The organism is Actinoallomurus sp. NPDC050550, assembly GCF_040655075.1.
In the GTDB taxonomy this organism is placed as follows: domain Bacteria; phylum Actinomycetota; class Actinomycetes; order Streptosporangiales; family Streptosporangiaceae; genus Actinoallomurus.
The window spans coordinates 1-57,671 of record NZ_JBFAJC010000033.1 but is presented as its reverse complement, the minus strand read 5'-3'; the positions used below and the strand labels follow the sequence as shown (position 1 = coordinate 57,671).

The following is a 57,671-nucleotide window of genomic DNA, read 5'->3' as shown; positions in this document are numbered from 1 at the left end:
GAGGGTCGCCTGCGCCTCCTGCCCGCCCTTCAGCCGGATGCCCGCCCGCCGGAGGACGTCGACGGGCACCCGCGCGGCCTTGCCGACGCGCGGCGCGGAGCCCGGCAGGTCCTTTTCTTTCAGGCCGGCGAAGAACCGGTCGGCCGGTGTGGCGTCCTTCGGGAGGGAGGCGTCCTTCGGCAGGAGTGACGTGTTGTCGTCGAGGGCCCGCGCCAGCGCCCGGCCGAACGTCTCGCCCTCCGCCGGCCGGACCGCCAGCTCGGCGGTGCCGCCGCCGGAACCGGAAGAGGTCGCGGGGCGGGACGGCGGGGCGGGGGCGGCGGCGTGCATCGGCGCGTCATCGGGGTCGCCGACCACCCTCAGCGCCAGTGGGTTGCCGTCTCCTGTCGCCGACCTGCTCACGCCCGGCCCCACACCGCCGGTAACACGGGTCGCCAGGGTACGCGGCCCCCCGCGGCGATCATCGAACGAGACGGTCACGTCATCACCAGGCGTCTTTACGAAGACCTGCGTGATCTCGAACTGATCGACGGTGACATGCGGCAACGGGGTACCGGCCTGGCGCTCGTTCAGCTCATCGGCCAGCTCCTTGACGAACCAGGCCTCAGCCGCGTTGGCACGCGGCTTCCCGAGCTGCTTGCCGAAAAGACCGGTCTTGGCGTGACCGGTGATGATGACGCGAGGCGGGCTCAGTCGATGGGGAACATTCCACAGGCCCACTCTGGCCACCACTGCCGCCAGGTACTTGACGGCGAGCCCCGGGCCGCTGACCGGCTGGTCGGTCCCCTCGGCGAACCCGATGACCACGGGCAGGGCCTGATGACCGCGGAGCACGACGCCGGTGAGCGGGTTGACCTCGGCCGGGGGGTCCTCCGGTTCCAGTAGCTCCGCGCTGGCATCGTGGATGCTCTCGCCGGGCCTCTGGGAGAACATGCGCAGGTACCACTGGTGAACGCTCGGGATGACGGAGTCGACGCGTCCCATGCTGATCATGACGCGCTCGATGGCTTTGTCCAACGCCACCTCCGCTGCCCCGTGCTCGTCGGACCCTGGTGCCTTTACCCTCATCGCCTGCTCGGCCAGCTTTGCCTTGGTCAGTGCCACCGCCAGGCCGAGGTAGCCCCGCACCTCGGAAAGATGATCGTCAAGACCTGCGCCCTGCTGCCTGTCGACCTCCGCACGCAGCTTCTCCGTCATTTCCCGCAACTCGCTCAGCGAGTAGCTCCGCAGGTTCCTCTGGACGGCCTCTCGGCGGACGTACGTCCACAGTCCTCTACGTGCGTGGTTCTCCAAGGTGATCTGATGGGTGCCGTCCTCGCTGGCAAGCAGGACCGTCGCGAAGTGGAAGCCGAAGTAGTCGTACTCACGTACCGGTGCGTCCGGTTTGGCGAAGTTGTGTTCCAGGCTCGGCTGGCCCTCCGCACCCGGCGCGGCTATGGACTGGATGACATAGCCCTCACCCACGCCGGCCCACGCGTACTCGTTGACACCGATACGACGCGCGGCGTCCGACAGGGCATCGCGTCGCGGAGTGTTGGCCATGGTAAGGGCCAGCGCACTGCCGTACCCCTCACCGGGCAGCGGGCCGTCGATGCCACCGAGCGGTCGGTCATCCCTCCGCACCTGGGCCGCCGCCCACTCCGGAGTCACGTCCTCCGGCCGGATCTCCCCGTCGGCCACCTGCGCCAGGGCCTCGGCGAGATGATGGGTACCGGTGACCTCCGCACCGTCGGACGCGTTGACCGGCGCGGTGGTCACCGCACCGCCCTCCGGGTCGCGGAACACCATGTGCGACGTGCGATTACCGCCGGACACCAGGTCGGCGAAGTCCCGGCAGGCCTCCTCGGTGGACCGCCCTGAACGCGTCGGGAAAACCGGAGTGACGCTGAGCAGCCGACGGCTTCCCCCATCCTCGGTGGCAAGAATGATGGCCAGGTCCTCGTCGACCTCGAGCCGCACTCCACCGGCCACCCGCGCCAGTTCGGCCGACGAGCGCGCGATGGCCTCGGCCGTCGCGAATACCCACTGCCCTTGGGAGTCATTCTCAATGGCGAGGGAACGGTCTTCGGAAATTCGCAGTCTCGGCCGGTCGGAGGTGGACGCCTCCATGTAGTCCTGCGTCATCGTGACGAATTCCGGGGCGTCCGGCACCCCTTCCATCGCCCGTGGGGATCGCCAGTCAAGTCCCAGGTCACCGGGCCAGCGGAAGAGCATGCCGGTACCGCGCCTGTCGATGACGCCGTAATGATCCGTGGTCACTGGCCCGGGCCGCGATACCTCCCGCTGGTCATGGCCGGTTTCCGCGCCGCCCGGCGCGGCCACGTTCCATTCCTTGCCGATGCCGCGGCGAACATGGTCCAGCGTCACGTGCGATATACCCGTCATCCCGTCCGTGATCAGACCGACGTGCTCGCCGGTGTACCACGTGCGGTATCCCGTCGCACCGGCGACCTGTTCCGCCAAGGCCGATGTGACACCGTTCATCACCAGGACGATGTCGACCCGCTGGGGAAGCTCCGGGTCCCACGCGATGATCGAGGCGATCACTTCGAAGTTCGTCGCTCTGAAGCTCCCCCTCGGAGTGATCACATCGAACCAGTCGTGCCCGGTTCCGGTCGTGATCAAGTACGGATTCGACCACGGCGCCCGCCACGTGCTCAACCGGCCGTGGATGTCCGTCACGGCGTAGGAGGAGAGGAGAAGTGAGCCGTTCCCAGTACCCGCCCAGTCCCGCCCAACGGCTCGGCCCTCTTGATCCGTCAGCAGAGTCTCTGGGGCGAACGCGGTGTCATCCAGGTACTCATCCTCGAGGTCTTCCACACCCCGGACGGCCCGCCGGGACTCCCCGGAACGCGCCGGCGTCGCGAGCGATTCTCGTCGGCCTGTGAACGGGCCGATATGAGTCGGCACGTCATCGCGCCGGCCCACCACCTGCCGCAGTTCCGGCGGCACGCTCCCCTCCACGACCGCAGAGCCCGGCGCGGCGTCGTACAGCACGGCGGTGCTGTCGACGACGTCCTCGACGACGCGCAGATGGCGTTCCGGAATCGGCTGGGAGGGGTGGTACCGCGCGTCCGACATGAGGCCGTCCGTCCGGACGGCCGGGGACTTCGCCGACCGCCGGAACACCGACAGCTCCTCGAGGTATTCATCGGGCAGCCCGAGATAGTGCAGCACCTCGTGCAGCAGCCGGTGGATGGGGTCGCCCAGGCCCCATCGGCGGGCGCCGGGCCGCCCTTCCGGGCTCACGCCGGGCCAGAGGCCCACGGCCTCTCCGTGCTCGGACCAGACCACCAGCCGCAACGCCGCGTACAACTGCTGCTTCGACTTCGGGAGCTGGTAGTAGCGCTCGTTCAAGTAGACGTCGAGCTCGTGGTTGAGGCGCTCCGCGAGCCACTCCGCGTCAGCGGCGGTGACGCCGTCCATCGGCTTCACCGGGAGGACCACCGCATGGTTGCGGACCACCTGGCCGTTGGGCGCCTTGATCAGCTGAACGTTCTCACGGACGAGCACGGTCCGCCCGACTCGCGGATCGCCGTCCCGCGGCTGGGTGACCTTCAGGAAGTCCGGACCGGCGTCGAACGCGCGCTCGGTCGCCACCTTGCTCACCCGCGCACCGGCCCTGCCCGCTGCCCAGGTCGCGAACGGCGCGGGCTTGGCGACCTTCGTACCCGGTTCGGCGACTCCGCTCGTGGCCCCCTTCTTGGCCCAGGCGGGAGCCATCGAGGTGACGGGGAGATCGCCGCCGAACTCCGCCGCCCACGCGCCGATCGTCATCACGCGCAGCGCCCCGGCGGAAAGGGTCAGCACCTCCTGACGGCCATCGGCGTCGTACGTGTCGAGCGCGAGGCCGACATTACGAGCGTCGCCGATCGTCACCCAATGACCGGGGGGAACCGTCAGGTCCGGCCCCGGCGCGTGTTCGGTGACCGGACCCGAGCCGGCCAGGCGCATGGTCCGGTCGAGGAAGGCCCGGTCCGCATGCCCCAACGCGTCGGCCCGCTCCGTCCCCGCTGCCTTCGCCGCCTCGAAGGCGGTGAAGGCGGCGCCGGCAGCCGCGTCGTCGACTCGGACCAGCCAGTCCCGGTCCACCGCGCCGGCCCGGTAGGCGGCCATCAGGACCGCCTGCCAGGAGTTCATCGACCCCGTCTCCGCCGGCTCCAGGCCGGTGCCCCGGATCCAGCGCACGAAGTCGTTCGGTACGCCGGCCGAGTCCGTCTCCGCGAGGCGGAACCCGTCATCCGGGTCGAGTCGCGGGGCGCCCGCCGACGTGTAGGAGCCGATGGACTCCCGGCCCAGGCGGACCACCGAGCCGACCACCTCGCCGGCGGTACGGCCGTCCGCCCGCGCCTCGGCGCCCCGGTGTTCGAGGCTCTCGACGGCTCGGGTCGAAAGGTGGCGCAGGCGTTGGATGTGGTCGTCGCCGGCACCGTGCGCTTCGGCGAGCTCGATCATTCGTGTCACGAGACGCAATGGGGCCGGGACCTCGGTCCGGCTCTCGGATCGTGCCGGAACAGGGGGCGTGCTCGGCGCGCGCGCGACGCGTACGCCTGCGCCGATGGTCTGGTAGTGCGTACCGCCGTCGTAGTGGACATGGAGGGTGCCGCCCTCCGCGTCCGGATTCAGGTGCAGCACGACGACGCTGTCGTCGTCGCCCCTGACGGTGACGATGTCGACGTCGAGCGCGCGGGCGGCGGCCGGCGGCACGAAGTCGTAGAACACGACCTGCCACGACGACTCCGGCGTACGCGCGGCGTGCGCGGTCAGCGCACGGGTGCCGATCTCCCGGGCGACGGCCGGGGTCGGGGCGACCTCCAGCAGTTCCGTACCGCCGCTGCGCCGCAGGAGACGCTGCCAGACGGTGGTCGCCCGCGCCGCCTGCTCGCCGGTGCCGCCCAGCTGGTCGCGCAGCATTGTCAGCAGAGGTCCGCGGCGCTGGGCGCGCGCGGCCGCCGCGGCCACCCGCGCGTCGTCGGGCGACGGGGCGGGCACGTGACCGGGGAACAACTCCTTCATCACGGCGATCGGCAGGTCACGGATGGTCTCGGCGTCCTGTGGCGGCAGCGTCGAGGCGAGCTCGCGGCGGAACGCCCGCCACCGCTCGTTGTCCACCTGCCGTTCGACGTGGTGGTTCTGCTCGGGCGTCTGCGCCGGAGCGGCGTCCACGCCGAGGAGCTCCATGAGGTCCTCTTCGCCCATGTCCGCGGCGACGTTGTCTGCGAGCATGTCGACGGGGTCGTCCGCCAGCCGCGGGTTGTGCGCCAAGGCGTCGGGGCCCTGCTCGATGTACGCGGCGACCCGCTCGCTCAGCGTCCGGCGACCATCCCCGGACCCGGCGTGGTCCAGGCCCTGCAGCGCCGCGCCCTCACCGACGGCCGTGTAGAAGCACCGGCCGTCGCCGCGCACGGCGTGCACGGGATGGGCCACGCCGTCGATGGTCACCGTCGCGACGCGAGGACCCGGATCGACCGGCGCGCTCGTGGACTCGGTGTCCTCGGGACCCGTGGTGATCGGGTCGAAGCCGGACGACGGCTCCAAGGTCGAGGCCGGCCGGTCCGGCGCGTCGGTGAGCGTCGTGGGGCTCCACAGCGGCCAGCCGGCCGGCGGGGCGGGCCGCCGCTGCGGTTCCTCGGCTTCTGTGAACAGCTCGGAGGACCGCCCGATGTGCGAATCAGGGGAGGTACGGGCCAGCGCGTCGGTCAGTTCCTCGGCCGACAGCTCAAGGCCCTCGACCGGCTCGGGGAAGAACCTGCCGGCCACGTCTTCGTAGTGCTCGCGGAGCACCAAACGGAGCGACAGGACCACGGCGGGGTAGCGCTTCAGCGTGCCGTACCTCGGGCTGGGACCGCCCAGCTCCTCCTCCAGCAGGCGCATCACGGCCCACGCCGAGAGGCGGGCCGCGCGGGCATCCTGCAGCACCCGCACAGCGTGCCGCGCGTATCTGAGCTCGCCCATGTCCCGCGCCTGACCGACCAGTTCACCGGTCCAATGGAGGAGGTTCCAGTCCTCCACCATCAGCCGGTCCGGACGCGCCGTCGGAGGCTGGATGAGGTTCACGTCCGTGATGGCCGCAGCGGCCCGGCCGAGCGGAAGAGGTATTTCCTCTTCTTCCAACTTCCAGGTCGACGGGGCCTTGCCGTAGTCCGCCCACATCGCCGCGTGGACGTCGTCGAGCGGGCCGGTCAGGAAGAGGTTCCGGCCGTTCTCAGGATCGACTCCGATCCGGGTCAGCCACTCACCGGCCGTGAGCAGTCCGCTCCGCCGTTGCTCTCCTGCCTTGTGCAACGCCGTGTCGACGACCATCCACCCCGGCCGCCCCTGCGCATCGCGGGTCCACACCACCGAGCTGATGTGGTAGTCCCACCGCGCCATCGTCGGGATGAGCGAGCCCGGCACGTCGACGGAGGTCACGAACAGCCCCTCCGAGCCATCCGGCCTCAACTGAGTGGCCACGATCTTGCCGACCGGCGCACCCCATTGGAGGAGCTGCATCGCCGCCAGGTGTGCCCGCAGGAAGCAGCCGTCCCGCAGATAGTCGTTCGGCACGGGGACGGCGCCGAGCACATGGTGATGGAAGCGCAGCTCGACGAGCCGGTCGTACCAGCGCACGACCTGCTCGTAGGGAACCGGTTCCGGACGCGGACCGCTGAACAGATTCTCGGCGGCACCGGCCGGCCATATCTCGTTCCACCGATGTGAGGGGTCGCCACTGTACTGACGCCGCCACAGCTCGGCGAGCCGCACGCCGGCCGACGCCCCGTACAGGTACTTGTACGCGCTCATGACGGCGGTCACCTGGCGCAGATCCCCGCGCATCAGGCGCAACTGGGTGAAGGCCCCCTCGGCGTCTTCCTCCTCTATCAGCGTGTGCAGGTCGCGGGCGGACGCGAGGGCGCGCGGGAGCGAGGTCGGCGCCTCGCCAGGGCCGACCGCGATCGGGCCCGGCGGCGGGGCGCCGAGGCTGAACTCCTCCACGCGGCCGATGTACCGCAGGACGTCCTCGACCAGCTCCTCCGGCGCCCACCCGGCCGTGACGGCGCGATCCATGGCCTCCGCCAGGGTCGTTCCGCCGGTGTGCTCCTCGAACGCGGCCTCGAACGAGTCGGCGGTCCGCCCGTCCTCGAGCGAACGGCGCAGCCGGAGTTGCCCCAGGACCTCCATGGCGAGGTCCGGCCGCTCCCCGTCCAGCAGCTCGGCCAGGCGGCCGGCGAAGTACGCCTCGTCGGGCCCGGTCGAGAGCTTCGAACCGCCGTCCTGGTCGTCCACGGTCTCGACCACAGGCGGGGGTTCCGGGAGCGCCGGTGTCGCCTCTGTCGGCGGGGCCTCTTCCTTGACCTCCGCCGCCGGAGCCGCCTCCTTGGGCTCGGTCGCCGGGGGCTCCTCCCTGGGCTTCTTCGCCTCTTCGATCGCCCTGTCGGTTCGCGCGATGAGGTCCTTGCGGTCCGCGACCGCCTGTTCCAGCACGGACTGGGGGATGTTCAGGGAAAGGGCGCCTTCATCGGTGGCCGCGATGTCGATGAGGCCGCGGATCGTCGTCGTCCTCCCCCCGGGGAAGACGAGTTCGAGGGAGAAGTCGGCGAGGATCTTGTAGAAGGTGACCATCTGGCGGCGCCAGATGCGCGACTCGGTGGACATCAACGCCGACTCCGCGCTGGCATCCGACTTGCTGTAGCTCCCGCCCAGGTAGCCGAGCCCGTGCACCGGTACACCCGGCATCCCGCCGCTGCCCTTGACGAGGAAGCCGAGGGTCTTCTTGCCGGACTCGGCGGCCTCCTGGCCGATGGTCTGGGTTTCGTGGTCGTAGTTCTCGAACTCGCCACCGGTCGACGCGTAGATCCGCTTCGCGACAAGGCCGGTGAGGTTGACGTCCACTCCGCCAGGGAGCGAAACGGTCCTGCCGCCGGTCGTGACCGCACCGAAGCGCCCGGCCGAGTCGAGCCTGAAGAATTCCGATCCCAGCTTCTCGCGGGTGAGCGAGTTCTTGTCGGCGGCGGCGGAGATGTCCCTCCCGCCGGCGGCTTTGAACGCCTGGAAGAGCGCCTTCATCACCCGGAAGTCAAAGGGAATGATCTCATCCATCGCCGATGGCCTGGTGTTGAGCCGGATGTCGATGACTCCGGTCCGGGTGCCGTCGAGGGTGGTTCCCTCCTGCGGGAACAGATAGGAGATGTCCTCGACCAGTTGGCCTTCGGCCTTGGCGCGCCCGCGCGCGGAACTGAACGAGGCGGGTCTGCCGTTCTTGAGGAACATGAAGGTGAGCAACGTCGGCTGCTGGAACTCGGCGAGCTTCTTCGGCCGGGTTCCCTTCATCACGAGCATGTTCCCGGCCGTGCGCTCGACCGCGCCCTCGGCCGACTGCAGCGTTCCGGTGACCCGTACGGCGATCGGGGCGTCGTCCAGAGGCAGCGGGCTCACGCCGGTGAGCTGGTACTGCGAACTGGCCAGCTTCGCGTCTTTCCGCCCGTCGGTGAGGTTGGTCCGCTTGTAGGACTTGAGGCCGGCGCCCGAGAGGAGCTCTTCGAACTCCGCGGGCGCCAGCTCTTCGCCCTCGACGATGAGCTGGTACTCGTCGGCGCCGACGCCGAACGTACGGCTCCAGCCGCCGTCCCGCACCTCGACCATCCCCATGGGAAGGTCGGCCACGGCCGGCGCCACCTGGCTCGCGAGTTCCGGACCGCCCAGGTCGTGCGCCGCGTACGTGAGCTCGTCGCCCAGGCCCTTGAGCTGCCCGATCCGGTTCGGGTAACCGGCCTCGCCGATCATCCCTTCCTGGAAGGCGGGCGGAGGGCTGAGCCGTAGCTCGGGTTTCGGGTCCTTCGGGGCGAGCGCCGCGGCCTTGCCGGTCAGGTCGTCCCACTTGGTCGACCAGTCCGGGTCCGCGAAGATCTTGTCCGGCCACACCGTGATGATCGTTTCGGCGTCGTGCTTGACGACATTGCCGTCCGGCAGCAGGACCGAGTGGCGGACGGCGGTGCGGACCTGGGCCATCGCGGCGGTGTTGGTCAGCGTCCGGTAGTTCCCGTCGGTGCGGCCGTCGGAGTTCGCGGTGGCCGTTCCGCGGCCGGCGCTCTTCGTCGCGAGCGCGTTGCCCTCCGCCGTACTGGACAGGCCGGGGTGATGTCCTCCGCCGAGGGCGGCGCTCTGCTCCGCGCGTTCCTCGATCTCCTTCGTCCGTCCGATCTGTGCCTCGCGGTTGGCCTCGACGTAGGCCTTGGGAAGCTTCAGGATCTGGGGTCTGCCGATGGGTTCGGCCGACCACAGGAGTGTCCGGCCGCCGACGTTCACGCCGGTTCCGGCGCCGAGCATCCGGGTGACATCGCTGCGGAAACGCGTGTTGGTGATTCCCCTCCTGACGTCCGTCGCGTTGCCGCCGTGACCGGCGATCACCTTGTCCTGCAGCCCCTCCAGCCCGGTGGGAGCCGCGGACCCGGCGATCTCCAGCCCGTTGAGAGGCGAGTCGGCGGTGGTGTCGAGCGGCCGGTACGGCGTCGGCGTCTCGCCGTCGAGGAGGTTCTCGGCGTACCAGATGTGCACGCCGCCGGCCACGGCGCCCTTCTTCTGCTCGCCCAGCCACCAGTCGTACCGTGCCGGCCGGTCGAACAGGGCGCTGCCGCCCTCGCTGCGGATGTAACTCATCACCGACATCGACGTGACGTCGCTGATCTTCGTGACCGTCCGCTTGCTGCGGGTATGACTCGCGTCTCCCCCGGGGTCGGGCTTTCCATCCGACTCGTTGGGGTGGCCGGTGCCGATGAGCTCGAGCGGCGTGGTCTCCTTCTGGAACCCGCTCAGGCGAGCCACCGTGGTCGCGTACACGTCGATGTTCACATCGATCGGCATGTACGAGTCGGAGCCCTGGTGGGAGCCGGTGCCGAGGAACCTCATCCTGATCCGGATGGGCACGGTCTCGTCGTTCTCGCCTTCGAGCTCGACGATCGCTCCGGTGCCGGCCAGGTCGTCGACCTCGCGGGACAGCGTCTGGTCCGAGACCTGCTCGACCAGGGCCTTCCAGTTCCGGTGCAGCCGGTCGTCGGCGGTCAGCTCGTCACCGGTGCTGCTCAGCGTCTGCAGGTGCTGCCACGGCGTACGCCCCGACGGCCCGAGAGCGGCGCGCGGGAACAGCCCGGAGGACGCACCGACCCGGACGATGTCGTCGTACAGGTTCTCGATCCCGGTCAGCTTGTCGGGGGTGCCGTGGCCCAGCCCGTACTCGCCGCGCATCCACCAGGTGGTCCTGAGCGTCGGCGCGTCCTTCGGCGCCGGGGCGGTCTCTCCCTCGGGAAGCGGGGCCAGCTTGGTCCCCTTGACCTGAATGTCCCGGAGCCGGATCTGCACGCTGCCGGACACCGGGTCCAGCGCGAGGCTCGTCGCGGGCCCGGCGCCGTCCTCGCCGTAACTGACGAACAGGTGATAGTCGGAGAACAGCCGGTAGACCTGGGACAGGTCCTTGGCGCGGATCGCCCGCTGGATCGTCTGCTGGTGCGCGTTCGACCAGAAGCGCTCGCGATTCCAGATGAGGTTCACGCGGGAACGGCCCGCGAGGATGCCGGTGAAGAGCTTGAGCTTGCCGGTGGTGGTGAACTTGAACGTCCACTTCTTACTGCTGGTCGCCCCGCTCTTCACGTAGATCTGCTTGAGCCGGTCGAACTGCGTGTTCTTGCTCGCGGCCCCGACCATCTCGGCGGCGACGGCCTTCGCGACGAAGGCGATGTTGAGGTAGCGGTTCCCGTGCCGCAGCATGAGGCGCGGGAGCGACCGCCAATCCCCTGGGGTGTGGGCGGCGACTACCAGTGAGGCGAACGCGTCCTTGTTGATGTACTGGTCATGGATCTCCGGCTCCCAGAACAAGTACTCCTTGTCCCCCATGGCCGCCCGCACCGAGCCCAGCAGATTCCCGATGACCGCGGTGCCTTCGACCAGGTGATGCTTGTTCGCCAGGTCGAGCGCCTCGGCGTCGGCCCGGTCGAACTCGATCCGGTTCCTGCTCTTCGGGTCGCCCGCGAGGTGCTTCGGCGTGTACAGACGCAGGTCGATGATCTTCGGCTGGTCCCCGACCCGCCATTCGGTCTCGAACCAGCGCCCCGTACCGACCTCGCTGATCCGCGCCGACCAGGACGCGGGTACGACGAGCTCCTGGGAGTCGTCCCCGGGCTTCATGTAGTTGTAGGAGCCCTGGGAGATCCCGTAGTCGCCGCTCTTCTCCCGCCCATAGCCGACCGCGAACCCGGAGGTCGTCGAGAAGGAGGCGAACGAGTCGCCGACCGAGATCCCGCCGCGCCCCTCCGGCCCGGCGATCCACCCGGACTTCGCGGCCCGGGCATGGCCGATGTCGCGGGACATGTTCTCCCGCTTCTCCAGCTTGACCTTGACCGGAGCGCCCTCGTTGCGCGGTTCGGCGGTCGAGTGCGCCGCCGCCTCGATGAGGTACCACTTTCCATCGATCTCGGTCCGCAGCGGCACCCCGCCGTCCAGCACCGCGCCCTGGCCGGACCGCAGCGCCTTCTTCATGACCTCCTTGCCGATCGCCGCGCCTGGGAGCAGGTCGTTGATCCACTGGTGGAGGGCGTCGAAGTCCTCGGGCGGCATGTTCTTGAAGTAGGACAGGCCGGGGATCCGGTCGTTGAAGTCCCCCCGCCGGCCGGCCGGGTCGTGACGGTAGGAGCCCCCGGTACGCGGCGGGTTCCAGCGGGTCGCGAGGGTGGCCCGTCGCAGGTCGGCGCGCGCGGGCAGCGCCTCCGACGGCGGCGCCAGTGTCCTGAGCCGGGCCGCCAGCAGGCGCAGGTTCGGCAGCGTCGCGTCTCCACCGCCGAGCAGGTCACGCGTTATCGGGCGGTAGAGGCCGGTCAGGTCGAACGGCCGTACGTGACCGTCCGAGGGGTGATCGCGCTCCTGGACCTCCACGAGCCTGGCCACGTCCTGCGGCCGCAGGCCCGACTCCGGCCGGGTGAGCCGGACCCACAGGGCCGCGGTCCTGACGGCCCTCCCCTGGTCTCCGCCGGTGTGCCCGGCCATCCGCGTGACGATCCGCCGCCACGGGCCCACGACGTCGCGCATCGTCGCGGCGGCCTGCTCGACGGTCGACGCGCGCCCGGCGGCGGACGCGGCGTTGATCAGCGCCCCGAGCCGCTCCCGGCGTTCGGCGGCGCCCTCGACCACGCCCGGACCGGCCAGCGACTCCAGCATCGGCGCGAGATCATCGAGCTTTACCCGGCCCTCGACCTGCCGGTACTGGTCGCCGTACTCCCTCCGGAAGATCCGCAGCAGGTTGCCGATCCCCGAGGACCACGGACGGCTCCCGGACGCCACGACCTCCTCGACACCGTCGGGGAAGCGGCCGTGGACGTCGTACGCCAGGCCGGCGATCGTGAGCTTGTCGATGTCGCCGGGGACGCTCCCGTCGGTGGTGAGGCGTACCGCGCGGTTCCAGCCGTCCTCGATCAGGCGCTGCCGGACCTCCTCCAGGTCACGCTGCCGCGCCGCGCTCACCACGGTCGTGCCCGTGGCGAGGTCCACGTCCTGGATCTTGCGCAGTCTCGTCTCGACCGGCGGCGGCGTCACGAACCGCTTGAACACCTGCCACCGCGCACCGAGCCTGCGTCCGTAATGGGTGAACGCACCCGCACTGGTGTCCGTGGCGGCGGGCGCGGGAGCCGTTCCAGGGCCGTGGGCGTACCGGGCGCGCAGCTCCGACACGGTGCGCGGCGCCCCGGCGGTGTTCAGCTCCCGCCACGCGGTGGCGATACCGCGTACGGCGTCCGCGGTGACCGCGGCGTCGCCGGTCACGTCCTTGACGAACCGCTCCAGCAACGGGCGGCCGATCGGCCCCTCCAGCGCGGCCGCCCGTCCCGGGTCGAGGGCCCTGATCGCGTCGACGATCCGCCGGAACGGATCCGTGAGCTCGTCCGGGATCTGTGCCGCCACCGCGGGGAAGGCCCGGCGCAACCCCTCGGCCTCGACCTTGCGGTCACTGGGATGAGCGGTGCCCAGTTCCTGCCGGAGCGCCTCGAACGCCGCGACCCTGCGCATCGCGGCCGGCGTCACCTTGCCCTGCGCCGTCGCGGTCCCGGCCAGCCCGGCGAGCCTGCGGACGCTGTCCGCGGTCGCGGGGCGCCGGAGGACCTCCTGGCTCAACCGCTCGAAGTCACCGGCGCGCATCGGGTCACCGTGCGGACGCAGTCCCGGCTCGCTGTCGCGCAGTACCGCCGTCAGCGCCCCCAGCTCGGCGTGCGTGACCCCGCCGCCCAGCTCACGGTGCAGGGCGAAAACGTCGCGGGCCCGCCGGGTGCCGCCTGGTATCAGGGCCTTCCAGCCCACCGCGCCGAACCGCTTCCACCGGCCGGGCACCGGAACCGCGTCGATGGCGTGGGCGGCCTTGACCGCCGCGAGCGTCGGCGTCCCGGCCTCGCGCAGGAGCCGGATCAGCCTGCCGGCGGCGACCTTCACATCGGCCGGCCGGCCGGCGCCGAAGACCTCGCCCGCCACCCGCTCCACGTCGCCCACGCGAAGCGGAGGCAGCGGATCACCACCGGTCGGTACGCCGTCGCGCAGCAGCCGCCCGAGGAGGTCCAGGTCCGCCATGCGCCGCCGCCGGCCCGGAGCGAACCCGTCGTCCAGGAGGTGCTGCAACGCGACGGCATCCGGGGTGACCGTGTTCACCCGCAACCGCGTCGACGCCTTGAGGCTCAGGTCGAGCCGCCGGGCACCGATGTGGACCACGCGCGGCCGGGGAGCGGCGGCCGACGTGTGTCCGCCCGCCTCCTCAATGAGGTTGCGCGCCCACACGATCCGGTCGTGGTCGGCGGCCAGCATCGTCTCCAGGCCCGCGAGCGTTACCTCGCGGCCCTCGAGACGGTGCTGGCCGCGCAGGTCGCGCGCGGCCCGCGCCAGGGCACTGACGTGGTCTTCGGTGACGCTGGTGGCCCGCGGGTCGAGCAGATGCCGCACCATCGGCAGCAGATCGGCCCGCCCGACGGCCGGCAACCCGGCACCGGCGCGCGGCTCCCCCAGGATCACCTCGCCGTATACGTCACGGACGGTCGCCAGCACCGCGTCCAGGCCGTCGAACGCCGCCGCGAAGTCCTCCTCCGGCACGGAGGTCACTTCTTCGACGAACAGCCGCCGCATGCCCTCGTGATCGGCGGCCGCCTCGCGCTCGAACTCCTCGACGATCCGCCGCTCGTCCTCGCCGGCCGTCATGATCCAGTGCGCCCGCCGCAGCCCGGCGAGGGTCAGCCGTTCCTTGGGCCCGAGGTCGGCGCTGAGGGCGGCCGTCGCCAGGCTCCGGATGTTCGCCGCCCGGTCGTCGCCCGCGGCCGAGCCCAGGGCGGGCCTCAGCACGTCGAACGCGTCCAGGCCGAGCGGGCCGCGCCGAGACGCTCGGGTGTCGAGCGAATGCACCAGGTCGGCCAGCCAGTACAGGCCCTCCAGTTCGTTCGCGCGGCTCGGATCCACCCGGCCGTACACCTCGGCCTGCAGCGCGAGAAGCTCTGTGGCCCGCCCGTTGCCCAGCCGCGGCGCGAACCCCAGGACCAGCCGGGCCCTCGCCCGTTCCGCGACGCCGATCCCGTGCCGGCGGGCCAGCCGGTCGAACGCGGCACTGCGCGTCACCGACTCCACCGTCACCGGCCCGCTCCCGGCCGGCCGTACGACGGCCGACACCATCTCCGCTAGCCCGTCGCCGGAATCGGGGCCCAGCACGCGCCGTACGAACGCGTCCACGTTGCCCCGGGTCAGCGGCGCGGGAACGGCCTCGTCTCCGCGTGCCTCCCGGATCAGCTCCCCGAGCACGTGCAGGTCACGCAGCCGCCCGCCCTCAGTGACGTCGACCCGGCCGTCCACCAGATGCTGGAGGGTGACCGCGTCGGCGACGACGTCCGCCGCCAGGGCCGGCGCCCGCCCCGCCGGATCCTGCTTGACGAGCCTCCCCGCCACCCAGGTGTGCGCCCGCCAGAGCTCCGCGTCGGCCTCCTCCGTAGTGAGGATCCGGCTCCCGCCCACCAGCCGCCGCGCGAACGCCAGCCGGCTGCGCCCCGCCCAGTCATGCTCGCCGGCGCCGAGCCGCACCGAATGCAGCTCCAGCGCGGCGACCGTCAGCCGGTGTCCGCTCCGCTCGATCGCCTCCGCCGCGTTCACCAGGTCCATCACCTGGTGGGCGGTCACCGCATCGGCCGCCGGGTCGAGCGTCGCCCGCACCAACGGCAGCAGATCATCCAGCGTGACCGGCCCGTCCAACCGCTCGGCGGCGATCGGCCACGCATCACGAAACAGCCCGACCAGGCCGGGGAGATGGCGCCTCAGGGCATCGGGAATGACGCCGAGGCGGCTCCCCAGTTCCTCGACGAGCCCCTCGGCCCCCCACTGCCGGAACAGGTCGCCGGCGCCGATCTCGCCCCGCCCGCCGGCCATCGTCCGCCCGGCCAGGGCCACCAGATCCCGAACCGTCCAATCGTGATCCGCACCGAACAGGCCGGCCAGCAACGGCTCCAGGTCCGCCTCATGCTCGACGTTCGTCAGGAGGAACTCATCCCGCGCGATCTCGAGGATCCGCGCCAGCGGACGGTCGGCATCGGCACCCGGAGTCTCGGTATCACGATGGTCTGCCTCGTTCGGCCCGGCGAGGAAAGGATGCTCGGCCGTCGCGCCGGATCCCGCGCCGTCCAGGCCCCAGCTCGCTTCGGTGAGGTCGATCTGTGCGATCACCTCGCCCGCGGCGCGCATCCCGTTCACTCGTTGCCATGGGGCCAGCGCCGCGTACCGCTCAGGCAGTCGCGCTCGCAGCGTCGCGGCCCGATCCCCGTCGTCCGGCACACCGGCGTCCCGCAGCACCCGGCGCGCGCCGCTCCACAGGTCGTCCAGCTCACTCCGGTTCAACACCGCCGCCGACGTATCCGCGTCGGAGAGGTCCCCGTCCCTCCCGGTCCGCCGTGGCTCATTGGCCAGGGCGGGCAGGATCCGCAGGTCATCGCGGTCCTGTGCGGCCACGGTGCCTGTGTCGGCGCTGATTTGGGCACGCCTGCCGGCCGGTTCCGGATCGGCGGTCTCGGCGAGTACGCCGCCTTCACCGTCGGCCCACCGGACCCGCTTCGCCCGCGCGGGCGGCTCCGTCTCCGCAGGCGGCTCCAGCCCCGCAGACTCCGTCTCCGCGGGCTCCGTCAGGGGCGGCGCTTCGGCGGTGCTCGTGACGGGGTACCGGCTGATCGAGCCGTCGTCCTCGTGGATGAGCAGCTCGACCGGAACGCCGGTCTGGGTGGTCAGCCGCCGCGCCGCGGTGGTAGCCGACGTCAGGTGCTCGGCCTTGGTCCAGAGCCGCAGCGTCCGGTCGCGTAGCGCGCTCGCCCCGCCGGCCTGCTGGAGAATGTGCGCGGTGGCCTCGGGCGGGAGGGTGCCTTCCTGCGCCCACTCGGCGGGAAGCCGGTCCTCGCCCAGGGGAGGCGGCTCGATGTCCAGGGCCCCGTCGTCGATCAGTCGCCATACCTCGGTGGCCGGGAGCATGCCGAAGAAGCCGTCCTGGACGGGGACGACGACGTGGTGACCGTGCGGGCCCGTGATGTGGTACTCGGCCTCGAAGAGGTAGTAGTCGAAGTCGCCGTCGTATTGCCGGTTGGACTCGACGTAGTCGCCGGTGGAGTTCTTCTGGACACGAACGGTCTCGCGGCCCCGGTCGCGCGACACCCCGGGGTCGCTCAAGGGCTGTTCCGCGCCTTTCTGCACCGGCTCGCCGACCTTGTGGCCGAGGTCGAACTCGAGACTGCGGGTCCAGCCGCCGCTCACCTCGGTCTCGCGTTCCGGCTCTTCGGCCTCCTCGGGGAAGTTGAGCGCGGTGTACTCGCCGCGGTGCACCCAGCGTCCCCGGGTGGGCACCAGCTGAACGGTCAGCTGTTCGCCGTTCAGCAGTGGCAGGTGGTAGGCGGCGTGCAGGAGCAGGTCGATGTTGGCCTTGAGGTTCTCCTCGGACAGGTCGAGGGCCACGGTGAGGCCGTCCTGCCGGGTCGGCGCGAAGTCATCGACGATCGGCGGGATGCCCTTGGCCACCGTCTCGTGGTCGATCCGGCGCCAGGGGATCGCGGCGGCCGGAGCCCACTGCGGTAGCTGGTCGGCTCTGGGCATCGACAGCGCCTGTACGTGCTTGGCGAGCGCTTCGGCCAGCGCGGAGACGGGCTGGGGCGGTGTGCGCGTGATGGCCGCTCGTACCGGCCCGGCCGGAGCACTCGCAACGGCCGATGGGGCGGTGGTGGTCAGATGAGTGGGCACGAGGACCGCCGCCCGGGCGGGGATCCGCGTTGTCGCGGCCGATGGTCGGGTCGGCGGGAACAGGCGCTGCCACAGGTGCCGGCTTTCCCCGCGGGTGAAGACCTCCACGAGGTTCGGTGCGAGCCCGATGAGCTGCCCGGCCCGGCGGAAGAGCTCGTTCGAGGAGTAGTGGTGGTAGACCTCCACGCGGAAGGTGCCCTTGTGAGTGAACTCCTGCGAGGTGTTCTTGGCGGTGGCACGGCGGATATCGCGTGCGACCTTGTTCGCGCCGATCGTTGTCTTGTGGCCGTGCTTGTACGCAATGCTCCCGCCACCGGCCGGCCGGAAGCCCTTGGGGGCGGTGGCCCACCGCCCGTGGGAGAAAACGCTCCCCTGGTAGGCGCGGCCGCGGCTGCGGCCCTTGCCCTTCTGTACGAAGCCCTGCCCACCCGTGGTCACCCTGACGTCGGGCCGGGGCCTCTCGTAGCCGAGTGTCTGCTCCTCGAATGTCACCCGGATGCCGGTGTGCAGCGTGCCTTCCAGCTGCGCGGGGATCTTGAGGTACTCCCAGAGGCTGCGTTCCCGCCAGAACTGCGCCGGGCTCTTGAAGATCTGGTGGATCGCGGCCCTGCGCGCGGTGAGGAACTGGGCGCGAATGGCGTCCTCGGAGTAGACCGCCTCCACCGCGCGCAGCATCTCCGGCTCCAGGCCGCCGCCGAGGAGGTCCTCGATGACGTCGACGAGGTCTTCGGCGTTGACCTTCTCCACATACGCGGCCGCGAGGGCGAGGTCCGGGTGAACATGCCGGCGCTCGTCCTGCTTGACCGGGACATCGTCACGGACGGAAAGGCCATGGTCGACCGCGCGCACAGAGGGGACGAGGAACTCGAACCCTCCGGAGATCTTCACGTGCCGGATGGAGCGGTAGGAGACCCGTGGGTGAGAGCCCCAGTGCGCGGCCCGGCGCCAGCCCTTACGGCGTCCTTCGCGCCAGCGGTGGTACTCCAGCGTGTACACCGGCTCGGCGCGGAACTGCTCGCTGTGCCCTGAATACGTGCCCAGGTTCAGATCCAGGGCACCGCCTTGATCGCTCTGGTGCGTGCCCCGGGACATCTCGCCGCTGCCGCTGACGCCGGCCGATAGCTGGTTGCTCGTCTTCTGGCTGGTCGTCCGGTCGCCTTCCGCGTGTTCCTCCTTGGGAATCCCCAGGCGGAAGACCCCACCGGGCCCGGCGCCGGCCTCGAAAGAGTTCTCTGTGCTGTACTCCTCGGCGACCCGCGGGTCCGTCTCGGTGTACTGCTCCAGGGTGGCGCCGTCGACGGTCTGCTCGTAGCGGACATTGAAGGTACGGATCCGGATCCGCAGTTCCTGCTTCCAGCCGTCCTTGGTCGGTGGCAGCGGAATCGCCAGGCCGCGCTTACTCAGCTGGGCCCGGGTTTTGGCCTCCAGGAACGTCTGCGTGCCGGTGCGCAGGATCCGCTGCGCCACGCCGTACCGGCTGCCGGACGGCACGATCTTGGCGAGCACCTGCTGGAAGGGATCGGCCTTCGTCCCGACCCAGGACGTCTTGTTGTGCCCTGCCACCATCTGCGCCAGGTTCGTCGCTATCTCATCGAGGCCGGACAGACTGACCGAGATACCGGACAGGCCCTGCTTGTTCAGATCGAACTCGGTGCCCATCTGCCCGTCGGGCCGACCGGCCAGCCGCTTGAGGCCGTCATCGTCCAGCCGGCCTCTCGCCACGGTGGCCTCGCCGAAGGCGAGAATCTCGTCGGCGGGAACCGGCTTGTCCGGCAAATACTTGTCGGGGACGATCACCACCGTCCGGTACTCGTCGCCGGCGTAGTGGCGGGTCTGGTTCGCGACGACGCCTTCGGACGGCCGGCGGGTGGTGACGGCCGACGCGTACGCGGCGTCGTACTCGAAACAGGTGACGGGGCCGGAGACCTTGTCGCGGCGGTACTCCTTGACGCCAGTGCTGTCGACGATCTTGTGCGCCCAGCCGCGCTTGGCGAAGAAGCTGAGAACGTCCAGGTCGACACTGAACAGCTTCCAAAGCTTGAGCCGGAACCGGATGTTGAAGCCGCCGCCGACGGACAGCCCTTTCTCCTCCGCGACATCCAGCGACGCGACGCCCTTGCGCTGGGAGTCCACGGTGACATCGCTGTCGGCCACCGGTTCCCCGCGCAGGGCACGCAACTCCCCGTCCAGCATGACGGTGAAGATGTAGCCGCCGGCCTGCACCTCGTGGCTCACACCGACATCGATCAGACCCGAGTACGCGCCGCCCCGCAGACCCGGAACGGCGAACTTCATGGCCAGCGTGCGAGCCACGTGCTGGCGTTCGTCCGCCGAGAGCCTGACCTGGTGCATCTGGTGCTCCAGGGCCTTCATCGTCTCCCGGTACACCTTCTCCAGGCCGGGCGTCTCCCGCACGACGCCCCTGCCCAGTCCCTTCCGGGCGGCCAGCGCGAGCGGCTCGCGAGGGTGGACCACGTGATGCCAGGTCCGCAGACCCGCGCGAACCCTGCCCCACTCATCGACGACGAACCGCTTCTCCGGCCACAACGGCTCCCGGGCACCGCCTTCTCCCTCTCCAAGGCGGCTGCCATCAGCGGCTATCACCGGGATCCGCGTCGCCATCATCATCCGCACGGCCCGGATCACCGGATCCTTCGCGCTGGATTCGGCGGATTTCTCCAGTCGCCGCCCCAACGCCTCGGTGACCTGGACCTGCGGTATCCCACCGTCCTTCAAGAAGCGGGCGATGGACCCCATGCCGGCCGTACGCAGCGGCTGTTCCAGGGGTTCGTGCCAGGATCGGGTCTGCACCACCGCGAGCGGCGACGTCGCCGCGGGGTTGGGCACCCATCCCCGCGGCTCCCGTTCACCGCCCGGCTGCTCGTGCATGAAGAGAGCACCGGTGATCCGGGCCTGGTCGTCCAGCACGTACCGCCACGGCGCCGTGGCCGCCCCCTCGACGCGCGAAACAAGAGTCGACCGGTCGGCGTCCATCAGCACCGAGGTGACGTTGTCGTGCTCGAACAGGCCCCGCCACGCCTCCGACGTCAGCTCGGGTACCAGGGTGTCGTGCAGCTCACCGGGTATCGCGATCTCGACAGGCCGCTGGTCGGCCAGCCGGCGCAGGTCCTCGACGGTCCGTACACCGTGCTCGCCGAACGGCTCGGGCGGGGCCGTGCTGCCGGCGAACCTGGACATCAGCCGCGATATGAACCCGGTCCGGGGCCCGGCCGGCAGCTCCGGCGCCACCGCCGACCGTACGGCGGGCGCCTCGAACTCCTCGGCCGTCACCAGCCCGGAGCCGGTGAGTCGTCCGCCGAGAGCCCGGCGCTCGAACTCCTTGGCGTGCCCGCGGCCCATGCCCAACTCGCCCACCACCGGCACGGTGAAGGTGGCGTCACCCATGTTGGACTTGATGGTGACCGTGAACCGGTACTCGGTCCGGTAACGGACCAGGTGGACCTTCCGCATGATCGCGACCTTGGCCTGGCCCTCGGTGCTGACGGTGTACCCGTGGCCACGAGAGGACCCCACCTTCGGCACGTCGACGGTCGGGGTGGTCAGGTGCTCGCCGAGCTCGACTCCCAGCGCGACCCCCGGGGTGACGCTCGCGCCGCTGTCGTGTGTCTCGCCATCCCGGATGACCGCCGTGTCCGCGATGTCGTTACGGAGCAACACCGGCTCATCGGTGGTCGTGACATAACGCACCGTCTGCGGCTGCCCGCTGATCTCCAGATGCCCCTGGAACTCCGAAAGGCGGGGCACCCTCTTGGCGAGTTCGCCCGTCACCTTCCCGGCGAAGTCGCTCGCGGCCTTCCCGGCGAGTTCGTCCGTCACCTTCTTACCGAAGACCCACTGCACCTTCTTGGTGAGGACCCCCGACACCCAGCTGTCGGTCAGCCACCACTGACTGCGGCCCTTGATCATGTTCTCGTCGAAGTACTCTTCGGCCGCGTCCTGGACGATCACGTCGGCGTCCTCGGCCGAAAGGCCGAACTCGTTCTCCAGGGTCGTGGTCAGCCCGGTCAGCAGTTCCTCGGGCAGCGCCGCGTTGACCGCGTAGTCCAGCCCGTGCAGGACCTCCGGATCCGCCACTCGCACGACGGGATGCCCGCCATCTTCGACGGCCTCCGTCATGGCCGACGCCTCCGCCGCCGAGGAGTACACCTTCGGGTAGGCCAGCCGTGCCGTACCGGGCAGTGCCACACTCGGCCGGAACTCGCGGTTCACGGTGGCCCGGATCCGGATCCGGGCCGAGTAGATGTGCACGGCATTGGCGATGACCCGGTTCCCGGACTGCACTTCCAAGGCGATGCTGTTCCCGGCGGAGTACCCGCGCTCCATCGTGATCTTCCCCGTCGGCCCCGCGTGCGACAATGCGGCCTGCGTGCCGCCCTGCACCGCCAGGAAGAAGATCGGCTCGATGCTGCCGTTCCTAGCGGACCGCACATGACGCGAGGTGCCCTCAGAGGACGACGTGTCGACGTACCTGCTGAAGTACTCCTGGTGGCCCGGGTCGACGGCCACGTCGGCCGGCGGCTCATAGGCCAGTTCCTTGGCGAAGAACGTGAGCTTGACCCGTACGCCCTTGACGACGATTAGCTTGCCGTGGCGAAGCAGCTTCTCCCAGGTCTTGGGATCGCTGTCGGCCAGCAGCGCGAGGATCTCCTTGCGCACCGAGGCGGCGACCGGCGAGTCCAGCCCGGCGGTCACCGCGCCGATCCACTCGTCGACCGCCCCGGCGGCCTTACCCCCTGGCACCGACCTGGCGACCACGTCCGTCATCGATGACACGTGCCCGTCACCGAGCCCGCCGTGCGCCGCGTACCAGGGCGGCACCGGCACGGGATCGCGGGTCACGGACTCCAGCGCCGCCACCGTCAGCGGATGCCCGCCCCGCTCGACCGCCTCCGCCGCGCCCATCAGATCCATCACCTGGTCGGCGGTCACCGCATCGGCCGCCGGGTCGAGCGTCGCCCGCACCAACGGCAGCAGGTCGTTCAGCGTGACGGGCCCGTCCAGCCGCTCGGCGGCGGTCGGCCACTCCTCACGGAACAACGCGACCAGGCCGGGAAGCTGACGCCGCAGAGCATCGGGAATGACGCCGAGACGATCCCCCAGCTCCTCGACGAACCCCTCCGCCTCCCACTGCCGGAACAGATCGCCGACGCCGATCTCGTCCCGCCCGCCGGCCATCGTCCGTCCGGCCAGGGCCACCAGATCCTCGACGGTCCAGTCGTGATCCGCACCGAACAGGCCGGCCAGCAACGGCTCCAGATCCGCCTCGTCCTCGACGTTCGTCAGGAGGAACTCATCCCGCGCGATCTCGAGGATCCGCGCCAGCGGACGGTCGACATCGGCACCCGGAGCCTCGGTTTCGTACGCGAGTGCGTCCTCACCGGACGCCCCACCGCGCACACGCGGCACCTGGATACCGAGAATGCGCAGCCTGGCCGGCCCATTGGCCTCCCACACCGCCCGCCGCTGCTCCTGCGTCAGCCCCCGGTACGCCTCCACCACCGTCGCCGCGTCGACCCGCCCGCCCGCCGGCAGCGCCCGGTTCACCCGACCGACCAGCTCACCGACATCGTTCCGCTCCAGCCCCACCTCCTCCAGGATCGCCGCGTCATCCAGATCGCCACCCGACCCGTACCGCGGCGCACTCGAATCCGCGCCCGGCGTGATCAGGTCTTCGTCGTCTCGCGCCGTACCGAAGGCGACCTGTATTCCCAGGCGCCGGGCGGCGGCGTTCAGCACCGTGGCCAGTTCCGCCTGCGTCTCCGGGGTCTTCGCCGACTCGAGCTCCGTCGCCAGCCGGAACCGCTGTACGCGGCTGAGCTCCAGCGACTCGATGGCGATCCCGCCCTGAAGCGTCGCCTGCGTCTCCTGACCGCGCTCCAGCCGGATGCCCGCCCGCTTGAGGACGTCGAGGGACACCTGCGCGTCCTCCGCGGACTCCGGCAGGTCCTCCTCCGTCAGGCCCTCGAAGAACCGGTCGAGCGGAGTGGCGCCCTTCGCCTCGGAGCCCTCCCGCTCCGGCAGGAGCGACGCGTTGTCGTCGAGGGCCCGCGCCAGCGCCCGGCCGAACGTCTCACCCTCCGCCGGCCGGACCGGCAGCTCGACGATCGCGGGGCGGGGCGCCTCGGTCTCTACGTCCGGCGGCGCGAGAGCGTCCGCATGCACCGGCACATCGTCCGGGTCGTCGAGCACCCGACGTATTTCCGGGGCGCCCTGGGGTTGTCCGTGCAGCAGGACGGCGGCGATCTGGTGGAGGGAGTAGCCGCCGTTGAAAATCCTGTGGAGCTCGTCGCTGAGCACGGGGCGGAAGCCGTTCTGCAGGAGCAGATGCGGCAACAGCACATAGACGTCGAGCCGGAGGTTTCCGTCCACGTAGGGGTGGAGGACATGCAGGGTACGAATCGCCCGGCCGATCGCGATCAGCCGATCGAGGTCCGTGGTCGCCACGGACACATCGGCGCGGAGGTTCTCGAAGACCTCATCGACCAGGGCCGGTGTTTCGGCGGCGTCATAAAGCGTGTACACGTACGCGTTGCCGGAAACGTGGCCCTGATAGACGGTCAGCGGAGCGGGCTCGTCGGCGTCGATCGCCGTACGGGCCTGATCGTAGGAGGACATGAGCGGCCGGCCGCCGATGACCTCGTCGAACATGTCCGGTGCGGGCCGGACGGCTCTCAGGGGGAAGCGCCCCATACTGGTGCCGACGCCGTTACGCGCGAAGTCCCCCGTGAGGCCGCCCGTGACCAGGTCGTGCCGGAGTTCGTAGGCGTTCCAGCCGAGGTGAAGCGGGTCTTGGTTGAAGACCTCGTTGAACGTGCGAAGCATCGCCGCCCGGAAGCCGGGCGACCGGTCATTGTCGTAGTAACGGCCGGGGTCCGACGGGAGCGTGGCGCGTGCCGCGGCGTGATGCCGCGCGTCGATGAAGTACTTCCATACGTCATCCGCTGCCACGACATCGGAGAAGCGGAGCGGAAGCCGCGGCTCCGTGGACACGGCCGCGGACGGATACAGCGCCGCCAGTTCGTCGAAGGGGCCCACCTGTGTCCGGCCCGCGGTTTCGCCGACGATCTGAACGGCCGGCGCGCCGCTCTCCTCGCCGTCCTCGTCGCCCTCGTCCTGCGGGCCCTCGATGACGATCTCCGGGATCGGCGCCGCGGGGGCGACCGTGAGCTGCGGCGGGGCCGGCGGGGCGGAATAGTTCGGACGCTCGTCCCGCGGGGTCGCCACCTCGTACACCGACGCGGACGCCACCGCCTCCGCGACGCCGTCCGCAGCCGACGGCGTGGCGACGGCGAGACCGCGCAGCTCAGGCGCGCCCAGCGGATGGTCGCGCAGAACGGCGGTCGCGTCGACATTGGCCTCGATACGCCGCAGGTACCGCGGCGGCATCGGCTGGGACGGATCGAAGACGCCGCCCGACATGATCCCGTCGATCTTGACCGCCGACGACCGCGCCAGCCGCCGGAACAGTGACAGGACGTCCCGGTTCTCATCCAGCAGGCCCATGTAGTGGAACAACTCGTGCAGCAACGCGACGGCGAAGTCGTGGAGACCCCAGTGACGGGCGTCCGGCCGCTCCAGATCGAGGTCCGGCGCATCAACTGTCCGGCCCGGCCGTATCTCAACCGCTTCCCCATGGTCCGGGTCGATGACCAGCTTCAACGCCATGAAGAACTGGTCCTTCGACACCGGCAGCTCATATCCGCGGTTCGCGTACTGATCCAGCAGCCGGTTCAGCTTGCGCTGCACTTCTGCGACCTCAGAGTCGGTCACGCCGAACATCGGCCTCACCGGCAGAACAACGACGTGATTCCGCAGCCACACACCGTTCGCCGCCTGGATCCGCTGAACATTGATCCGGACCTGCGCCTCCCACGCCGACGCGTACGGAGACCGATTCCCGCTCAAGAAGTCGACGTTCGGGTCATAACGCTCCGTTACGACCTTCACCACAGGCGCTGAGAACCGCCGATCCAACCAGTCCGCGCTCGCCGGCCGGATGACCCCCTTCGCGGGCTCCATGATCGGTTCCGCTTTGGCTTCGGGAAGCGCGGCAGGACTCGGTCCCGACCACCACGCCGGCGCCGCGGACACGACGGAAGGCGTGCCGGAGAAGCCGACGAGCACCTCCTCCAGTGTGGTCCTCTGCAGGAACCCTGGTTTAGGGCCGGGCGCACCGTACGGCCGCCCCGGTGCCGCCTCCGGGAAGTCCCAGTGGCTCAGCACCTCCTGGCGCCCCTGGGCGTCACGCGTTCCGAGCGCCATCACCATGTGCTCGTCCAGGTTGATCAACACCAGATGCCCGGCGCGCAGATCCGGTGTCGTCAGCCCGGTTCGTGGATCGGCATTATGACGCCGCGGTTCGCCGGAGGTCATCGAGCGCGCGAGACTCTTGAAAAACGCCTTGTAGCCGCGCTGCTCATCCTGATCGGCGCGGTAGGCGTCGTTCCCCGCCTCGATCGCCTCGCGGTGGATCCCGTCCAGCCAGCCCCGATCGACCGCACCGGACCAGTGCGCCGTGAAGAGGAATACCTGCCAGCAGTTCATCCGGCTCCGCATGGACGGCGTGGAATCCTGCCCGCGGAGCCACCGGACGAAGTCATTGGTCCTGCCGTCATTAATGACCCCGGAAAGCAGCAGGCCGCGCCCGTGGACGAAATTCCACACATTCGGCACCCAGTTGTAGAAGCCGACCGATCCCTCCCCCGCCTGCAGCACACGGTGATTCCAGCTCCGCACCTCGTTCGGATTGAACGCGTAGATGTCCTCTGCTGGGACGTTCGACGCCGGCCGCAGATCCTGCGGCGCGCTCGGCGCCGAATGCGTACCCGTCGCCTCGGCGGGAGCCCAGGCGGGCGCCCGGGAAACGACCGTGACGTCCGGGCCGAACTCCTCCAGCAACTCCTCGATCGTGGTCAGCTGCAACACGCCCGGCGCCTCGGTGTTGGCGTACGCATCGTGGTTCGCCGCCAGGAACTGGGAGTGGCTCAGCACCTGCTGGCGACCGTACGCATCACGCGCACCCGTCGCCAGCGCCACGTGGTGGTTGTCATTGAGCGACACCCAGTGACCGCGTGGGATCGGCGGCTCGACGCTCAGATCCGCAGAAACGGTGTGCTCGGTCGTCGCACCCGAGCCCACAAGCTGCATGAGCGTGAACGTGAAGACGTCGAACGCGCCCTCGATCGCACCGTCCTCATCCAGCCCCTCGACCCTGGCCAGGTCGTACGCCCGGACGGCCGCGGCCGTCGCCGCATCGTGCACATGGACCAGCCACCGCCGGCGCACCACACCGGCCCGATAAGCGAGCAGGAGGTGCACCTGCCAGCAGTTCATCGAGCCGGACGACGACGGCGCATGCCCGTTGCCCCGAATCCAGCGCGCGAAATCATTACGCGCGCCGTAGGGGCCCGTCTCCGCGATGCGGAACCCATCGTTCGGATCCGGACCGGAGTTGCCCCACCACTCGTACGAGCCGACGGAGTCCAGGCCCAGCCGCACCACCTGATCCACCGGATCGCGGCCCGCCGGCGCGAGCCGGTGAGGGGCGGGCGGGGCTGAATAACGCAGACGCTCGTCCCGTGGGGTCGCCACCTCGTACATCGACGCGAACGCCACCGCCTCCGCGAGGCTGTCCGCAGCCGACGGCATGACGACGGCGAGGCCGCGCAGCCCCGGCGCGTTCAGCGGGTGGTCGCGCAGAACCGCCGTGGCGTCGACGGTGGCCTCGATCTCGCGGAGATACCGTGCCGGCATCGGCTGGGACGGATCGAAGACGCCCCCCGCCATGATCCCGTCATGCTTGACCGCCAACGACCGCGCCAGCCGCCGGAACAGCGACAGCCCATCCCGGTTCTCATCCAGCAGTCCCATGTAATGGAACGACTCGTGCAGCAACTCGACGGCGAAATCTCTCAGACCCCAGTGCCGAGTGTCCGGCCGCTCCAAATCGAGATCCGGCGCATCGACCGTCCGACCCGGCCGCACCTCGACCGCTCCGCGATGGTGGGGGTCGACGACCAGCTTCAACGCCATGAAGAACTGGTCCTTCGACACCTCCAGCTCATATCCCCGGTTCGCGTACTGATCCAGCAGCCGATTCAGCGTCCGCTGCACCTCCGCGACCTCGGAAGAGGTCACCCCGAACATCGGCCTCACCGGCAGAACAACGACGTGATTACGCAACCACGCGCCGTTCGCCGCCTGGATCCGCTGAACATTGATCCGGACCTGCGTCTCCCACGCCGACGCGTACGGAGACCCGTTCCTCCTGAACTTGAAGTCGATCTTCGGGTCATAACGCTCCGTCACGACCTTCACCACAGGCGCCGCGAACCGCCGATCCAGCCAGTCCACACTCGCCGGCCTGGCAACCACCTTCGCGGGCTCCACGACCGGTGCCGCGTCGCCTCCGGGAGCGGGGGCGTGCCCCAGTCCCGACCACCACGCCGGCAACACGGACGCGATGGAATCAAGGTTGGTGATGCCGACGAGCAACTCCTCCAGCGTCGTCCGCTGGAGGAACCCCGGTCGGGTGTCGGGCTCGCCGTACGGCTGCCCCGGTGCGGCCTCCGGGTAGACCCAGTGGCTCAGCACCTCCTGGCGCCCCTGGGAATCACGCGTTCCCAGTGCCAGCGCCACGTGGTCGGACCGGTTGATCAAAACCAGATGCCCGGCGCGCAGATCCGGTGTCGTCAGCCCGGTTCGCGGATCGCGTTGATAATGCCGCGTATCGCTGGCGCTCATGGCGCGCAGGAGCTTCTCGACATATTGCTTCGAGGCGTGCGATTGAGCGTGGTAGCCGATGGTCGCCGCTTCAGCGGCCTCGCGGTGGATCTGTACCAGCCATTTCCGATCGACCGCACCGGACCAGTACGCCGTGAAAAGGAGTGCCTGCCAGCAGTTCATCCCGCTCAGCGCGGTCGGCGTCGGTCCCCGCCCGCGGATCCACCGGATGAAGTCATTGGCGCCTTGCTCCACGGTCTCGGCGGCCTCGATGCGGTTCCCCTCGAGAACGAGCTCATTCCCCACCCATTCGTAGAGGCCGACCGATTCCTCCGCCACCCGCAGCACGTGGTGACCCCACCACCGCACCGCGTCCCGGCTGAACGCATAGACGTCCGCCTCCGAGACGCTCGAGGCCGGCCGCAGATCCGGCGGCGCGCTCGGCGCCGAATGAGTGCCGGTTGGCGCAGCAGAGACCGGCAACCGCTCGGTGCCATCCCACTGATGATCGCCAGGCCGGTACAAAGTGAGGAAACCAGAAGCCTCCAGATCACCGAACATCTCCTCCGCGTTACCCGCGGGCAGAACACGGAGCCTCGCCTCATACAACTGGGCGGTCAGATGAAAGACCGGCGCCCAGCCCTCACCATCCCACGAACCATCACGAAGCCGGCCGGCAATCGAACGCCACGGCGCATCGGCGGGCAACCCCTGCTGAATCCGCGGATCCTCCAGCGCATCCGCGAGCGTGACCCGCAACTCCTCGGCGGTGATTCCGGAATTGGCAAGCTCGGCAGCCCTGGCCGTACGCAAGAACGCATCAAAAAACCCAGCAAAACCAGCCATCGCCAACGGCACCCGGCGCAACCTATACCCCGGCAACACCGACCTGGCCAGTTCGCCGACCGAAACAGCCTCCGTGCCCTCCCAACGACCATCGCTCCAACGATCTTCGGTCCAGCGAACCAGCGTGACCCGATGCCGCCCGTCCCCGACCTGATAGAGCTCACCCTCATCAGTGGCAACATCGATACGCAGGTCGAACACCCGGGCGGCCTGCCCCGGATCATCGCCACCATGGACCTCATCCCCCACCGAGACGGCAGCCACATACCGGCGCACCAGCGCCGGATCCGTCATACCCCCCAACAGACCCGGCCCAGCCGTGTACATCAACGCGTCATAAAACCGATCCCCATCACCCGCCACCCCGGCCCGCTGCAACCCCATTGCAGCCAAAACCGCACCCACACGCCGGACCCGCCGAACGAGTGCTTCCCGCTTGATGCCCGCCGCGCGTCCCGGATCGCGCCAGCCGTCTGCCTTTTCCTCCGCGTGATCCTTGCAGTAGGCCGGTCTCTTGTTGAGGGAGGAGGGTGCAACGACCGTCCGGCCGCACATGTTGAACAGGTCGCTGTTGCCTGAGCCCGGGTGCGGACCCAGCCTGGCGGGATCCAGATCCGCGTGCAGGTCGGTGGGCCACCGACAGGTAGCCCCCGCCGCTTGCGCGACGCTGATGAGCCTTTCCCGCTCGATTCGCGCCGCGACCGCCGGCCTGGGCGTGCGCGAGTGTTCCTCGCAATAGACCGGTGCCGCGCCGCTCGCGGAGCGGCGCGGTACGGGCGGCTCGCCGCACGTGATGAACCGGTTCTTGTCGCCTGCGGCCGTACGCACCTTCAGCCCAGTGAGATCCTGGCCCGGGCGCAGGCCCTCAGGCCACTGGCAACCATTCGCCGTGGAGCGGGGACCAGCGGTGACCGGGCCTTGGGGCCCCCGCGAAGGCCCTGCCTCGAGACGAGAATCAAGCGGTCCGCCCAACGATTCCCGGCTGACGTCCTGCCCCGCGGAGATGGTATGAGCGGCCGGCGGATTCGAGCCCTGCAGCGTTACATCGCCTTCATAAGGCGCCCCCAGGCCCTCCTCACCCAACTCCAGACGCGCCCTCACATCCCGGATCTCGGCCCGCCGCTCCTCGGCCGGCTCACTGACCGGCGAATCAGGAACGTCATCCATAACGAGCAATGGGGACACCGGCACAGGCACGGCTGAGGCCGGCGAGGGTTCGATGGCATCCCGCTGGTAGCCGATGGGCTGGTACAAGGCGAGGAAATCGGATGCGCCGGGATCACCGAACGCTTCCATCGCGCTTTGGGGGGACAGGATGCGCAGCCCGGTGTTGTAGCGGTTCGCGATCAGGTGGAAGACCAGCGCCCGGCCCTCACCATTCCATGAACCATCACGAAGCTGCCCAGCGATCGAACGCCATAGTGCGTCAACCGTCAACGCCTGCGGATCGATCCCCTCAGCGACACGAGCAGCAACCCACATCCGGTGCACCGAACCGACCATCTCAGGAGGAAACTCCTCCTGCTGAACCACCGGATTCTCCACCGCATTCGCGAGCCCGACTCGCAACTCTTCGACGGTGGCTCCAGTGTCGGCGAGCCCGGCGGCCCTGGCCGCACGCAAGAACGCATCAAAAAACCCAGCAAAACCAGCCATCGCCACCGGCAACCGAAACCACCGATACCCGCGCGGTTCCGGTCCAACCGAAATAGTCTGTGTGCCCTCCCAATGACCAGCAGCAGCCCAGTGAACCAGCGTGACCCGACGCCGCCCATCCCCCACCTGATAAACATCACCGTCATGAGTGACAACCTCAATATGCAGGTCGAACACCCGCGCGACCAACTCCGGCTCAATGCCACCACGAACGTCTTTCCCCGCCGAACCGGACTCGATCCAATCAGCCACCTCGCCCCAGAACGGACTGATCGCCGCCACCACACGCTGCAAATCCGGCCGCACCCGCAACTGACCAGCCACAAACCGGCGCACCTCCACCGGATCCGTCAAACCCCCGAACAGACCCGGCCCAGCCGTACCCATCAACGCGTCATAGATCCAACCCCCATTACCCACCGCCCCAATCCGCCGCAACCCCACACCGGCCAAAACCGCACCCACGCGCCTGGCCCGTTCCAGGAGATCTATCCGTGCCTTCCTCGCCGCCGATCCCCTATCGGTTTTGCTTCCTTCGGAGGCCACCACATGATCCTTGCAGTAGGCCGGCCTGGAACCGCCTCCGCCGCTGACGATAAAGGCGGACACGTCGACCGGCTGGCCGCACGTGATGAATTTGCCTTTATCGCTAGCGTCCCTCTTCGGATCCAGCCTGGTGAAATCCACATCCGCGCCCAAGCCGACGGGCCACCGACAAGCAGAGTCCGCCGCTTTCGCGAGGCTGATGAACTTTCTCCGCGCGTCGCGCGCCAGACTGGTCATCCTGCGCCCGTCCCGCGCATGTTCTTCCTCGCACGACGGGCAGTAAAGGGATGGCTGGCCGTCTTCCCTGTACGATACGGTCGGCTGGCTGCATGTGACGAACAGTTCTGGCTTGGATGCGTCCCTTTCCGGACTCAAGATGGTGAAATTCAGATTCAGCCCCTCGTACAGGCGGATGGGCCACTGGCACACTCCTAGGGTTACGGAGAGAGCGGCGCCCGCCGGCGCAGGCCCAGTACCGATGCGGGGGTCGGACGGGTCGGTGAGAGCCTGCAACTGCGACGCGGACTCCAGAACCGCACCAGACGCATCCAGCGGCCGAGGCTTGATCACATGGCCGTACTCATTCACCGCCAGGACACGAGCGGTGACCGGCGACCACGTCCGGTTCATGTGGTCGAGGTCTGCCTGATACAGCCACTTCCCGGCCCAGCCGCCGGTCAGGTTCCCGGTCGTGCCTTCGGATACGGCGTTCTGCCGCGTGTCGGCGTCGAACCGCGGATCGAAGACCCGCACCCCGCCGTCGGCCGTACGGATCAGCACCAGAGCGTGGCCCTTGCCCCCCGACTGCTTCACCGCCACAACCTCAAGCGCAGGGACGTCACCGCGATCAGCGCCGGGAACCTGCCGCCGGCTCTGGGCCAGGGCACCGACCAGAGACTCCCACGAAGTCACCGGTCCCCAGTCCGAACGTGGCAGACCCAGATACCGCACGTTCACCGCGTCCGGCACCGTCAACTCATCATCGACCGCACCCGCCGAACGAATATGACCCGTACCGCCGGCGAACCGCTCCACAAACCCGCGGACCAACACCATGCACGCCTGCTCCTCATCAGAAGGCAGGTGCTCCTCCCCAGCCGCCCAGACCGCCACGTCCTCGACGATCCGCTGCACCTCGGACAGGGGCGGCGCCTCGGTCAGCGGGATGCGTACCGCTGCCGCGTGGTCGTCGCCTGCCGGTACGAGATAGATGGCCTTCGGCCGGGCGACGAGAGTGTACGGCGGGATCTCGTTCGGTTCGCGCGGCACCTCGCGCAGCGCCTCCGCGTTGCCGGCCTGACCGATCCAGCCGTTGTCGCCCCGGAGGAACGCGCCCGTCGGCTCGTGGAAGAAGTCGTCGCCGAACCGCCGCCAGCCCTCCGGGGAGAGCGGCCGGCCGTCGGGGAGCCGGATCCAGCCCAGTTCACTGACCTCATAGGTCACGGGCTCGGAGCGCGACTCCAGCATCCGCGAGTAGGTGAACGTCCGCACCGCCGCCTTGCCATCCGACGGCGCCGGCACCTCGTGGCCCGTTACGGGCGTGACGTCCCCGAAACGCCGCTCTCCGACTGTCAGCTCCCGGCCGATCGGCCAGTGCGCCGCCAGCGGATCGATTCCGGTGTCCGGTGAGCCCCCGAACAGGCCGATGCGCGCCAGGTCCGGGTATGCCTGCGGGGACGCGTACGCCCAGGCGATCTCCCGCGCCGGCTGGTACACGCCGCCGTCCGGCAGGTACGTCACCCAGGAGGTCGGCCGGCCCTGTGCGTCGAGCGGCAGGTGGAACACCGCCGGCTCGTCCACGTACTCCTGGACGAGCGCCAGCGGGGCGGTGTGAATCCGCAGGCCGTGCTCCTGCGCCAGTCCCGACAGCGTGCGCGACATCGCCTCGGAGTACCCGGCATCGGCCAGCAACAGCAGGTCGGTGTACCCCTCCTGCGCCAGCCGCGCCGCCTGGCCGCTCGCGTAGACGGCGGGCGCTCCGAGCGCGGCGTCGTACCCGCCGTACACCCACAGCCGGGCCGGATCCGCGTACGGCGTCCTGAAGGCCGTCGTGATCAGCTGCCCGTTCTGGTCCCGACCCCAGGCCACGACGGTGCTCTCCACCTGCGCGAACCGCGCCGCCACCCGCTCCCAGTCCTCGGGGGTGAGGAAGAGGCTCCCGTACTGTCGCCCGTCCGCGTTCTGGAGCGCGCCCTCCTGCACCGCGTTCTCCGGCGAAGCGAACACCAGCTCGACACGCTGCTCATCGACGTTGGTGCGCACCTCGGTGACGGTGAACGTGCCGCCGTCCACGAGGTAGCGCACGTGGCCCTGGCCGCTGGCCGGGCCGAAAACGCCCGCGTCGTGAACGGTGTGATGCACTCGGGAGAGGACCATCCAGCCGGGTCCGTCGGGCTGGACGGACGCCATGGCCTCCTCTGGGGACCCCCATACGCGTGCGATCGCCGGCATCGTCATCGGCAGCCCCGCGGCCATCTGGGGGAACGACACCGGATCCCCCTGGTGCCACATGGCGGTCCACACCCACTGGTCCGACTCGGGAAGGCGCAGGGCCGCCCTCCGGGCGACGACCCACTGAAGGTCGGTCAGGGCGTCTCCGGAGCCCTCGGGCGGCAGCTCGCCGAACGCCAGCAGGGCGGCGGCCTCCCGCCGCGAGAGTCCCATCCGACCGGCCGGATCGGCGAGGTCGCCGTCGAACGTCCAGCCGACCAGCGGGTCGTACATCGTGAGGTGCGGCGGCGTCAGCGCCTGCACCCGCCGCGGATCCGTGACGTCGGCCCTGGGCGCGAGCGTGACGTCGACGAACTCGTACAGTTCCGACGCCTCGCTGAACAGCCCCCCGTTCGCCGCGTCGCCGCCGTACCCGGCCCGCCACCAGGCGAGCACGACCTCGAACAGCGGCACTCCCCGGGCCACCTGCGAGGCGATCATCGCCGCGAGGATCTCGTGGCCGTCGTCGGCCTCCGGGGCCTGGCTCCGGTAGTACGCGAAGTACGTTTCGAAGCCCGGCGCCCTCTCGCTCATCCGGTAACCGCGCGACTCCCGCATCCAGGTTCGCCACCAATGGGGCCGCTCCCCCGGGGAATGGTGAGAGAAGCGAGGACCGTGCTGGGTCGCGGCGATGAGGTCGTTCACCCGGTCGGCGCCCAGGCGCCTGGCCATCTGCTCGGCGAGGTTCTTCTCATAACGCTCACGCACCGCCGGCCAGTCATCCGAGTGGTAGACCGGGTCGAAGTGCTCGGCCGGCTCGAGCTCGAGCCCCACCCCGTCCTGCGGGGCCAGCTGCCGCACTGCCGTCCGCGCGGCCTCGATCTCCGCCAGGTCCGCGGCGGTGGGATTGTGCAGGCGCTGGACCCAGGGCTCCAGCGACCGCACCTTGTCCGTCAGCCTCTGGAGGTACTGCCGCGACGTCGCCACGTCGGTCATCAACTGGCCGTAGTAACCGATCTCCAGGACGGCCTTGGCGAGCGGTCCGCCCTCCGTGTCGAATTCCGGGAGGACCTTCAGGCCGAGCAGTGCCGCCAGTGTCTGCCCTTTTGTACCGGTGAGCGCGCCGTCGAGATACTTACTGATGTCCAGTTCCGTCGCCAGCAGGCTGTCGGCCGGGAATGGCTCGCCGTTGTGGTTCTGGAACCGCTCGAAGTAGTCCGGAATACGCGTCAGGAACTTTTCTTCCACGCCACCGCGGAACGCCTCCCGGTCGGCCCGAACGAACGCCTGCGCCCGTTCCGGCAGCGACTTGAAACGGTAGCCGGCCTCGTGCCGGATGAGGTACGCCACGTGCGCCTTGTTGATACCGGGATGCACCGGACCGTTGAGGTGCGTCGCCGTGATCACGTACTCCGTGAAGGCGTGGGAGCGCAGTTCCTGCAATGCGAGATCGGGAATGTTCAGATAGGGGTAGACAGCCGACAGGTCCTCGGGAATGCGCCCAAGGGTCTCGTAGGCGAACATTCGTGCCGCGAAGTAGTCGGCGAAGGCCTGCGCGTCGGCCAGATGAGTGCGGGTGAGATAACCCTCCGACTCGTCGCGCCAGGTCATCTCGGCGACGTCTTCGGTGATCAGACGATAGATCGCCGCCGTCTCCGCGCCCACGTTGTACTGGTTGTGGGAGTCCGGCGGAGCCCCGATCGGCCGCGGGCCGATCAGCCACCCCTCCCCTTCCGGGGTGAGCCGCCAGCCCAGCGGGAGGAAGTCCGCCAGCTCGACAGAGGGCTGGCCGCCGAATTCGCCAGGAATCTCGGAGAACCTCTCCTGCACCGCGAGTTCCGTCCGGTGCACGAGATCCGGCGGAGCGTAGCTGCTCTCCCCCGCGCGGTCGCGCATCACCCCGGTGTCGATTTCGGCGATCGCCACCGCAACGCCGACGCCGCTGCCGCCCGCGTCCGTCGCGTCCTTCCGGTACCTGTAGTAGAGGCCGTCCGGCCCCAGGAAAACTATCTTCGTCTCGACCGAGAGCGTGGAACGGTGCGGTCCCCTCGCCAGCACCAGCGGGCCCACCTCATTGGGATCCACGACGTCCGGGTGCGCCATGATCGCCCAATATTCCTTCTCCTCCGCGGACCCGCCGCCGGGCAGCCCCTTGGACTCGAGGTAATCGAGCACGATCTTCACGGCCGCCGATTTCCGGTACCGCCGATCGGACCGGGCCAACGCCCAGTACCTCTCGGGCAGCTCGGCCCGCAGCTCCCGCGCGTCCTCGTCGGCGGTGGGCAGGTGGTGACGCTGCAGTTCCTTGCGGACGTCGGACCACAGGAGCGTTTCGAAGCTCCGCTCCAGCGCCGCTGCCTCGGCCGACTCGGGCGTCAGGTCCGGCTCGACCGTGGGATCGGTCTCCGCCGTCGCGGCCGCCTCGACGGCGGCTTCCGCACGGCCCGCCGGGAACGCGTCAGTGGTGGCCTTCTGCCGGTCCTGCCAGATGGCGGACAGGTCCGGTGGGCCGAACATGATGCGGTAATTGTCGAACGATTTCTCTTCGAACTTCTCGCCGTTGCGGTCCAGCCATTCCTCGTCGCCCTCGGGATGGCCTTGGCTGAGCGTGTGGAATTGGCGGCCCAGTCCGTTGAGGGCGGCCAGGGCGTTGGCCTCGAAGGCGAGATGGCCGGGCAGGTCACCGATGAGCCCCTCCACCCGCTGATCCCAGACCGCCACGCGGCCGTCGAGGTCGGCCGGCGTCTTCACGGCGAAGCCGAAGACGTTGTCGTAGGCGGCGAGGGTGCGTTCGCGCAGGCCGGACCGCGCCCGATCGAGGTCGTCTTCGGTCATCGGCTGGTCGGGGTGTTCGGCATGCCAGCGCGGGGCATGTTCGGCGAAGAGCTGCTCGGCCCTGCCGGCCATGCTCTGGCGTGCCACCTCCACGGCGATCGACGTCTTCAGCCGGTCGGCGCCCAAGGCCTCGTCGTACCACGTGCGCCATTCCTTGACGCGGTCCTTCAGCGGCTTGTCCTGCTCGCCGGTGAAGGCCTTGGCGAAGCGGTCGTCGACGTCCCGGGCGAGAGACTTCTGCAGCGGGGCCAACAGCCGCTGGGCCAGTGCGGCGCCCTGCCGGACGCCGAACCTCTCACCGAACGCCCCGGTCAGGCCCGGATCTTTGGCCCACTCCTCTTGCGTGGTCTTGACGGTGGTCAGGACGCGCCGCAGCACGGTCTCACGGGCGGCCTGCTCTGCGAGCCGGGACGGCACCGAGGCGACCGCCTTGTCGAACGCCTCCGTCCACTGGGCCAGACGTACGTCGGTGATCCGGCTACCGGTCGGGAGGTGGCGGGCGTACGCCTTCCGCAACGTCTCCCGGACATCGCGCTGCACGCTCTCGCGTCCCGGCCCGGACAGTACGGTCTTGCGGGCCTCGAAGACGTCGAGGAGAGCGTGGTCGTCCGCGGACAGGTGACCGGTGAAGGAGACCGCCGCGTCGCCGAACAGCCCGTCGAAGCGCTCCAACTCCGAGGCCAGGCCCGCGCGGTTGTCCAGGGCGTCGAACAGGAGGCCCTCGCTCAGCTCGCGCAACCGGTCGCGGGCGGTCTCCAAGTTCGCCGCCAGATTCTCGTGGACGTCGGAAGGCTCGCTGAAGATCTCTCGTACGGCCTCCTCCCAGCGCCGCTGGAACTCCGGCCGCTCTTCCCTCAGCACGGCCTCGATCACGCTCGAACTCAGCACGCGCGGCAGGCGGTGATCCGGCGTGCCCAACCGGGGGCGCTGCCAAGCGGCGGCGCCCCGCTCGAAAGCGGCCAGGCCGAGACTGATCTGGAGCTGCCGGGCCGCCTCCAGATCCAGCTCGTCGGGGAGGGCGTCGATGACCTCCTGCCGGTCCGGGCCGGCCGCCAGCAGCCGACGCTCGTACTCCTCCCGCATCTGTTCCTTGACCTGCGGGAAAACGGGGTCGTCCTGCGCTCCAGGACGCTTCAGCAGCCAGGCCTCGATGCCCTCGTCGAAGGTCGTACGGGCCTGCTCGGTTCCCGAGGCCTCGAGGAGCGCCAGCTCCTCCACACGCTGGGCGCGCAGCTGCAGGAAATCGTCGTTCACCTGTTTCTGCTGCCGCTGCCAGCCGCGGACACGCCAGGCATCGGCCTCCGGCGGCGCGGGGACGAACTCCACGCCACTGCTCTGGGCCTCCTGGGCGGCGTTGTCCTCGAGCTGTGCCTGGACGTAGGCCAGGCGGATCTCCTCGATCCGCTGGTTCACCCACGTCACCGTCTCGTGGGACTTCAGCGTCGCCTGCCCGCTCACCTGCCCGGCCGAGACACGGGCGAACTCCTGCCTCGCCAGCTCCCGCTCGGCGGCGACGTCGTTCAGGACCTTGAGCTGCTCGGTGTAGCGCGCCTCCAGCCGGGCTCGCAGCCGCGTGTCGAACGGCTGGTCGCTCATCGCGGCGATGGTTTCCTTGGTGAGCGCGGTCTGCTCGGCCTGGTACCAGTCCCGGGTCTCCTTCGCCCACGCGTGGCCGGGCTGATGACGTTCGGCGACCTGGTCCAGCCGGCGGCCCAGCTCGGCGATCGGCCTGGAATGGGCCATCAGCTTGAGGGCGTCCTGCCGGATGGTCTCGGTCAGCTGGACCGCCTCCGGCGCCACCGGGTCCGTGAGCGCCGTGCGCTCGTCGGTGTAGCGCTCCCGGAGCTGGGCCAGCTCCTGCTCATGCCAGTTGCGGGTGGCCTCGTCCCAGGTGCTGCCGCCCCGGCTCAGGTCGACGCGGCCGTTCGGGCCGTCGACGGTCAGCGCGGCCTTGAAGGCGCGGTTCGCCGCGGCGCTCCGCCCCGAGGTCGTACGGATCTGCCGGTATTCGTCGCGCAGTTCCTCGATCAGGGCGGCCCGCTCGTCGTCCTTGAGCGCCTCGGTCGACTCGCTGGTGAAGCGGTTCCGCAGCGCCACGACACGCGGATCGTCCTGCAGGGCGGCGTCCTCCGCACGCAACCGCATCCACCGGCTCTCGGCCACTTCACGGTCGAAGGCTTGATTCGCCGCGACGGCCTTGTGGGCCTCGTCCAGCCGCCGGGTGAGCTCCGCACCCAGCTCCGCGCGGTCCCCACCGGCGACCCACTGGTCGGCGAACCAGTCCCGCAGTGACCGACGCTCGGACCAGGGAATGTCGTCGCGGCGTCCCGGGTGGTCGGCAAGCCCCTTTTCGAACTCGACGTACGCCTCGTCGCGCCGCGCGACCTCATCCCGCAGGGCGGCCAGTTCCTGGCGTACGTGGTTCTGCGCCTCGATCATCGCGGCCGAGTGGACGGCCGGCGGAGGCTCGAGCTCCATCAGCAGCGTCTCGGCGTCCTCGGGGGGCTGCGGCGGGCTCGGCTCCTCCTCCGGAGCGTCCTCGACGTACGGCCGCCGGTCGTCCGGGTCGCGCGGCGGCCCCTCCGACACGGTCGCCGGCCGCTTACCCTCCGGCGCCCCGTCGATCTCGCTCGTACCGCCCGACTTCCCGTAGGCCTCGACCGGGGTGCGGGTGACGTTCACCTCACCGAAGTCCACCCGCCACTCGGGGTCGGAAAGCCACTGCTGGTACGCCTCCTCGCGCGCCACCGCGCGGGCGCGGAGCTCGGCGAGATCGGCGCGGGCCGACTCGACGAGCGCGGCGTACTCCTCCTCGGTCCTCGCATGCACCCAATCGCTGGACAGGCGACTCCGGATCACCTTGAGCCCGGCCCGGTACTCCCGCTCCTGCCGGTAGCTCAGCGACGGGTGACCCTCCTCGTACCCGCCGTCGAACTCCTCCAGCATGGAGCTCTTGCGCGCCATGCCGTTCATCGCCGCGAGGAGTGCCTCCCGCCCCGCCTCCGCCTCCGCCGCATACTGCACGCGCAGCCGCTCGAGTCGCGGGGCGTCGAGCCTCGCTTGAAGGGACGTCTCGGCCTCCCGCACCGTGGTGCCGAAGACGTCGTGGCCGACCTTCTCCAGCGCCAGCATGACGACCACGTCCCGGGCCAGGCCGTGGAGCTGGTGGAGAATCGTCACCGACTCGGCCCGGTAGTCGCTCTTCACCTTCTCGAACTGCTCGTCGGACATGGCGTACCGCCGCCGTACGTGGCCGGTGAGCCGGTCCGCCTCCATGCTCAGCTCGTGGAACTTGAGCGCGCTGTCGCCCATGTAGTGATCCAGCGCCGCCTCGAACTCCAGCCGGTACCCCAGCGAGGCGATGTACGGCTCGTAGTACTCCCGGTCGAAGACGGCCTGCCGCTCGGCCAGCTCTTCCGCCGACAGGACGCCGTCCTCCGGCCCCCGGAGCACCGCCTTGTGCGCCTCGGTCATCGCCTCGCGAAGGTCGGACCTGACCCGCTCGACGTGCTCGGCCGGGTTGTTCAGGCCGATCAGGTTCTCCTCCGCCCGGCGCAGCGCGGCGACGCGGCCGGCGTACTCGTCGAACCTCCCGGGCGTCTCCCGGGACAGCCGCTCGAACTCCGCCTTCAGCTCGGTGGTGTACGCCTCCCAGTCCCGAGCGTTCAGCGTCCGCTCGTCGCGGCCGTCGAGGAGACGGGTGCCCGCCGAGCGCAGGTCCGCGCGCAGCTCCGACAGCACCGCCGCACTGCCGATGTCGCCGACGTCCGTCCGCGCGGTCTGCGCCCGCCAGGCGGCCTCGTGGGCGGCCAGGTCGTCCTCCGCGACGGTCAGCAGGCCGTTCTCGACGGCCTTGACCTCCAGCCGGGGCGCCCAGTGCTCGTTCGCGGCGCGTACCAGGGGCTCCAGCTCCTCGGCGCGGCTTTCGTAGTCCGCCAGGCGAAGCGTGCGGGTCTCCACGCCATCCGGCAGGACCCGCGTACGCGCCGCGAAATCGGCGTCGTACTGCGCGCGCAGCATACGAGCCCCGGGGGAGTTGTGGTCCAGGCCCGCCCGCTCCATCAGGCCCTTGAACTCCGCGCCGGCCTGGTCGTCGAGGGCCATACGGGTGCGCAGGCCCTGCGACAGGTCGTTGAACCGTTCGTCGGCCTCGCTGTGGAGCCGATCCCACAGCTCCATCTCGACCTTCGCGCCCCGCATGCCGAGGCGTTCGGCGCTCCCGCGTACCTCCGACTCGACCGCGTCGAGGAAGCGCGCCCGCATCCGCGCCTCGGCGACCGGCCCGTACACGGTGCCGAGGGCGGTCAGGTCGAAGTCCCGGTCCGCGCTGGAGCGCACCGAGTGGACCGCCACCTCCAGCTCCAGCTCGTCGGTCAGCCCTTCGACCAGCTCGTCGAAGCGCCGGCCGAACTCCGTCTCGGTCAGCTCGCCGTCCAGATACCGCTGGTGCAGCTCCTGCCAGCGGCTGTCGAACCGCCCTCGGACCTGTTCGGTCCACGGCTGCGTCGTGTCGGCATCGGCCCGCGCCTGCTCCCGTACCAGCACGTCGGCCACGGACTGCGTGTCCAGGTCGTGGCCCATGGGCAGCCGGTACTCCAGCGCCTCGGCCAGCCGCGTCGTGAAGGCCTCTTCGTTTCGTTCGGTGAGCCCGCCGATCTCCTGGCGGACCTGCTGGTACACCCTGACGATGTCGTCGGTGAAGTGTTCCGGGAGCCCGATCGAGCGGACCATGCCCGCCGGATTCACCCGCGGGTCCGCGTCCAGCAGCGCCTCGGCCGTCTCGGACGGCGACCCCTCGTGGCCGGCGGCCTCGAACACCGTCTCCAGCTTCCCGGCCAGCAACTCGCGCAGGGAGGACGACCCCGCCTCGCGCTCCATGACGCCCGGCGGGTCGTCCTCGTGGCCGGAGAGGAGGAGCTCGCGGTTCTCCGGCGGGGTCCCGTTGTCCTGGTGCTCGGCGAGGACCTCGGCGTACGCCGACAGGACCCGGTCGCGCAGGTGCTCGGGAAGGTCGGTCACGCGGGCCAGCTTCTCCGGAGTGAGCCGGGGGTCCTCCGGGGGCACACCGTGCATGTTGGACGAGGGGTACGCGGCGACCGCGGCCTTGACGTACTGGTCGGCCTTCTCCTGCTGCCAGAACCGGCTCTGCTCGTTCTGCTGCCGCACGACGACGCGCTCGTCCCGCGAACCCTCGGCGATCTGGAAGTCCCGCCGGGCCTCCTCGCCGGCGCCGAACTCGAAGTTCGGCTGGACGCCCTCGTGCTCGGACACCATCGGCACCGGCGGAAGCTGGTCGTGCCCCATCGGTGTGATCTGGTGCTGCGACGCGAGCTCGTGCTCAGGGGGCGGCGGCGGAGCGCCCTCCACCTTGTTGACCGGAGGCGGCCCGCTCTGCAGTTTGTTCAGCGGCTGCCCCGCCGGGGGCGACTCCGGAGGCGACCCGGGCAACCGGTTCTGAGCGACCGGAGGCGGCCCGCTCTCCAGCCTGTTCACCGGCTGCGCCGGGGGCGACTCCGGAAGCGACCCGGGCAACCGGTTCTGAGCGACCGGAGGCGGCCCGCTCTCCAGCCTGTTCACCGGCTGCGCCGGAGGCGGCTCCGGAAGCGACCCCGGCGACCGGCTCGGAGTGACCGGAGGCGGCGACTGGACGATCTCCTCGTTGAGCGGCGGGTTCCCCCGCACCTGCGGCCCGCGGTTCGTGGGCGGCAGCCGGTCGGGGGTCACGCCGGCCGGGTTCTCCTCATCGGGCGACGAGAGCGGCGTATTCCGCGGCGGCAGCTGCGGCATGTTCGGTCTGGTCCCCGGCGGGCCGCCGCCTCGCGGCCCGTTCGGCCCGGGGCCCTGCGACGCCGGTGGCGGCAGGCGGCTCGGGTCCGGTGTCGGGGGCCCCTCGATGGTCCTCAAGTCGCGGGAGCCGCCGGCGTTGTCGTCGCCCGGGCGCCTGCCCGGCGGGCCGTCCAGCAGGTCGCCGGTCTTCACCGTGTGCAGGAGATCGGAGTCGATCTTCAGATTCATCTTGCGGTACTTGATGCCGCCGATGGCGGCGCCCCGCATGACCGCGCCGAACATGACCCCGCCGATGCCGCCGCCGACGAACATCATCGGCACGACTTGCCAGTTGCCTTCGATGAGCCCCTGGGTGAAGGTAGCGGCGAGCGCGCCCCCACCACCGAACTTGATGAAGTCACCGCCGATGTCCTTCAGGCCGGTGACGAAGATGTTGTCCAGTTCCTTGACGGCGCCGCCGACCAGCTTGTCGAAGGCCCCGCCGATCCCGCGGATCCCGAGATCGGTGAGGGCGCCACCGAGCGCGCCCTCACCGACCCACTTCGGGTTCACATGCGGACCCGCCGGGTCGCCGTCGAGCCCGGTCGCGACCAGGCTCGCCACCGCCATCAACAGCCCGCCGATCGCCGCCTGGATCGCCGTCGGCATGACGAACCGCAGCAGCTGCTGCAACCCCTGCATGATCATCATCAGGCCCAGGCGTGTGGTCTCCTCGGCGACCGCCTCGTCGGCGAGTGAGGAACCACCCGTGAAGACGGCCATCGCCGCCATGATCACCAGCTGGATCATCAACGCGACGATCATCGCGAGGATCTGGACCTGAGCCTCGAACAGGCTCCGGGACCATTCGGCGACCTGCTCGGCCATGAGATCAGAACCGTTAATGATCTCATCGATGTGATTGGTGCCGCCGTTCGCGCCGAGCAGTGCGCCGAACGTCTGCTTGAACTGCCGGACGACCTCGTCCGGGAGAGCCCCGTCAATCGCCGAGGCGGTCTCGTAATAATGCGACGACAGCGTGCGCAGATTGTCACTCAAGGTGAGGAAGGGCTCCCGCAGGTTGTAAACATCCTGCGGAGGGGCCTCGGGAGGCTCACTCCCCATCAAGAACAGGAAGAGCCGGCGTTCGTCATCGTTGAACGTGAGCCCGCCCGGACCGCCGTCACTCACCGTCGCGCGCTCTCAGCTACTTGCCGTAGGCGCCGCTGCCCTTACCGGGCAGCCCTTGGCCGTTGTGCGCGCTGACATCATTGATCGAGTCGACGACCTTCTGCTGCGCACGGTCCGCGGCGGCCATCTGCTCCCTGAACGCATGCGGGACCGCGCCGCAGCACTCGCTCGCCGCCATGACCGCCTGGCCGAGCAGCAGAACCTGGGAGTTGAGCTGGTGCCAGGCCTGGCGACCGAAATCGTCACCCCCGAGGATCTTGGCTGCGCCGACGAACGCGTCGCTGAACGTCTCGCCGAACTTGGCGATCAGTGCGCTCAGGTCCTCCATCTTGAACAGGGCGGCGTCGCCGCGTGCCGGATCCTTCTCGAACTTCTCAGACATCGCCGTCGTCCTCCACGATCTCGTCGTGCAGCGCCCGGCCGGGACGAGGGTCACGCCGGCCGTTCGCCTCCTGTGCCGACCCGAAGAGTTCCTCCAGGTCGAGGGTGAATCCGGGCAAACCCGAGTCGCGCTGCCTGACCGAGGAGAACGCCTCCTTCACCCGGTCGGCCATCACCGCCCGCCCCTTGGTCGCCGCTTCGACGATGGCCGCGGACAGCTGAGTCGCCTCCATCGTCCGGTACTTCTCCTCCAGGAACTTCACCCGCTTCAGCTCGCCCTGCGAGCCGACGGTCACCTCCACCGAGTGGTCCTTGGAGCGGACCGTCGTGGACGCCTCGCTGAGCTCGGCGCGGGCGCGGACCACGCCGGCCTTGACCGCCGCGAGACGCTCCCGCTGCTCGGCGATACGCGCCGCCATGTCCTCGTTCAGATCCACTTCGCCGTTCCCTCCTCGCGCCGGGTGCCCATCGCGTACGTCATCCGATGACGGACGGTGAGCCGCCCTCGTCGGTGCCCCATACGTCCTCTTCCTCGGGTGCCCAGCTCTCGCGCTCCCGGTCGCCGCTCTCGGTCTGCGCACTCCCGGCCGCTCCCTCGTTGGGGTCGTAGCCGGCGACGGTGGAGGCGCGACGGTTCGCGGGCGTCTGCGACGAGGTCGGACGACGGCTCCGGCGGCCGAGCGAGCCGCCGTCGTTGGTGACGATGTCGTCGTCTTCGTAGACCTGGCGGACGCGTTCGGCGTTGGCGTTCTTCTCGCCGGCGCCGCCGCCCATCCCGCCCATCCCGCCCATCGGCATGCCGCCCATGCCACCGCCACCACCCTGCGGCATCCCGCCGCTGGTGGTCCCGTCGATCTTGGTGCCCGGCGGGAGGTAGTTGCCGGACGAGCTGATCGCGCTGCCGGGCGGCGGTGCCTGCACGTTCTGCTGCGAAGCCGAGCCCAGGCTGCCGTTGTACTCCGGATCTTGCAGCTCGTGTTCGTACTGCGAGCCGCCACCGCCGTACGGGACGTGCGGCAGGTTCCTGCCGTTCTGAAGGTTCGTGGTGGTCGTCCGCCCGTCCGGCTCATGGGTCGTCGCCTGGCCGGTGTGCGGGTTGACCGTGGTGGTGCTGCCGTCCGGGTAGTGCGTCGTGAGGGTGCCGTCGCCGTTGACCGTCGTCGTGCTGCCGTCGGGGTTGTGGAACGAGTGGCCGGAGCCCACGTGATCGGTGGTGACGCTGCCGTTCGGGTGGGTCGTCGTCTCCACACCCGTGTGCGGGTTGTAGGTCGTCGAGCTGCCGTCGCTGTAGTCGGTGGTGACGGACCCGTCGGGGTTGACGTGGGTCTGGCTGCCGACCTGGTTGTTCGCGTAGTTCCCGGACGGGAACTGGTGCTCGTACTGCTGTTGCTGATGCTCGTACTGCTGCTGTTGCTGCTTGTACTGCTCTTGTTGCTGTTGTTGCTGCTGGTTGTACTGACGTTCTTGCTGGTCCTGCTGCTGCTTCTGGAGCTTCTCCTGCTTCTGCTCCTGGTCCTGCTGGTCCTTGCGCTGCTGGTCGTACTGCTTCTTGGCCTGCTCTTCCTGGCGCCTCTGCTCCTCCTGCTGCTGCTTCTGGTACTCGGCCTGGGTCTTCTGCTGCTCCTGGTACTGCTTCTGGGCCTGCTCCTCCTGACGCCTCTGCTCCTCCTCCTGCCTCTTCTGCTGTTCCTGCTGGTCGTGGCGCTGCTCTTCGTACTGCTTGCGCGCCTCGTCCTGCTGCTTCTTCTGCTCCTCCTCCTGTTTCCTCTGCTGCTCCTCTTGCTTCTGCTCCTGCCGCTTCTGCAGCTCTTCCTGTTTCTTCTCCTGCTCCTCCTGCTTCTTCTCCTGCTGCTTCTGCAAGTTGATCTGCATGGCCGTCTGCTCTTGGTACTGCCGACGGGCCTCGTCCTCCTGATGCTTCTGCAGATCCTCCTGCTTCTTCTGCTGTTCCTCCTGGTCCTTGCGCTGCTGCTCGTACTGCCGGCGCGCCTCGTCCTGCTGCTTCTTCTGCTCCTCCTCCTGCTTTTTCTGCTGCTCCTCTTGCTTCTTCTCCTGCTCCTTCTGCAGATCCTCCTGCTTCTTCTCCTGCTCCTGCTGGTGTCTCTTGTCCTCCTCGCGCTCCTGCTCGGCCTTCTTCTCCATGTCCCGCTGGTGCTGGAGGTCCGCCTCGCGCTGCTTGCGCGCCTCATCCTCCATCTGCTTCTGGTGTTCCTTGTCCTCCTGGCGCTCCTGCTCGGCCTTCACCTCCATCTCGTGCTGGTGCTTGAGGTCCTCCTCGTGCTGCTTCTTGGCCTCCTCCTCCATGTCGTGCTGGTGCTTGAGGTCATCCGCGTGCTGCTTGTCGGCCTTCGCCTGCGCCGCGTCGGCCTTGTCCTGCTGGAGGTCGGCCTGGAGGTTGATGCTCGGCGTGGTCAGTTTCCCTATGGTGGTGCTGAGGTCGATCCAGGCGTTGTGCACGTCCCTGAGGGCCTTGATACCGGCCGGCTCGAGCCGGCTTTGCACCGAACCCGTCCAGCGGTCGACGGCGTTCTGCCCGATCGCCTTCCAGGTGTCGAGACTATTGAGGTCGCCGAAGCTCTCGCCCTTGTAGTTGACCGCGTCCTGGCGGAAGTCGGGGTATTCGATCTCGTTCCACTCGTAAGAGGAATCACCCGAGTAGTCGAATTCCGTGCGGACCTTCGTGATGTTGTTGTCCCAGATGAAGTTGGTGACATCGATCAGGATGTCGTGCAACCACCGGAGTGGATTCCCCAGCCAGAGCGCCCAGTTGCTCCACACGCTGTGGAAGTCGGAGAGCGCGTTGTCGATGCCCTTCTTCGCCATTCGCAGCTCGAGGCCTGCTTTGGAGGAGAGCCCGTACAATGGAAGGGTGTTGGAGTAGCCCTGGTACATGTTACCGAGCTGTTTGACGATGTCCCAGAAGACACCGGCGGCCTGCCCCTTCCACGCCGCGTCCTCATTTTGCCCGACCGAATCCTGCCAGCCCTGGATCGTGGTATTGGCGTAGGAAAAGAACATGGCCGCGCGGTCGAACGCGAGGGCGACCCGCTCGAACCCGGTCAGGTCAACGGCCTCCGCGTCAGCGACCGGGGTGCTGCCGTTCCAGGAGAACCCCCACGTCGAATACGGCTCGTACATCAACGCTTCGAGGGCCATGCCGCCGCCAAAGGAGTAGCGCGCGAGCGGCGCGGAGTCCCACCCCTTGAAGTCGCTGCCCATGAGGCCGCTGTTCGAATGGTCGGTGAACGTCCCGCCCATCTCCACACCGCCATGCGGCACATCCTGGCCGCTGGTGCCCAGCAGAGTGATGCGCGCCTTGCGCATCTGCACACTGCTGCCTTTGGACGTATCGTCCCCGTGGTAAAAGGGCACAACGAAGTCGGTGTTCTCGATCCGCCACCCGGAGTTCGCGGCGCGCCATTTGCCCATCTCGTTGATCGCTTCGAGCTCCTGATTCGACGGCGTCTCCGTCGAATCATGGATCTCCACCTTCATCAGCGGGATGTCGTTGTTGCCCTTGAGCTTGTCGAAGATCCCGCCACGATCAGGCATCGGGTAGCCGGTCAACTGGTGGATCGCGTATGCCCAGTGATCGTTCGGGTCATTATCCGCCATGGTGCGCTCTCCGTTGCGGGGTACGTGGCCGGGAGATCATCCGACGGTTCAGGACTTGCCGGAATCGCCGCCGGTGCCCTGGAAGTCGCCAGGCACCGTCCCGAGACTGTCCAGGAAGTTCTTCCCGTCGATCTTCAGCAGCGTGTCGTGCTGACCGTCCAGGAGCTTGGTGATCGTGGTGCTGAGGTTGTCGTGCAGATCCCTGAACAGCGTGAGGTGTTTGTCGTAGACGTCGGCGATCGACTGCGCGGAGTCATGGATCCTCGCGATGACCACGTCGCCGTTGACGTAGGTCTTCTCGCTCGCGAGCAGGCCGACCGACAGTGGACGCTGCGCCGAGAAGATCGGCTTGTCGGTGAGGCTCGTGTGCCCCTTCCCGAGGAGGTTGTTCATCGTCACCCCGCCTTCGGCGTCCTTGTTCGCGACCTTGTCAAGAAGGTCCCGAAAGGGGGTGATCTGGTTGTCGACGAAGCCCTGCAACCCCGCCTTGTCCAACGCAAGCTTCTTGTTGTCCGTCATGTGCTCGACTCTCCGTGTGCATGGCCGTCCGGGCTGCGTCACCGCCTCCGGCCGCCTGCGGACAAGCGGCCGGAGGCACGCGGTCAGCCGCCGATGCGTACCTCGGACCACATCTGGCTGAGGTTGTTCTCGTTGTACTTGTAGCTTCCGGAGATCTCGTCCAGGAGCTGGGAGTGACTGTTGAGCATGTTCTCCATCGCCTTGACGGCGTTGTCCCACGCGGTCTGCTTCTGGTGGTAGACGTCCTTGTCGTCACCGATCCAGCTCTGCTTGAGCTGCGTGAGCTCGGCCTCCATGTTGGAGATCGTCTGCGCGATGGCCCGGGTCTGGGCGACCAGGTCGTCGGCGGCGTTGTTCACATGCGAGTAGTCGACGTAGATGTAGCCGTCACCGAAGTCGCTCATCGAGGTTCCTCGTTTCTCATCAGCGGAATGAAGAAGGCCGGTCAGCCGTGGAGGGCGTTGAAGACGCCCTGTGCCTGGCTGTACGCCCGGTTGATCTGGTCGTTGCTCGACCCCTGCTGCTTGTGCTGGGCGGCGAGGGTCTGGTTGAGCTTGTCGACCATGTCCCGCAGGTTGGTGAGGATGACGTCCGCCTGCTGCTCCCAGTTGTTGACGAGGTCGCCGAACAACTTGCCGTCCGAACCCTTGTAGCCGGAGGCGAGATTGAAGCGCGTGGCCTCGACGTCCTGCCGGATCTTGGTGATGCCGGTGAACGCCTGCTCGAGCGCGTTGACGCCGTTCCTGGTCGCCGTTGCCTCTGATTGCTGCATTCCGCTGGCTGCCATTCGCCGTCCCTTCTAGTCCGGTGCCCTCTACCTACTCTTTCTAGGGCTTCCTACTTGTCGTGGGCTTGTCGCCGCCTTGCCCGCCAGGTGCGCACGGCTCCGTCACCGGCGTGCTGACGCCCGACGACGCGTTCGACCCGCTCAGATCCGGGCCGGTCGGCAACATCGCGAGCAGCGTCGACGGCAACGCCACCGCCTCCCCGGACGAGTAGCCGAGCGCCGCGAGGTCGCCGTCGCTCGGCACGCGATACTTGGTGCCCAAGTCGGTCACGAGGTAGGTCGTGCCGCCACCCGCACCGCCGCCGGCCGCCAGGGCGTGCACGAGCACGCCGCCGCCCGGCGGGGCGGTGATCCGCTCCACCGGGACGCAGGCCGTCGAGGCGGCCGCCTGGGTGGACATACCGAGCGCCGCCGGATCCGTCATGGCCACGCTCACCCGCGGGCCCGAGATACCCGGCGCGACGCGTACACACGTGGCCTGTGTCGTACCGCGGTCCACCAGGCGGGGCGGCGTCTCCGGCTGCGCGCCGGCGGACGCCGCCGGGTCCGCCGGGGCGAGGTGCCCGTTCACGGCGTCCGGCGGCAGCGTGACCGCGGCCCCGCTGTGCCCCCCGTACGCCAGGCGCCGGACCTTCGCGTCGCCCAGCGTCAGGTCGGCGACCATGGCGCTGACCCCGGTCAGGCCGTTCTGGCGAAGCTGGTAGTAGCGGGGCGCGGAACCGATCACGCCGACCTTGAACACCTGCCCGATACGGGTCGCGCGTCCCTCGAGGGCCGGTCCGGCGGTGCCCATGCCGGGCACCGCCGGCGCGGCCAGGTCCGGGCCCGCTGGCAGCGCGTCGAGGAACGCCGCCGAGACCGGAGCCGGGGTCCGACCCGCGTAGCCGAGCGCGGACAACGCGCCGCCCTTCTGGTTCACCCGCAGCCGGCTCCCCTGCCATACGAGGTAGACCGTGGAGTCCGGGCCGGTCACGAGCATGCCCTCGCCCGCCGTCAGCGGGGCGTCGTCGTCCGCGGCGCCCACGCCCACGGCGAGCGTGGTGGCGGACGTGGCCGACCCGTTGCCGTCCGACCCCGTGCACACCGACCAGGGGTCCCGGCTGAGGTCGCCCGAGCCGGGCAACGAGGCCGGCGCGCCGGAGATGCCGACCGGCTGACCGTGCGGCTCGCCGTTCAGCGATTTCGTGCGCACCTTGACGGTCTTCATCTTGGGACCGCCGATCAGGCGCGCCGACGTGTAGTTGCGGACCGGCCGCAGCCGACCGTCCACGTACAGGTACGAGGCGCCGGTGTCCTGATCGACGATGAGGTTTTTGGCGTCACGCCACGAGCCGGACTGGCCAGGGGAGATCATCCCCCAGACGAACGCCGCGGCGCACAGCAGCACGGCCACGACGATCCCGCCGGCCGTACTGCGGTTCGTCCGGCCCTGCGGACTCTCTGGAGCGTCCGGGTCGGCCCGCAGCATTCCAGAGGTGATCCGGCCCATGACGAACAGGTGGGCCTGAACCTGGTCTCGACGAGACTGCATCGTCTCGTACCCGTCCTCTCCTGTTCCGGATCAGCCGATCGCCCGCAGCTCGCCGTACACGCCCAGGACCCACAGGACCAGTGGCAGCAGGCTGATCGCCACGAGGCTCTGCAAGAGCTCCGCCCCCCGACCCCAGTACGGCACGAGCCGGCGGCCCGGCACGACCCATCCGGCGATGAGGAGCGTCGCACCGGCCGCCGCCACCGCGACGGCCGGCAGCACCCGGCTGCCCGGATCGGTCCGCGCTACCTGGAGGGTGACGAGCATGACGGCGCCCCAGGCCCCTGAAGCGACCAGGGACAGGCGCTGCCAGACGTTGCCGGCGGCTCGGCTGTGCAGCACCAGGAGCAGGGACAGCGCGACGGTCAGCACAAGGTGGCTGAGATCGCCGCCCCGTGCCAGCGCCGTCAGGCAGAGGGCGCAGGTCAGGCCGACCGTCGCGTACAGGGCGGTCATCCACGTGTCCGCGATGACCGCGCGGGCGGCCACGGCCGACGGCGAACGCGGCTCGATTCCCTCTTGAAGCTGTTCGGGTCTGGTCGGCAGCGGTGGTGTCCGCATCCCCGACAGCCGGAACGACAAGGGCGGCACGAACGCGGCGAAGGCGACCGCCGCCAGGGCGACGATGCTCGCCGCGTGCTCGGGCGGCATCCCCCAGACCATCATCAGGACGCCGCCGAGCGCGCCCGAAATCGCGAACACGGTCGCGCCCACGAAGAACGCGGTGTAGGCCGCCACGACGGCCAGCGCGAGCACTGATCCGCCCGCCTCGGCCGCGGACGCGGCCAGCAGCCGGGCGCCGAACGTCTGCCAGTGGTCCGGGCCGGTCAGCGCGCCGCCGGGCAGCAGCCAGGCGGGCAGCATGAGGTAGGGGCCGACCATCGCGCCCAGGAGCGCGGCCGCGGCGGCGTCCCCCATGGCACGGCTCGCGGCGGCGGCGCCCGCCAGCAGCAGCAGCGCGAACGCGCCCGCGGCGATCTCGCGCTGCAGCCCCCCGCCCGGCAGGGCCAGGATCACCAGCACGCCGAGGAGGGCCACCAGCGTCAGCCCGCGCAGCAGCCGCCGGCTCGCCTGCGGGTTCCAGCCGTGCGCGCTCTCGTCCATGGTGGTCGAGATGCCGTGGACGATGTCGTCCAGCCGTACCTCCGGCAGCGCCTCGGTGCGGGCCCTCAGGTAGAGCGTGTCGCCGTCGCGCAGGCCGAGCGAGTCGAGGGTGGCCTCCTCGTCGAGTGGAGCACCGCCGAGCCGCTGGAGCACCCAGCCCTCGTGTTCGAGACCGGCCTCGCCGAGGTCGTCGCCGCCGTACCCGAGCACGGCCGGAAGCAGGTCGGCGACCGGAACATCGGTGGGGACGGCGAGGTCGATGTCCTTGTTCGGCGCGCGCACCGTCAGCCGGCACAGTCCCGCCGCGCCGTTGCTCACGAGTCCCCCGTTTCCGGAAGGGCGCGCCGAGCATCGGGCCGGTCGATTCGCTTGCTGGGTTCTCTCATGAGGCGTGCGCGTCTTTCTGCGGACAGAGGGACATGGGGCGCGGCGTGTTCAGTTGTTCGTTCAAGTCTCGTCAGTGCTCTCCGGTGAGGCATACGTACGCGAGCGACATCCGGTTCACACGGGATCCGAAATGTACCGTCACCGGTCGATCGCTGTACGATGCCTGCCAGCGGGTTCGCTCACTCCTCTCGGCTGCTCTCCGCACACCGCCGATCTCGTCCGCCGGTGCCGTGCCGCACACGCAGGAGGCTGTCCGTTGAGTTTTGTGCTTTTCCGCAGGCCGGCGCGCCGACGCGCGCCAGAGATGCCCGACGGAGAGATCAACCTTCAAGAGCCGCCCACCCTGCCCGAGACGGTGCCGGACTCGTCCGCCATCTGGACGTACCTGCCGATGGCACTGATGTCGGCGGCCATGATGATGATGTACATGACCCGCGGCGGCGGCAGCGCGCTCAACGGCTTCCTGCCGATCGCGCTGATCCTGATGGTCGCCTCCGCCGGCGCCATGCTCCTGGGCAACGTCATGCGCCGCGGCGGCGAGCGCAAGCAGAAGCTGAAGGGCGCGCGCCGCGACTACCTGCGGTACCTGACCCAGACCCGGCGCAAGGTGCGCCAGGCAGTGCAGGACCAGCAGAAGTCCCTGGCCTGGCGGCACCCGGCGCCACAGACGCTGTGGTCCATGGTCGGCACCACGCGGATGTGGGAACGCCGCCCGGCCGACCCGGACTTCGCCGAGGCGCGGCTGGCGGTCGGCGAGCAGAAGCTGGGGCTGCGGCTGTCGCCGACGTCCACCAAGCCGGTCGAGGACCTCGAACCCCTCACCGCGCACGCGCTGCGCAGCTTCATTCGCGCGTACGCCACCGTGCCCGATCAGCCCACCGCCGTCTACCTGCGATCCTGGGCCCGGCTGCTGATGCGCGGGGACGAGGAGTCCCTCCGCGGGATGGTGCGGGCGATGATCGCGCAGCTCGTGGTCTTCCACTGCCCGGACGATCTGTGGGTCGCGCTGTGCGTCGCGCCCGACCGCCGGGCGGAGTGGGAGTGGGCCAAGTGGCTGCCGCACAACCTGAACCCGCACGACGATGACGGCGCCGGGCCGGTCCGCATGATCGCCAGGGACTTCCCGGAGCTGGAGGGAATGCTCGGAGCGGAGTTCTGGGAGCGCCCGCAGTACGACCCGGAGGCCCAGAGCGGCCGCGAAGAGCCCTTCACGCTCATCGTGGTGGACGGCGCCACCGTCCCCTCCGGGCATCCGCTGGACGGCCCGGGGATGCGCAATGTCACCGTCATCGACCTGAGCGGGGCGCTGACCTGGCGGCCCGGCCGTACGACCCTGCGCCTCGATGTGCGGGACGGCGAGCTCCGGCTCGTCCGCACCGACCGAGACCGCAAGGAGCAGACGACCCTGCTCGGGCGGCCCGACGACTTGGGCGTGCGAGGCGCGACCGCACTGGCCAAGCGGCTCGCGCCGTACCGGCTGGGCGTGGGCGGCGAGAGCGCGGAACCCCTGTCGTCCACCACCGACCTGGCGACGCTGCTGGGCATCCCCGACCTTTACCGTCACGATCCGGCGACTCTGTGGCGCAAGCGCACCCCCGCCGAGCGGCTGCGGGTGCCGATCGCGGTCGGCGCCGACGGGACGCTGGTGGAGCTGGACATCAAGGAGTCCGCCCAGGGCGGCACCGGACCGCACGGCATGCTGATCGGCGCCACCGGCTCGGGCAAGAGCGAACTGCTGCGCACCCTCGTGCTGGCGATGGCGCTGACCAACTCATCCGAGACGCTCAACTTCGTCCTGGTCGATTTCAAGGGCGGCGCGACCTTCCTCGGCCTGGACGAGCTGCCGCACGTCTCCGCGGTCATCACCAACCTGGCCGACGAGGCGGCCCTGGTCTCTCGCATGCGCGACGCCATCCACGGCGAGCTGATGCGGCGTCAGGAGCTGCTGCGCGCTGCCGGCAACTACGTCTCCGTGCTGGAATACGAGAAGGCGCGCGCCGCCGGCACGCCGCTGGAGCCCCTGCCGAGCCTGTTCGTGGTGGTGGACGAGTTCAGCGAGCTGCTCGCCGCGCACCGCGACTTCATGGAGCTGTTCGTGATGATCGGCCGGCTCGGCCGCAGCCTCGGCGTGCACCTGCTGCTCGCCTCTCAGCGGCTCGACGAGGGCCGGATGCATCAGCTGGAGAGCCACCTGTCGTACCGCATCGGCCTGCGCACGTTCTCGGCCATGGAGAGCCGCGGCGTGCTCGGCGTGCCCGACGCGCACACGCTGCCGCCGCAGCCCGGCAGCGGCTTCCTCAAGACCGGCGTCGAGGCGCTGACGCGGTTTCGCGCCGCCTATTCCTCCGGGCCGTACCGGGCGCGCGCCAAGGCCGACCAGGCACGGGTCGCGAGCCAGGTCGTGCCGTGGTCCGCCTCGCGGGTCGCGCCGGTCGAGCCGGTCGAACCCGAAGAGACCGAGGAGGAGCCCGAGGAGACCGCGGAGACGCTGCTGTCGGTCGCGGTCGACCGGTTGCGCGACGCCGGGCCGCCCGCCCATCAGGTGTGGCTGCCGCCGCTGGACGCGCCCCCGACCCTCGACCAGATCCTCCCGCCGCTCGAGCCCGACGAGGCTCTCGGCCTCACGACCGCCGACTGGGAGTTCCGCGGCGAGCTCACGGTGCCGGTGGGCATCGTCGACCGGCCCTTCGAGCAGATCCGCGACCTGCTGGTCGTCGACCTGAACGGCGCGGGCGGCCACGTCGCCATCGCCGGCGGCCCGCAGAGCGGCAAGAGCACGCTCGTCCGCACCATCATCACCGCGCTGGCGCTCACCCACACCCCGCGCGAGGTGCAGTTCTACTGCCTCGACTTCGGCGGCGGCACGCTCGCCGGCCTCGCCGGCCTCCCGCACGTCGCCGGGGTCGCCACGCGCATGGACGCCGAACGCGTCAGCCGGACGATCGCCGAGGTCACCGCGCTGCTCACCGACCGCGAGCAGTTCTTCCTCACTCACGGGATCGACTCGATGGCGACCTACCGGCGGCGCCGGGCCGAGGGGGAGTTCGCCGACCAGCCGCACGGCGACGTGTTCCTCATCGTGGACGGATGGTCGACCCTCCGGCAGGACTACGACCGGCATGTCCAGACGTTCAACGCGATCGCCGCCCGAGGCCTCAACTACGGCATCCACCTCATCGTCACCACCGCCCGCTGGGTCGAGCTGTCGGCGGCCGTGCGCGACCAGGCCGCGACGCACCTGGAGTTGCGGATGGGCGATCCGATGGACTCGGAGATCGACTCTCGCCGCGCGGCCTCCGTGCCGCGCCTGCCCGGGCGCGGTATGACCCGCGACAGCAAGCTGCACTACCTCACCGCGCTGCCGCGCATCGACTCGGTGGAGAGCGCCGGCGACCTCGCCGGCGGCATCTCCGGGCTGGTCTCCGCGGTGAACGAGAGCTGGGCGGGTCCGCCCGCACCACCGGTGCGAATGCTGCCGGCCGTGTTGAACGCGAGCGATCTGCCCGCGCCCGAGGGCGACTTCCGGGTGCCCCTCGGCCTGGAGGAGGAGCGGCTCTCCACCGTGTGGCACGACTTCGGCGAGAACCCTCACATGATCGTGGTCGGCGACACCGAGTGCGGCAAGACGAATCTGCTGCGGCTCATGGCCAAGGCCATCACCTCGCACTACACGCCCGACGAGGCCCGCATCATGGTGGTGGACTACCGCCGCGAGCTGGTCGAGGCGGTACCCGAGGCGTATCGGCTCGGGCACGCCGTCTCGATCGACGCGCTGCGCGACCTCGTGGACGGTGCCGGGCGGGCGATCCAGGCTCGCGTGCCGGGGCCGGACATCGCGCCGGCCCGGATGCGGCTGTGCGACTGGTGGAGCGGACCCCGGCTGTTCATCCTGGTCGATGACTACGACATGGTCGGCGCGGGCCCGATGCAGCATCCGTTCGACCCGCTCATGCCCCATCTCGCGCTCGGGTACGAGGTCGGCCTGCACCTGGTCGTCGCCCGATCCGCCGCGGGCGCCGGGCGCGGCCTGGGCGAGATGATGATGCGACGGCTCCAGGAGGTCAACACGCCGTCCCTGCTGATGTCCTGCCCACCGGACGAGGGCTTCTTGTTCGGCAACGTCAAGGGCCGCATCCTGCCGCCCGGCCGGGCACTGCGGATCGCCCGGCGCAAGACGGTACAGATGCAGACGGCCCTGCTGGACTGACCCGCCCGCCGGACGGAGGGCGGCGAGGAAGGCCGTGGACGTTATTCGAGTACGGCCTCGATCAGGTGTGGCCCGGGTGTGGCCAGTGCGGCGGTGAGGTGTGCGGTGAGTTCCTCTGCGGTCGTGGCTTTGGTGGCGGGAACGCCCATGCCTGTGGCGAGGGCGACGAAGTCCAGGTCCGGGCTTGACAGGTCGAGCATGCGTGCGGCCGCGCCGCCGGTCGCCGCGGCACCGACCCGTTCGAGTTCCGCGCGCAGGATCGCGTATGACCGGTTGTTGAGGATGATCGTGGTGATGTCGAGGTGCTCGCGGGCCTGGGTCCACAGTGCCGGCAGCGTGTACATGGCGCTGCCGTCGGCCTCCAGGCAGATCACCGGCCGCTCCGGGCACGCGATGGCGGCGCCGACTGCGAGCGGCAGCCCTTGGCCGATCGCCAGCCCGGTGAGGCCGAGCAGGTCGTGCGCGGGCGCGCCGGCGGTCGCGGCGGGCAGCGTGCCCATGCCCGCGGTGATCGACTCGTCGCACACGATCGAGTTCTCCGGCAGCAGCGCGCCGACCACCTCGGCCCAGGTCCGGTTCGTCAGCGGACCGGTGGGCAACGCCGGCCGGGCGGGCGTCGCGGGCACCGGCTCGATGTCCGGGGCGACGATCGCGGCCAACCTGGTCAGCGTGGCGATGATGTCGGTGCCCAGCCGGTGCACGCGCGCGCCGGGTGGGGTCAACGCCCCGGGCCGCCCCGGATAGCCGAACGACGTCACCGGGGGCCGGGCACCGGCCAAGATCAGATGCCGCACGTCGCGTAGTTGACCAGCGACGTCCTCGCCGCGGTAGGCGAATGGCTCGACCGCCGGGATGCCGGCCCCCCGGCGCCAGCGGGCGGGCCAGGTCGGGCAGAACAGGCGCGTCCCGGTGGCGCGGGCGATGCGGTCGGCGGCACGCAGGCCGGGCGCGCTCAATGCCGCGCCGTCCAGGACGAGCGCGGCGGGCTCGTCCGAGAGCAACACCGCGGCAACGGTTCGGAGGGCGTCGGCCCCGGCGGCCGCAGGCACCGGGGCCGCCGGCCGGGCTCCCGGTGACCAGGAGACGTCCGCGGGCACGATGAGAGTCGCTACCGAGCCGGAGGTTCCCGTGCGGTCCGGGCCGTCGTCCAGGTCCGGGACATCGCGGGAGGCGCTCATCGTCGCCGCGACGGCCGCGGCGGCGTCAGGGCCGAGGGCGTCGGCCGAGCCGGAACGGCGTACCCAGGAGGAGACCGACCGGGCGAGCGCGTCGATGTCGGCCTGCAGGGGCGAGTCGAGCGGCTGGTGAGGTGGCATGATCACCGACGATGGTGAGGACCGGAGAGTGCGCGCGCCGGGCGTTGTGCAGGTTGGCGATGCCGTTCGCCAGGCCTGGGCCGAGGTGCAGGAGGGCCGCGGCCGGGCGGCCGGCCATCCGCCCGTACCCGTCGGCGGCGCCGGTGGCGACCCCCTCATGCAGGCAGAGCACGCCGCGCATCGCCGGGACCGTGTCCAGGGCTGCGACGAAGTGCATCTCGGACGTGCCGGGATTGCCGAAGCAGACCCCGACGCCGCTGTCCACCAGGGTTCGCACCAGGGCGTGCGCCCCGTTCAGGTCACTCACAAGACCCCGTCCTTTTACCGGACCCAATGGCTACCGGTCGGCCGTTGAGGAACGACGTTTGACGCGGCGACGGCCGGTGCGGGGCCGGCTCCACTCACTGGGACGTGACCTGCGGTCCGCCGGGCCGGCCCTGCCGAGGGCCGTCCCCGGGAGGGCCGGCCCCTGCGGGGGCGGGCCCGGCGGACTGATCCGGCCGGGACGTCAGGGTCGGTCAGAAATCGGGGAGTTTGGGCGGCTGCCAGTTGTCGGTGCCG

General features: G+C 69.8%; 12 protein-coding genes (1 of these 12 running past the window's edge). 1 reads left to right on the top strand and 11 read right to left on the bottom strand.

Features of this window, described 5'->3' with window-relative positions:
* The 9 genes from AB0I04_RS35225 to eccD all read right to left on the bottom strand — a co-directional run.
* Positions 1-43,263, bottom strand: the 5' portion of a protein-coding gene (locus tag AB0I04_RS35225) for a protein-glutamine glutaminase family protein (protein WP_360894575.1). It extends 5,232 nt beyond the left edge of the window; only the first 43,263 of its 48,495 coding nucleotides appear in the window; the start codon lies at positions 43,261-43,263; the stop codon falls past the left edge of the window.
* A 16-nt stretch (positions 43,264-43,279) separates the two neighbouring features.
* Positions 43,280-43,645: a hypothetical protein gene (locus tag AB0I04_RS35220; RefSeq protein WP_360894572.1), complete on the bottom strand. Its 366-nt coding sequence runs from the start codon at positions 43,643-43,645 to the stop codon at positions 43,280-43,282.
* Positions 43,638-44,081 carry a YbaB/EbfC family nucleoid-associated protein gene (locus tag AB0I04_RS35215; protein WP_360894569.1) on the bottom strand — a complete coding sequence of 148 codons (444 nt, stop codon included), beginning with the start codon at positions 44,079-44,081 and terminating at the stop codon, positions 43,638-43,640. The genes AB0I04_RS35220 and AB0I04_RS35215 overlap by 8 nt, the downstream gene beginning before the upstream one ends.
* A 40-nt stretch (positions 44,082-44,121) precedes the next feature.
* Entirely contained in the window at positions 44,122-47,259 is a 3,138-nt protein-coding gene (locus AB0I04_RS35210) for an AAWKG family protein (RefSeq protein WP_360894566.1), read from the bottom strand.
* A gap of 48 nt (positions 47,260-47,307) precedes the next feature.
* Positions 47,308-47,778, bottom strand: coding sequence for a type VII secretion system-associated protein (locus tag AB0I04_RS35205; protein WP_360894562.1), 471 nt, complete (start codon positions 47,776-47,778; stop codon positions 47,308-47,310).
* Between the two features lie 83 nt (positions 47,779-47,861).
* Positions 47,862-48,182 (bottom strand): WXG100 family type VII secretion target, encoded by a 321-nt coding sequence (locus tag AB0I04_RS35200; protein ID WP_360894560.1) that lies wholly within the window; start codon positions 48,180-48,182, stop codon positions 47,862-47,864.
* Between the two features lie 41 nt (positions 48,183-48,223).
* Complete coding sequence (locus AB0I04_RS35195) at positions 48,224-48,565, bottom strand: hypothetical protein (RefSeq protein WP_360894557.1); 342 nt, start codon at positions 48,563-48,565, stop codon at positions 48,224-48,226.
* Between the two features lie 40 nt (positions 48,566-48,605).
* Complete coding sequence (gene eccB / locus AB0I04_RS35190) at positions 48,606-50,096, bottom strand: type VII secretion protein EccB (RefSeq protein WP_360894555.1); 1,491 nt, start codon at positions 50,094-50,096, stop codon at positions 48,606-48,608.
* Positions 50,097-50,126: 30 nt separating this feature from the next.
* A complete protein-coding gene (gene eccD / locus AB0I04_RS35185; protein WP_360894552.1) occupies positions 50,127-51,518 on the bottom strand; it encodes a type VII secretion integral membrane protein EccD in 1,392 nt (463 codons plus the stop codon).
* Between the two features lie 325 nt (positions 51,519-51,843).
* Between eccD and eccCa the strand changes: the two genes are divergently transcribed.
* Positions 51,844-55,794 (top strand): type VII secretion protein EccCa, encoded by a 3,951-nt coding sequence (gene eccCa / locus AB0I04_RS35180; RefSeq protein ID WP_360894549.1) that lies wholly within the window; start codon positions 51,844-51,846, stop codon positions 55,792-55,794.
* Between the two features lie 41 nt (positions 55,795-55,835).
* On the opposite strand, the gene AB0I04_RS35175 is transcribed toward eccCa, so the two are convergent.
* Both AB0I04_RS35175 and AB0I04_RS35170 read right to left on the bottom strand, forming a co-directional pair.
* Positions 55,836-57,110 (bottom strand): acetolactate synthase large subunit, encoded by a 1,275-nt coding sequence (locus AB0I04_RS35175; protein WP_360894547.1) that lies wholly within the window; start codon positions 57,108-57,110, stop codon positions 55,836-55,838.
* On the bottom strand, positions 56,998-57,417 hold the full coding sequence (locus AB0I04_RS35170; RefSeq protein WP_360894544.1) for a thiamine pyrophosphate-binding protein: 420 nt from the start codon (positions 57,415-57,417) through the stop codon (positions 56,998-57,000). The genes AB0I04_RS35175 and AB0I04_RS35170 overlap by 113 nt, the downstream gene beginning before the upstream one ends.
* Between the last annotated feature and the right edge of the window lie 254 nt (positions 57,418-57,671).

What these genes read in the sequence shown, in the direction of transcription:
- AB0I04_RS35220 (WP_360894572.1), bottom strand. Translation starts at nt 43,645, where the DNA reads ATGTCTGAGAAGTTCGAGAAGGATCCGGCACGCGGCGACGCCGCCCTG.
- AB0I04_RS35210 (WP_360894566.1), bottom strand. Translation starts at nt 47,259, where the DNA reads ATGGCGGATAATGACCCGAACGATCACTGGGCATACGCGATCCACCAG.
- AB0I04_RS35205 (WP_360894562.1), bottom strand. Translation starts at nt 47,778, where the DNA reads ATGACGGACAACAAGAAGCTTGCGTTGGACAAGGCGGGGTTGCAGGGC.
- AB0I04_RS35200 (WP_360894560.1), bottom strand. Translation starts at nt 48,182, where the DNA reads ATGAGCGACTTCGGTGACGGCTACATCTACGTCGACTACTCGCATGTG.
- AB0I04_RS35195 (WP_360894557.1), bottom strand. Translation starts at nt 48,565, where the DNA reads ATGGCAGCCAGCGGAATGCAGCAATCAGAGGCAACGGCGACCAGGAAC.
- eccB (WP_360894555.1), bottom strand. Translation starts at nt 50,096, where the DNA reads ATGCAGTCTCGTCGAGACCAGGTTCAGGCCCACCTGTTCGTCATGGGC.
- AB0I04_RS35175 (WP_360894547.1), bottom strand. Translation starts at nt 57,110, where the DNA reads ATGCCACCTCACCAGCCGCTCGACTCGCCCCTGCAGGCCGACATCGAC.